This window comes from Roseobacter weihaiensis (genome assembly GCF_020622345.1).
GTDB classification, from domain to species: domain Bacteria; phylum Pseudomonadota; class Alphaproteobacteria; order Rhodobacterales; family Rhodobacteraceae; genus Roseobacter; species Roseobacter weihaiensis.
On record NZ_JACNMO010000025.1, the window covers coordinates 1 to 56982 of the forward strand.

Here is a 56982-nt window from a genome sequence, read left to right on the forward strand (position 1 = left end):
GGTCTGCGATACGTCTAAACCAATGTAGTTTTTCATGGTCGTCTCTCCTTCAGCTCAAGGTTTCTGAGATCGACATTAGCCGTTCTCAATGCCCTTGAAGCCGAGCGCTCAGCAGATACGCCATGTCTGCTTATGAGAGGAGCCCGCTGGAAACCGCGTACCCGAGGCGTCAGGGCAGGGAAAAAGGGGGTGGCAGCTCGGCCAGTGTTCTGGCGCCCAGCTGCCCCATATTGGCCTCAAGATCCTTTTTCAGAATATCGAGCAGATGCGCGATGCCGGGAGGGCCCAAAGCCGCCAGTGCATAGTGAAAGGCGCGCCCCAGCATCACGAAATTCGCCCCGCAGGCAAAGGCCCGCAGGATGTCGAGCCCGCCTTCGATGCCACTGTCAAAGATCAGTGGCAGGTCGGTCGCAGCCCGGATATCACACAGCGCATCGATGGTGGCGGGGGCCGCATCGAACTGGCGGCCCGCGTGGTTCGACACCCACAGGGCATCGACGCCGCGGTTTTTGAGCGGCTCCGCATCTTCGGCCCGCAGCACCCCCTTGACGATGAACGGCCCCTCCCAGGCATCGCGCAGCCACGACACATAGTCCCAATCCGGCGAGGTGCGCAGCAGGTAGCCTGCGTGCTGTGTCGAGGCAAGTGCCGTAGTGGTCTTGGGGGTGTATTTCTCCAGCCCGCGCATCCGGGGCAGGCCGCGCCGCGCCATGCCAAGCGCCCAGGCGGGGCGTGCTGCGACCTGCGCCAGCAGACGCGGTGTGAGGCGCGGGGGCTGCGTCAGCCCGGACCGGGTTTGCCGTTCGCGGCGCGAGGCCACGGGCACATCCACCGTCAGCACCAGCGTCCTGAACCCGGCGGCTTTGGCGCGCGCCAGCATGTCGGTGCGGATGTCTTCGTCGCGCGGCGGATACATCTGAAACCAAGCCTGAGGTCCCAGATGGGGGGCGAGGTCTTCGGGCGACTGGCTGGCGACGGTGGACAGCGTATAGGGGATACCGGCGCGGGCGGCGGCACGGGCCAGATGGCCTTCGGCATCGGGCCACATCAGCCCGGACATGCCCACCGGCGCAATGCCGAAGGGCAGCGGCAACGCGACCCCCAGAAGATCGGTAGCAAGGGTCGGCGTAAACGCGCCATGCAGGATCGAGGGCATCAGGCCAATGCGGTCGAGTTGCTGGCGATTACGTGCTTTCGTGGCCTCCGTTCCGGTTGCCGAATCGAGGTATTCCCAGACGAAGGCAGGCACACGTTTGCGCGCGCGGTCGCGCAGGTCAGAGATCGCCGGATAGGTGCTGTGCAGGGTCATGGCGCTATTTGCCTGCCGGATCAGGAGATTGTCCAGACCGGAAAGATTGCAGAACAGAGAGCGAACGTCTCTTTATCTTGCCGGCATTGACGGTTAGGCTCGCGGTCATGAGCGATTTTAATGACATGGATGCCTTTGAGGGCGCGTCGCTGTCCGCACGGGCGATGGCGGCCCGCCCGCAACCCTATCTGGAGGGGCTGAACCCGGCGCAGCGCGCCGCGGTGGAGCAATTGGACGGGCCGGTGCTGATGCTCGCCGGGGCAGGGACCGGCAAGACCCGGGCGCTGACAGCGCGTATCGTGCATTTGTTGAACACCGGGCGAGCCCGGCCCAATGAAATCCTCGCCGTGACCTTCACCAACAAGGCCGCGCGGGAGATGAAAAACCGGGTGGGTTTGATGCTGGGCCAGCCCGTCGAAGGCATGCCGTGGCTTGGCACCTTTCATGCGATCTGCGTGAAACTGCTGCGTCGCCATGCGGAACTGGCCGGTCTGAAATCGAACTTCACCATTCTGGACACGGACGATCAGTTGCGCCTGCTCAAGCAGTTGGTCTTGGCGGCGAATATCGATGACAAGCGCTGGCCTGCGCGGCAGTTGGCCTCCATCATCGACGGGTGGAAAAACCGCGCGCTGACGCCGGAGAAAGTACCAGCAGCGGATACGGGGGCGTATAACCATCGGGGTGTGGAGCTGTATGCGCAGTACCAGCGCCGGTTGATTGAGCTGAATGCGACAGATTTCGGCGATTTGCTGTTGCACATGGTCACGATCTTTCAGACCCATGCGGATGTGCTGGCGCAGTACCAGCGCTGGTTCCGCTATATCCTTGTGGATGAGTATCAGGACACGAACGTGGCGCAGTACATGTGGCTGCGGCTGCTGGCGGGCGGGCACAAGAACATCTGCTGTGTGGGCGATGACGACCAGTCGATCTATGGCTGGCGCGGGGCCGAGGTGGGCAATATCCTGCGGTTCGAGACGGATTTTCCCGGTGCTCACGTGGTCCGGCTGGAGCAGAACTACCGCTCCACCCCGCATATTCTGGCTGCCGCCTCCGGCGTGATCGAGGGCAATCAGGGTCGTCTGGGAAAGACACTCTTCACGGATGTGAAAGAGGGCGAAAAGGTCCGCCTGATCGGCCATTGGGACGGCGATGAAGAAGCACGCTGGATTGGCGAAGAGATCGAAGCCGCCCAACGCGGCACCCGCGGGATGGAGAAAGCCGGGCTGGACAGCATGGCCATACTGGTGCGCGCCAGCCACCAGATGCGCGCCTTTGAGGACCGCTTTCTGACCATCGGCCTGCCCTACCGGGTGATCGGCGGCCCGCGGTTTTACGAACGGATGGAGATCCGCGATGCGATGGCCTATTTCCGCGTCGTGGTCAGCCCCGACGATGATCTGGCCTTTGAGCGGATTGTGAATACACCCAAACGGGGCCTGGGCGACAAGGCCCAGCAGACCATTCAGATCACCGCGCGCGCCAACGGGGTGTCCCTGGTTGAGGGTGCGAAACTGGCTGTCGATCAGGGGCTGATAAAGGGCAAGGGCGGCGGCGAACTGCGCCGCCTCGTGGAGGGGATCGCCCGGTGGCATGCCAAGCTGCGCGGATCTCGGATTGAGACGGTGGCCGAGGGTGATTTGATCGATGACGCAGCGGGCCCCGTCCGTCTCGAAGACACGCCCCCCTCCATCAGCCATATGGAACTTGCCGAGATCATCCTGGATGAGAGCGGCTACACCGCCCATTGGCAGAACGACAAGACGCCCGAGGCGCCGGGGCGGTTGGAGAACCTCAAGGAACTGGTCAAGGCGCTGGAAGGCTTTGAGAATCTGCAAGGTTTCCTCGAACATGTCAGCCTGATCATGGACAATGAAAGTGATGACGGCGGCCAGAAAGTCTCCATCATGACGCTGCATGCGGCCAAGGGGCTGGAGTTTCCCGTGGTGTTCCTGCCCGGCTGGGAAGACGGGCTTTTCCCGTCGCAGCGCTCCATGGATGAAAGCGGTGTCAAGGGCCTCGAAGAGGAACGCCGGCTGGCCTATGTAGGCATCACGCGGGCCGAAGAGGTCTGCACTATTTCCTTTGCCGCCAACCGGCGGGTGTTCGGCCAATGGCAGAATTCGATGCCGTCGCGCTTTATCGATGAGTTGCCCGAGGACCACGTGGAGGTGTTGACCCCACCGGGGCTTTACGGCGGCGGATATGGTGCAGCGGCCCCGCGCAGCACGTTGCACGATCAGGCGGCAGAGGCGAATGTCTATAACTCCCCGGGCTGGCGACGCCTGCAGGAGCGCAGCCAGAACCGCCCCGTCAGCCAGCCGCGCGAAACCCGGAACACCGTGATCGACATGGCCGCGGCCTCCAGCTTTGTGGTGGGCGAGCGCGTGTTTCACCAGAAATTCGGCTACGGGGCGATCCAGGGCATTGAAGGTGACAAGCTTGAGATCGCTTTTGAAAAGGCCGGTGTCAAAAACATTGTCGCCAAATTCGTGACCGCCGCTGACGACGTGCCGTTCTGAGGGTTGTTATGCTGCCAGATACGCTCTGAGCGTGACCGCTTCTCTGGCGGTCAGCGTTGGTGCCGCGGTGACCCCAAAACGATCAAGGCCACCTTTGAGATCGGGAAAGAGCCTTTGCAGTTCCCGGCGCGGGCCATCCTCAAGGGTGCCGACCGATTGTTCGGCGAGAAAGAAGCTCTCTGTCAAAATGCCGTTGGACCGCACGATCTGGTGGTTGTCGAACATGAAATGCGTGTAATGCACCCTTGGCTGCGGGCGCAGCCAGATACCGGGCAGGCCGCACAGGTGCTTGGCCGCGACGAGCACGGCGCTTTGACCAAAGTACAGCTCTGCAATCGGGCTTTCGATCCAGATGCGGTGCTGTTGCGAGACGACAAGCTCTGAGCTGTTGCCCAGAGCCCCTGGCGCAAAGACCACCGGAGCCATCGCCCCGGTTCCGCGGACCACCGCGCTCCCGGTCCATCTGACGGGCAGCGGCCCCGACCCATTGGTCCAAACTTCCTGTCCCGGTCGGATCTCTTCAACCGGGAGAGAGCCGGTCGCCGTCTCGATCTGTGTTCCGTTGGCAAAGCAGGTGACAAGCTGGTTGTACCGCGCATCGCCCGCGTTACTGCCACTGACCTTGACGTAGCTTGTGCCGACTGTGAGCTGTTCAGAGAGGCCAAAGCCCCAGACATCGCTGAAGTTGCCGTTTTGCGAAAAGATGTAAAGATCGATTTCCGGGCCGGTTGGGTTGCCAGCGCCATCCAGCGCGCGCAGCACGATGATCGATTCTGCTTCGACTCCATTGCCATCCGCCACCAGGCCGCCCCCATCGGTGATGATGTGGTCGCCGGGCCGGTCATCGTTGAACCTGTTCCGTCCGCCTCCCGTATCATCCAGGGTTATTTCCCTGAAGGTGCCGCCGCCAAACTGAAACGTTGTCCCGTTCGGGGTGTTGGAATTGTTGATGATGGGATTGCCGACAATGGCACCATTTGGACTGGAAGCCACAATGAGATTTTCGTTATCGATCGCGAAAAACGTTCTGATTGACATGAGGGTTCTCGAAGCTGCGCCTCAGGACATTAGAGCAAATGACCCGGCAAAGACAGCTTGCCCGCCCGCTTTTTAATAATTTGGTAAACATGTCGCCGAAATGCGGCACGCCTCATGCGTGTTCGATCCCGGCTCGACTTTTTAGAGGAAAGGGACGGTTTTTTAGAGGAAAGGGACGGTGGCATCCGGGAGGAGGATAGATGCCACCGCCTTGAAACAGGCATGCCAGGGAGGAGGGAGGCACGCCTGAATGGGTTCCTGTCGCTGTTGTCCAGCTCAGGCGCATGTGACGGATCACATGCTGCTATTGGCTAGTGACGGCATCCGGGAGGAGGATAGATGCCGTCACCAACAAGCGGACACCTCAGGGAGGAGAGGTGGCCGAAGTCGTCATGGCTCACCGCGCCATGTGTCTGTCCGCAGCCTCAAGGGCCGCTGTCTTTAGCATTGAGCGGTTCAGGCCGATGTCGGCCAGATCACGCGCGCTCAAGCTGCGCAATTCCATCAAAGACGTGCGATACACGCGGTGGTGCGCGTGGCGGACCGCCGCGTCTTCGAGCCCCTTTGCCATTCTTGCCAACAGCCATTCGGTGAGGCTGTATGTTTTGTGGTCGTGGTAGTAGGCCATGATGAGGTGCTCGTGCTCGTCCTTTGTTAACATCATACTTAAGGCAATGCTGCGCTTGCACAATAGGTAGCATGGTCATTGCTGCTATGCAGCAAGTGCATAGGGCTGGAGACAGAAAAAACTGCGTTCTGCCTAAGTTTCAGGCATATGTCCGCCGTTAGTGGTACTCCGGTTTGCAGTTGCTATATGGAGTGGCGGAATTGAGGAGTAATTGAGCATGTCTGTGACCAAGGCCGACATCGAGGCAGCCCTCGCGCGCGTCGCGTTACCCGATGGGCGCAGCCTGATTGCGCATGATTTGATTCGGGCACTGGTCGTTGACGGGGGCTCCGTCCGCTTTGTGATTGAGGCACCCAGCCCCGAAGTTGCCCGCCAGATGGCGCCGCTGCGGGATGCCGCGGAAAGAGTTGTATCTGAATTGCCCGGTGTCACCTCGGCCTCGGTCGCCCTGACGGCTCATGGACCGGCGGAAAAGAAACCCGCTCCTCCGAATCTGAAAATCGGCGGCCATCCCAAACCACAGGCAGGCCCGACAAAACCAAACGGTGTGCAGCGGATCGTCGCCATCGGATCCGGCAAGGGCGGGGTGGGCAAGTCCACGGTCTCGTCAAACCTTGCGGTGGCGCTGGCAAAGGCGGGCCGCAAGGTCGGGTTGCTGGATGCGGATATATATGGCCCCAGCCAGCCGCGCATGATGGGGGTCAACAAGCGGCCCGCCAGCCCGGACGGCAAGACCATCATCCCGCTGCACGCCCATGGGGTGACGCTGATGTCCATCGGCTTCATGATGGAGGAGGGCAAGGCGGTGGTCTGGCGTGGCCCGATGCTGATGGGCGCGTTGCAGCAGATGCTGGGGCAGGTGGAGTGGGGCGCGCTTGACGTGCTGCTTGTCGATCTGCCCCCTGGCACCGGCGATGTGCAACTGACCCTCTGCACCAAATCCGAACTGACCGGGGCCATCATCGTGTCGACACCGCAGGATGTGGCGCTGATCGATGCGCGCAAGGCGCTTGATATGTTCGACACGCTGAAAACGCCGGTGCTGGGGTTGATCGAGAACATGTCGATGTTCGTCTGCCCTGATTGCGGGTCGGAGCATCAGATCTTCGGGCAGGGTGGGGTCGCGGCCGAAGCCGACAGGCTTGGTGTGCCGCTGCTGGGCGCTTTGCCGATTGATCTGGACACCCGGCTGGCGGGGGACGGTGGCACGCCGATTGCAGCTCAGGGCGGTGCGATGGCGGAGGCCTACGCGCGTATTGCCGATAGTCTGATCAAGCGCGGGGTCGCATGACCTGAATTACGCCGATTGGCCTGCGATGATCTGCTGCTGGTAGAGTGCGCTGATAAAGCTAACCGCAACGACCATTTGCAGACAGGTCAACGCGATTTGCACGCTCACCAGAAAAACCGGCTGAAGAGGAACAAAGCGCTCGACACCATACATCACGGCAGCGTTCAGGGCCACGCCTGCGATCAACACGATGAGAATACTAGCAGACTGGTCAGCGGTCGCGCGCCAGCTTTCCGAGGTTGTCATGCGCTTGCTCAATGCCGCTGCAGGCACGATCAGGCTATTGCGGCAAACAATCCATCCAACCATAAGTGATGCGATAAACGACAATCCTTGTTCGACCAGCGGAAAGTAGGGAGCGTCGGTTGCGACCAGCACTGATGCTACGAGAAAGAGACCAAGCAGCACGGTAAGGACCAATACAATAGTGATCAGGGCGAGGGTTGTTGAACTGAGGATCATCAAACCCACATGGCGCGCACTGATGCGCATCACGGCTTGCCGCTGCTCGGAATCCAACAAAGCGCTGCGATGCCAGAAAAGTGCAAAAGTCAGATAGCCCAATAGGGCTAAAATCAATCCGGGCGTAATTGACCAAAGGCCGACGCTGACCTGACCAGTTCCCGCGCTAAGAAGAGGGATGAAAAGGACATAGATGCCAAAGGCAGTAAGGCCGAGCCCGGGCGCGCCGACTTTCAGCAGTTGCAGAGGTTGCAGAAAGGCAAGTTCGACGGTTTTGCGGATTACTGTACTACTGGAATTGCTCATGCGGTCATCTTTCACCTTCTCTTTTAATAACCCGCATCACAGCGGGGGGAGTAATACATCCGCACCTACAATTTTGGTTAAATTGTCGGAATGGGAATTCGTGGGACAGATATTGGTCGGGTGTTGGGTTTCCCGACAGAGCCAAACCGGAATACAGGTCACGAATCAAATATAAGTGGCATTTCCGCATCGTTCTTCAGCGCACCTGGCATGAAAATCGGTGCCAAAAGAGGGACAGCAGGCCATGTTGCATCTCCTTATGATAGTTTTGGCGGGAAATTGTGGGAATTAATTTTCTGTTCTGGCAACCCGTATGTTGATCTAGATTGTCCTTGATATACCACATGCTGTGTTTTTGGGGTAACTCCCTGTTGCTGGAAGGAATCTCAATCTCACGTTAAGCTGTTGCTAACAAAAAAACACTTGCTATCCCGTGTATTCCCACGTTATCCCTTTGTCACGAGATGAGATCGAGACCGGGGCATCAAACGACCCCACGCGCATAAAACTCTAGCAGGTTCATACAGGCACCTCGCTTTCATCCCACAACGAGATCCGGCGCGCGAGCGAGCAGACATCCCCCCAGGTGGCGCGTGCAGCTGGACTTACCCGCAAGAGCGGGACGAGGGCGGCGGGTTGATCAGTGGCAGCAGATCAACTCGCCGTTTCCATTTCAAGACAAGGGGGGAGGCGGCAGTGCTCACGCGGTGCAGCAGAGTTGGGACAAGACAGTGGGCCGCAGGTTCAGAGGCGAAAGCAATCACAAGGTCGACACCAAGGGGCGCGTATCCATACCCGCCTCTTTTCGGCGTGTGATCGAGGCTGCCGACCCCAACTGGACCTCTGGCGACGCCCCCGAACTGGTTATTGTCTACGGCGATCACCGCCGCAGCTATCTTGAATGCTACACCATGGAGGCCATCAACGAGGTGGACGAAAAGATCGATGCGCTGCCGCGGGGGTCCAAAGAGCGGAAACTGCTGCAACGCCTATTTCATGGTCAGTCTTTTCCCACATCGGTGGACGAAACCGGGCGGTTGGTGCTGCCGGCCAAGCTACGTCAGAAAATCGGGCTCGACAAGGAAGCCTTCTTTATCGCGGCCGGTGATACCTTTCAGATCTGGCGGCCCGAAACCTATGCCGCCGAAGAGGACGCCAAAACCGCTGCGTGGCTGGACGATCTGCCGGATGATTTCGATCCGCTGGTGTTCCTGGATCAACGGCCCGGCGCTGCGGAAAGCGGACAAGGGGAGTAGATCATGGCTGCTGCGGCCCCGCCTGACCCGACCGTGCCACATGTTCCCGTTCTGCTGCCTGCCATCCTGAAAGCCGTTGCGCCGGTCGAGGGGACCTGGCTTGACGGGACCTTTGGGGCCGGAGGGTACACGCGCGGTTTTCTGCAGGCCGGTGCTGCGCGGGTGATTGCCGTGGACCGCGACCCGCTGGCTTTTGAACTGGCGGCGGATTGGGCGCGGGAATACGGCGACAGGCTGGTTCAGCAACCGGGCGTGTTTTCCAAAATGGATACCTATGCCCAGGATCTTGACGGCGTGGTGCTCGACCTCGGGGTCTCGTCGATGCAGCTTGACCGGGCGGAGCGCGGGTTTTCCTTTATGCGGGACGGCCCGCTTGACATGCGGATGAGCCAGGAGGGGCCCTCGGCAGCGGCTATCGTCAATGAAGCCTCCGCCGAGACCATCGCGAATATCCTGTTCGCCTACGGGGAAGAGCGCGCCAGCCGTCGCATCGCCAAGGCCATTATTGCCGCGCGCGCCGAGGCGCCCATTACCTCCACCCTGCGTTTGGCGGAGATTATCGAGGGATGTCTGCCGCGGGCCAAGCCGGGGCAGTCTCATCCCGCGACCCGCAGCTTTCAGGCGCTTCGCATCGCTGTAAATGACGAATACGGGGAGCTTTTTCAAGGACTTATGGCGGCAGAGCGGGCGCTCAAGCCGGGCGGAAAACTCGCCGTTGTCACCTTTCATTCCGTCGAAGACCGTATGGTGAAGCGGTTTTTGACGGCGCGGGCCGGGGCGGGTGGGAACGCCAATCGGTATGCGCCGGAACGGGTGCGCGAGGCCCCGGCCTTCACGCTCGGATCGCGCAAGGCGATTGCGGCGGATGCGGCCGAGGTGGCGGCCAACCCACGGGCACGGTCCGCCAAACTGCGGGTCGCGGTGCGGACCGATGCCCCTGCCGGAGAGATCGATGCAAAATCCGTCGGGATGCCGATGGCGAAAGGGGGAAGCTGATGCGGACATTCCTTTATATTCTGACCACTTTGGGGGTGATCGGGCTGGCTTTTTGGGCCTACCGGGAAAACTACGCGACCCAGGGCGCGCTGGCTGAAACCCGAGAGCTGCGCCGCGATATCCTTGACGCCCATGAGCGGCTATCGAAACTGCGGGCGGAATGGGCCTATCTCAACCGGCCGGATCGGCTGCGGGATCTGGCGAATATCAACTTTGACCGCCTCGGCCTCTTGCCCCTGCGGCCAGAGCAGTTCGGCCATGTGGATCAGGTAGCTTATCCGCCCGATCCGGTGGTCGACATCACCGACATCATCGATGTCGCCAAGCTCAACGATGATCTGAGCGAGGCAGAGCAATGATCCGCACGCCGCTGCGCCCGCTGGCCCGCATTCTCGACGCCCGCGACAAGGGCGAGAACCCCGACGCGATCGAACGCGAAAACATCCGCATCCGCCATGAGCAGATGCGCGATCAGGCCCGACAGCGGGCCGAAGGGCGCCTGCTGGTGCTGGGAATGTTCTTTGTGGTGGCGTTCAGCGTTGTGGGGCTGCGGATGGGGCTTTTGGCCACCTCGGAGCCGCAAGAGCCGCGCGTGGATGGGCCGGGGGCCCAAATCCATGCCGCGCGCGCCGATATCGTGGATCGGCACGGCAGCCTGCTGGCCACGAACTTCGACACCCACGCGCTTTACGCGCAGCCGCCCCAGATGATTGACCCGGTGCATGCCGCGCAGGAGCTGGCCAAGATATTCCCCGATCTGGACGCCGCGGAACTGCTGGAGGATTTTACCGGCACGCGTAAATTCCTCTGGATCAAGCGCAAGCTCAGCCCCGAACAGATGCAGGCGGTGCATGAAATCGGTGATCCGGGTCTGCTTTTTGCAACCCGCGACATGCGGCTTTATCCCAATGGTCAACTGGCCGCCCATGTGCTGGGTGGGGCCAGCTTTGGCAAGGAGGGGGTGACCGCCGCCGAGGTCATCGGCGTTGCAGGTGTCGAGAAATACTTTGACGACTATCTGCGCGACCCGGCCAATGGCAGCAAACCGCTGCAACTCTCGCTCGATCTGACGGTGCAGGCGGCGGCTGAACAGGTGCTTTATGGCGGCATGAAGCTGATGAACGCCAAGGGCGCGACCTCGATCCTGATGGATGTGCACACCGGCGAGGTGGTCAGCGTGGTGTCCCTGCCGACCTTTGACCCGAACAAGCGCCCACAGCCTGCGGTCTCGGGGGCTGCTTCTGACAGCCCGCTCTTTAACCGGTCCGTGCAGGGGGTCTACGAGCTCGGCTCCACCTTCAAGATATTCACCGTGGCGCAGGCCATGGACCTTGGTCTGGTGACCCCGGAGACGATTATCGACACCAAGGGACCGTTGCGTTGGGGCAGGCACCGCATCCGTGATTTCCGCCACTACGGCAATGAGATGTCGGTCACCAAGGTGATCGTGAAAAGCTCCAACATCGGCACGGCACGTCTGGCGCAGGAAATCGGTGTTGAGCGTCAGCGGGCCTTTCTGGGCAAGCTGGGCATGTTGGAGACGACCGGCTTTGAGATTGTCGAGGCCGCCACCGGCAGGCCGCTCTTGCCGCCCAACTGGTCGGAGCTGAGCACGATGACGATCTCTTACGGTCACGGGCTGTCGACGTCACCGATGCATCTGGCGGCCGGCTATGCCGCGATTGCCAACGGCGGCTACAAGGTGCAGCCGACGATCCTGAAAACCGAAAATCCCCCCAAGGGAGAGCGTGTTTTTAGCGAAGCCTCTTCAAAGGCGTCGATGCGGATGTTGCGGCAGGTCGTGACCGAGGGCACCGCGAGCTTTGGCGAGGTTGCGGGCTACGCGGTTGCGGGCAAGACCGGGACGGCGGATAAACCCGGCAGCCGGGGGGGGTATTACGAGGACAAGGTGATCGCCACCTTCGCGTCGGTTTTTCCCGCCCATGATCCCAAATATGTGCTGATCGTCACGCTGGATGAGCCGGTGGAGACCACCGGGGACGAGCCGCGCCGCACCGCCGGTTGGACCGCTGTGCCCGTCGCCGCCGAGATGATCCGCCGCGTCGCACCTTTGCTGGGGCTCAGACCAACCGTTGAACCCCTCGCCGTGAGCGATATAAAGCTGACAAGTAACTGAGCCGCAAAGGCGGGGGCAATGCGCGGGCAAACAAAGACACTTTCACAACTGGGTCTCACGGCGCGTGCCGGGCGCACCGCTGCCGTGGCGGGCCTGGCCGTTGACAGCCGCGAGGTGCGGGAGGGTTTTTTGTTCTTTGCGCTCCCGGGGACAAAGGTGCATGGCGGCGAGTTCATCCAATATGCCCTGCGTATGGGGGCGGTGGCCATTCTGACCGATGCCGAAGGCGCGCAGATCGCAGCGGATGCGCTGCACAAAAGCACCGCCGCCCTTGTCATTTCGGAGGATCCGCGCGAGGCTTTGGCCCGCACCGCGGCCTTGTGGTTCGGGGCGCAGCCCGAGACCATGATCGCCGTGACCGGCACCAATGGGAAGACCTCTGTCGCAACCTTTGTGCGGCAGATCTGGGCGCTGCTGGGCCACAAGGCAATCAACCTCGGGACAACGGGCGTGGAGGGGGACTGGCAGGCGCCACTGGCCCATACCACGCCAGAGCCGATCACCCTGCACCGTGTGCTGGCGGAGGCGGTCTCGCACGGGATCACCCACGCCGCGATGGAGGCGTCAAGCCACGGGCTCGATCAGCGCCGTCTGGACGGGGTGACGCTGACCGCCGCCGGTTTCACCAATTTCACCCAGGATCATCTGGATTACCACGCCAGCTTTGAGGACTACTTTGACGCCAAGGCGGGGCTATTTGCGCGGGTGCTGCCCGAAGACGCCAAGGCGGTGATCAACATCGACGTGGATCGCGGTGTCGACATGGCCGCGATTGCCAATGCGCGCGGATGTCCGGTGGTCAGCGTCGGGCGCGACATCGGGGACATGCATCTGGGCAACATTCAGGTCGACGCCACCGGGCAGACCGTCTGTTTCAAATACCTCGGCAAGCAACATGTGCGCAGGCTGCGCCTGATTGGCGGTTTTCAGGCCGAAAATGTGATGCTGGCCGCCGCCATTGTCATTGCCTGCGGGGCCGATCCGTTTGACGTGTTCAACACGCTTGAGGAGCTGACGACCGTTCGCGGGCGCATGCAGCTGGCCGCCACGCGCGAGAATGGCGCGGCGGTCTTTGTCGATTATGCCCATACGCCCGATGCCGTGGCGACCGCGCTGCAAGCTTTGCGTCCGCATGTGCTGGGGCGTCTCATTGCCATCGTCGGCGCGGGCGGAGACCGGGATGCCACCAAGCGCCCCCTCATGGGGCAGGCAGCTGCGGAGAACGCGGATCTGGTGATCGTTACGGATGACAACCCCCGTTCCGAAGACCCTGCTGCGATCCGCGCCGCGGTCCTGCTGGGCGTGCCGGACGCGCTGGAGGTTGGGGACCGGGCCGAGGCGATCCTGCGCGGGATCGACGCGCTGGGGCCCGGTGATGCGCTGCTGATCGCGGGCAAGGGGCATGAGACCGGGCAGATCATCGGCGATGATATCCTGCCCTTTGACGACGCGGAACAAGCCAGCGTCGCGGTCGCAGCGCTTGACGGGAGGTTGGCATGAGCCTTTGGACGGCAGCGCAAGCAGCGGCGGCAACGGGCGGGCAAAACACCGCGGACTGGACCGCCACGGGGGTCTCCATCGACACCCGCACGCTGGAGCCGGGTGACATTTTCGTCGCGCTCAAGGATGTACGCGACGGGCATGCGTTTGTCGCGCAAGCGCTTGAGAAGGGGGCCGCTGCCGCCTTGGTCAGCCATGTGCCGGAAGGGGTTGCAAAGGATGCCCCCTTGCTGATCGTGAGTGACGTGCTGGCAGGCCTTGAAGACCTCGGACGGGCCGCGAGGGCGCGGATGACGGGCAAGGTGGCCGCCGTCACCGGCAGCGTTGGCAAGACCTCCACCAAGGAAATGCTGCTGGCGATGCTGTCCGATCAGGGCCGCACCCATGCCTCGGTGGCAAGCTACAACAACCACTGGGGGGTGCCTCTGACGCTGGCGCGCATGCCGCAGGACACCGAATATGCGGTGATCGAGATCGGCATGAACCAACCTGGCGAGATCGCGCCGCTGGCCCGCATGGCCGCGCCGCATGTGGCGCTGGTCACCACCGTGGCCGCCGCCCATCTGGAGGCTTTCGACGACATCACCGGCATCGCGGTTGAAAAGGCTTCGATCTATGAAGGGGTCGTGCCGGGCGGGATCGCGGTGCTTAATGCCGACGTTGACACCTCGGCCATTCTGATGGCCAAGGCGCAGGACTGCAAGCTGCGCGACGTCACCTTTGGCGAGCATGGCTATGACTTCAAGCTGATCCGCGCCGACCTGCAGGGTGACACCACCGTGGTGCGCGCCGAGATGGGCGAGGTGCCGCTGCTTTACAAGATACGGTCGCCGGGGCGGCATTTTGCCATGAACGCGCTGGGGGCGCTGGCGGTCATGGCGGCGCTGCGCACCGATCTGGCGCTGGCGCTCGGCTCGCTGGGGCGGTGGAGGCCCTACAAAGGGCGTGGGCAACGCGAACGCATCCACCTCGATACAGTGGATGCGCATCTGGCCCTCGATCTGATCGATGACAGCTACAACGCCAATCCCACCTCGATGGCCGCCGCGCTGGACGTGCTGGCCGCCGCCCAGGGCACAAATGACATCGGCCGCGTCTCAAAGGGGCGTCGGATCGCCTATCTGGGGGATATGAAAGAGCTCGGACCAGATGAAATCGCGCTGCACGCGGGATTGGCGCATCTGCCCGCGACCAAATCGGTGGATGTGATCCATTGCATCGGTCCACTGATGCGGTCGCTCTATGATCTTTTGCCCGATGCGCAGCGCGGCGAATGGTTTGAAACCGCCGAAGAGGCTGTGACCCGCGTCAAAACCCACCTCGACAGCGGTGACGTGGTTCTGGCCAAGGGGTCGCTCAGCATGAAACTCGCGCTCATCGTTGACGCCATCCGGAAAATGGGACATGCCCCGCTGGATGTGGAATAGGAAGATATCATGTTATACTGGTTGACGCTGCTCTCGGACGGAGGGGATTTCTTTAACCTCTTCCGATATATTACATTCCGGGCGGGCGGCGCTTTCCTGACAGCGCTGGTTTTCGGGTTTCTGTTCGGACGGCCCCTGATCGCGGTTCTGCGGCGAAGTCAGGGCAAAGGGCAACCCATTCGCGATGACGGCCCCGAAGGCCACTTTGTCAAGGCCGGTACGCCGACGATGGGCGGGTTGTTGATTGTCGGCGCTTTGCTGACGTCGACATTGCTCTGGGCGCGGCTGGACAATCCCTTCATCTGGATCGTGCTTTTTGTCACCATGTCTTTTGCCCTGATCGGGTTTCTGGACGACTATGCCAAGGTCAAGAAACAAAGCTCTGCCGGGGTGCCCGGAAAGGTGCGCCTGCTGATCGGCTTTGCCATTGCCGCCACGGCGGCGATCTGGGCGGCACAGCATCACCCGGAAGCGCTGCAGAACCAACTGGCGCTGCCGGTGTTCAAGGATACGCTGATCAATATGGGCATGTTCTTCGTACCCTTCTCCATGATCGTGATCGTGGGCGCCGCAAACGCCGTGAACCTCACCGATGGGCTGGACGGTCTGGCCATCATGCCGGTGATGATTGCCGCGGGCACGCTTGGGGTGATTGCCTATGCGGTTGGACGTGTCGATTTCACCGAATACCTCGACGTGCATTACGTACCGGGCACGGGCGAGATCCTGATCTTTACCGCCGGGCTCTTTGGCGGAGGTCTGGGGTTCTTGTGGTACAACGCCCCGCCTGCAGCGGTCTTCATGGGCGATACCGGCAGCCTTGCTCTGGGCGGTGCGCTGGGGGCCATTGCGGTCGTGACCAAGCACGAGATCGTGCTGGCCATCGTTGGCGGTCTTTTCGTGGTCGAAGCGCTGAGCGTCATCATCCAGGTGCTTTACTTCAAACGCACCGGCAAACGGGTCTTTCTGATGGCCCCGATCCACCACCACTATGAAAAGAAAGGCTGGGCCGAAAGCACGATCGTGATCCGGTTCTGGATCATTTCGCTGATCCTTGCGATCATCGGGCTTGCAACGCTCAAGGTGCGGTAGGAGGCTGCCTGTGACCGTTTGCTTTGCCTCGATCCATCTGATCAAACCGCTGAGCGCGGGGGCATGATCCCGGTTCAGGGTCTTGCTGGCGCGAAGGTCGCCGTGCTGGGGCTAGGCCGCAGCGGGTTGAGTGCGGCCCGCGCCTTGCAGGCCGGGGGGGCTGTGCCGCTGTGCTGGGACGATGACGCCCAGGTCCGTGCCAAGGCCGAAGCCGAAGGGTTCACCTGCAAGCCTTTCACGGCGGTCGCCGATTTCGAGGCGGTCGCGCGGCTGGTCATCAGCCCCGGCATTCCGCACCTCTACCCCAAACCGAACCCCGTGGTCAGCCTCGCGCTCGAGGCAGGTGTGCCGGTGGACAATGACATCGGGCTCTTCTTTCAGTCCTTTGCAACAACTGGCTGGGCCAGTTTCGACGTCGCTCCGCGCGTGGTTGCCGTCACAGGCTCAAACGGGAAATCCACCACCTCCGCACTGATCCATCACATCCTCGAGCATGCCAAACGCCCTGCCACGCTGGCCGGTAACATCGGACGCGGCGTGCTGGACATCGACCCGCCTCACGATGGGGAGGTCGTCGTGCTGGAACTCTCCAGCTACCAGACCGATCTGGCGCGCAGCCTGACCCCGGATGTCGCGGTCTTCACCAATCTGTCGGAGGATCATCTGGCGCGTCACGGGGGCATGGGCGGGTATTTTGCCGCCAAGCGCCGCCTCTTTGCCGAAGGCGGGCCTGACCGCGCCATCATCGGTGTGGACGAGGACGAAGGCCTGTTTCTTGCCGGTCAAATGGCCGAAGGGCGCGGCGATGACAGGGTCATCCGTCTCTCGGTCGAGCGGAAACTGACGGGGCCGGGCTGGCAGGTGTTCGCCCGCAAGGGGTTTCTGTCAGAGTACCGCAAGGGCAAGCAGGTGGCCTCCGTCGATCTGCGGCAGGTGCCGGGATTGCAGGGCAGCCACAACCATCAGAACGCCTGCGCGGCCTATGCCGCCTGTCGCACGCTCGGGCTGGCCCCAAAGGTCATCGAGGCCGCGTTTCACAGCTTCAAGGGGTTGCCGCACCGCAGCCAGTTGATCGGTGAAAAAGGGGGCGTGCGGTTCGTGAACGACAGCAAGGCCACGAATGTGGATGCGGCGGCCAAGGCCCTGGGGGCCTTTGCGTCCGTTCGCTGGATCTGTGGCGGGCTGGAAAACGAAGGTGGGCTGGAGGGTCTTGCAGAGGCCTGTGCCAGCGTCGCGAGAGCCTATGTGATCGGGCGGGAAGCGGCGCGTTTTGCTTTGAAACTGCCGGTCGACGCCGAGGTCTGCACCACAATGGCACTTGCCGTGCAGCGCGCCGTCGAGGATGCGCAGCCCGGCGATGTCGTGCTGCTGGCCCCGGCGGCAAAGAGCTTTGACCAATATGACAACTTCGAACTCCGGGGCGAGGATTTCATGGCGGAAGTGGCCAAGCACCTCTGAAACTGCCGTGATCTCAGGCCAGTGCCCGCGCCGCCGCCATGCCGGAAGACCAGGCCCACTGGAAATTATATCCGCCGAGCCAGCCCGTGACATCCACCGCTTCCCCGATGAAGAACAGGCCGGGTACGGATGCCACCTCCATTGTCTTTGCCGACAGCGCGCCCGTATCGATCCCACCGAGGGTCACCTCCGCCGTTCGGTACCCTTCGGTGCCCGCAGGGGTCAGGGTCCAGTTCTGCAAACTCTGAACCATGCTTGTGAGGGCTGCATCTGATTGATCCGCGAGGTTGCCCGACAGGGCCATGACCCCCGACAGATGCTCCACAAGGCGCGCGGGCAAAAACTGTGCCAGTTCGTTTGTCAGCTTGCGCCCCCCCGCAATGCCGCGTTTTTTCTGCAAGGCGGGCAGCAGGCCGCCCTCGGGGCAGAGGTTCAGCGTGATCGGATCCCCTTCGCGCCAATAGGACGAGGCCTGAAGCACCGCCGGACCTGAGAGCCCTCGGTGGGTAAAAAGCACGGCTTCGTCAAAGCTTTGCGCGCCGGCGGTTACACAAGCAGGGGCGGCAACACCGGCCAGCGGGGCAAAACGACCTTCGGGAAAGGTGAAGGGCACGAGGGCCGGGCGTGTCTCGGTCACCGTCAGTCCAAATTGTGCGGCGATGTCATAGGCGAGCCCGGTTGCGCCCATCTTGGGGATGGATTTACCGCCCGTTGCGAGCACCAGCGTTTTGGTCTGCACCTTTTGGGTGTGCCCGCCCTGATCCAGTGTGAAATCAAAGCCCTCCGGGGTCTTCGCAAAGTCGCGCGCCGTGGTTTGCAAATTCACGTTGACGCCGTTTTCCTGCATCAGCCGGCGCAGCATGGCGATGATCTCTTTGGCGGACCCATCGCAAAAAAGCTGACCGAGGGTCTTTTCATGCCAGGCAATCCCATGCCGATCCACCAGGTCGATGAAATCCCACTGCGTGTACCGCGCCAGGGCGGATTTCGCGAAATGCGGGTTTTGCGACAGAAAGGCATGGGGGCCGCTGTGCAGGTTGGTGAAATTGCACCGCCCTCCGCCCGAGATGCGGATTTTTTCGCCCGGCGCCCGCGCATGATCCACGATCAGAACCCGGCCTTTGGCGTAGGCGGCGCACATCATGCCCGCGGCTCCAGCTCCTATGATTGCCACATCAACCTGCATGCGCGTCCCCTGACGTGAAACCCGATGTTTTGCAAGGCATGAGGCTAGCTTTACGGGGCAAATCACGTTACAGTTTGCAGATAGACCCCCAAAAAGGGGGCGTATCGGCAGTGCAATAGTTAAGGCAGACACCCATGACGGAAATGGTCTATGGCGCAGTCCCGGTTCGCGATGGCGAGCCGATCCTCCCGAAATGGTGGCGCACCATCGACAAGTGGTCCATGTCCTGCGTGCTCATCCTGTTTTGCGTGGGGCTGTTGCTGGGGCTTGCGGCCTCTCCGCCCCTGGCGGCCAAGAATGGCTTTGAAGCGTTTCACTACGTGCAGCGGCAGGCGCTTTTCGGCACATTTGCGCTAATTGCCATGCTGATAACCTCGATGATGTCGCCGACGCTGGTGCGGCGGCTGGCGGTGTTGGGTTTTGTCGCGGCCTTTGTTGCCCTGGCCCTTCTGCCATTTTTCGGTACGGATTTCGGCAAGGGGGCGGTGCGCTGGTACGGGCTTGGTTTTGCCTCCGTGCAGCCGTCGGAGTTTCTCAAGCCCGGTTTTGTCGTCGTGGCGGCCTGGATGATGGCAGCCTCGGCTGACCTGAACGGCCCGCCCGGCAAAACATGGTCCTTTGTGCTCTGTATCAGTATTGTGCTGATGCTCGCGCTGCAGCCGGATTTCGGCCAGGCCTGTCTGGTGCTCTTTGGCTGGGGGGTGATGTATTTCATCGCCGGCGCGCCGATGGTCCTGCTGGTGGGGATGGCTGCATTGGCCGTGCTGGGGGGCACCATCGCCTATGCCAACTCGGAGCATTTTGCCCGGCGTATCGACGGGTTTCTCAGCGCCGATGTCGATCCGACAACGCAGTTGGGTTATGCCACCAACGCGATCCAGGAGGGTGGCTTTTTCGGCGTCGGCGTGGGCGAGGGCCAGGTGAAATGGTCGCTGCCCGACGCCCACACGGATTTCATCATTGCCGTGGCGGCAGAGGAATACGGGCTGATCCTGGTTCTGGTAATCATCGCGCTTTATGCCAGTGTCGTGGTCCGGTCGCTGATGCGCCTGGTGCGGGAACGCGACCCCTTCATCCGGCTGGCAGGCACCGGGCTTGCCTGCATGTTGGGGGTTCAGGCGATGATCAATATGGGGGTGGCGGTCCGGCTGCTGCCTGCCAAGGGCATGACGCTGCCCTTTGTAAGCTATGGGGGCTCCTCCGTCATCGCATCTGGGATTGCCGTGGGGATGCTGCTGGCCTTCACCCGCACCCGACCGCAGGGCGAGATCAGTGATCTGCTGTCGCGCGGGCGATCGAGATGAGCGCGCCCTTGTTGCTGATCGCCGCGGGCGGCACGGGCGGGCATATGTTCCCCGCCCAGGCGCTGGCCGAAGCGATGCTGGCGCGCGGCTGGCGGGTCAAGCTGTCCACCGATGCGCGCGGCGCGCGCTATACGGGCGGCTTTCCCCACACGGTCGAGATCGAAGAAATCCGCAGCGCGACCTTTGCGCGGGGTGGCATCGCGGCCAAAGCTGTCGCGCCGTTCAAGATCGCCGCGGGGGTGATGGGCGCGCTTTGGGGTTTCCTGCGGGACAAGCCTGCGGTGGTGGTGGGCTTTGGCGGCTACCCGACGATCCCGGCCATGTCGGCGGCCTACGTGATGAAACTCCCGCGTATGATCCACGAGCAAAACGGCATTCTGGGCCGGGTCAACAAGGCCTTTGCCACGCGTGTCGATGCGATTGCCTGCGGGACCTGGCCCACCGATTTGCCCGATGGGGTCGAGGGGCATCACACCGGCAACCCCGTGCGCGGTGCGATCCTCGACCGGGTGGAGGCGGGCTATATCTGCCCCGGTGACTACCCGATGGAGGTTTTGGTGATCGGGGGCAGCCAGGGCGCGCGCATCCTCAGCGATGTCATCCCGCCGGCGATTGCGGCTTTGCCGATGGCGATGCTAAAGAACCTGCGGGTCAGCCATCAGGCCCGCGAGGAAGACGAAGATCGTGTTGCCAAATACTACCTCGATCATGGCGTCAAAGCGGATGTGCAACCGTTTTTCCATGACATCCCGCGCCGCATGACAGAAGCACAACTGGTGATCAGCCGGGCTGGTGCGTCGTCGGTTGCGGATCTGTCGGTGATCGGGCGGCCCTCCATTCTCATCCCCTTTGCCGCCGCGACGGGGGACCATCAGACCGCCAACGCACGCGGCTTGGTCGAGGCGGGCGGTGCGATTATGATCCCTGAATCCAAAGCCACACCGGCTGCAGTTGCGGAACATATGCTCGCTGTGCTGGACAATCCCCCTGCCGCGATGCAAATGGCCACCGCCGCAGCCCGATTTGGTCGGCCCGAAGCCACGGAAGCTTTGGTCGGGATGGTGGAAACATTGGCGCAGAAGGGGCCTGAAAAATGAACGCAGCGACAAAACTGCCCGGAGACGTCGGACCGATCCATTTTGTGGGCATCGGCGGCATTGGCATGTCCGGCATTGCCGAGGTGCTTTTGAACCATGGCTATACCGTGCAGGGCTCCGACCTCAAATCGACGCCCATCACCCGCCGCCTGCAAGAACTGGGCGCGCATATCTTTGAAGGACAGCGCGCGGAGAACGTCGACAACGCCGAGGTGGTCGTGATCTCCAGCGCGATCAAACCGGGCAATGCGGAACTGGATGCCGCTCGGGGACAGGGGTTGCCGGTGGTGCGCCGTGCCGAGATGCTGGGCGAGCTGATGCGGCTCAAATCCAATATCGCGGTGGCCGGCACCCATGGCAAGACGACCACCACGACGATGGTGGCGACGCTGCTAGATGCGGGGGAGTTCGACCCCACCGTGGTGAACGGCGGCATCATTCACGCTTATGGCTCCAACGCGCGCAAGGGTGAAGGCGAATGGATGGTGGTCGAGGCGGATGAAAGCGACGGCACCTTCAACCGGCTGCCCGCCACCATCGCCATTGTGACCAATATCGACCCCGAGCATATGGAGCATTGGGGCGATTTCGACACGCTGCGGCAGGGGTTTCTGGAGTTTGTCTCGAACATCCCCTTCTACGGGGTTGCGGTGTGCTGCACCGATCACCCCGAGGTCCAGAGCCTGGTGGGCAAGATCACCGACCGGCGCGTCGTCACCTATGGCTTTAACGCGCAGGCGGATGTGCGCGCCGTCAACCTGCGGTATGAGGCCGGGGTGGCGCATTTCGATGTGGCGCTTCAGGCCGAAGGCATGGTGATCGAAGACTGCAGCCTGCCGATGCCGGGGGATCACAACGTCTCCAACGCGCTTTCCGCGATTGCGGTCGCGCGCCACCTGGGCATGAAAACCCAGGTCATTAAGGAAGCGTTAGCCGCGTTCGGAGGTGTTAACCGGCGCTTTACCCGCGTGGGCGAAGTTGAAGGCGTGACGATCATTGATGACTACGGCCATCACCCGGTTGAAATTGCCGCGGTGTTGAAAGCGGCGCGGCAGGCCACCGAAGGTCGCGTGATTGCGGTCCATCAACCGCACCGGTATTCGCGTCTTTCCAGCCTTTTTGACGATTTCTGCGCCTGTTTCAACGACGCGGATGTCGTGGGCATCGCTGAGGTCTATGGCGCTGGCGAAGAGCCTGTGCCCGGGGCCAGCCGGGATGATCTGGTGGCCGGGCTGATCCGCCACGGGCACCGGCACGCGCGCGCCGTGGTGGGCGAGGATGATCTGGAACGTCTCGTGCGCGAACAGGCCCGACCCGGCGACATGGTGGTCTGCCTTGGCGCGGGGACCATCAGCACCTGGGCCAACGGGCTGCCCGCGCGCTTGCGCAAGGGGGCGGCATGATGCTGTTGTGGCTCTGTATCCTTTGGGTCCTGGCCGCCTCGGTGGTCGCGCTCATGCCGATGCGCTACCAATATGCGCCTGGGATCGGCCTGCTGCTGGCCGCCCCGCTTCTGATCTTCTGGATCGGATACACGGTGGCGCTGTGGGCGGCTCTGCTGGCGCTTTGTGCGTTTGTGTCGATGTTTCGCAACCCGCTGCGCTATTTCTGGGCGCGTGCCCGCGGCCTACAACCCGAGGCGCCGGAATGAGTATTTCTCTGACACTCGCGGCGCTTTGGGCGCTGGTGGCCAACATTCTGGCGATGACGCCGAGCCGGGATCACCACTGGCGCAACGCCTATATGCTGATTGCGGTCGGTATCCCCATCGTGGGCTACGTGACCTGGCAGCACGGGCCCTGGATGGGGATGCTGATGCTGGCCGCCGGCATGTCGGTGCTGCGCTGGCCGGTGATCTATCTGGGACGCTGGATCAAACGCAGAACCCTGCGCTAAAAGGGGGATCATGAGCGACATGCCCAAAGTACGGGGCCGCCTGACGCCCGGTCGCCGTCTGAGCGAGCTGACCTGGCTGCGGGTGGGCGGACCAGCCGACTGGCTGTTTCAGCCGGCCGATCTGGAGGATCTCAGCGCCTTTTTGCGCAGCCTGCCCGGTACGGTACCGGTCTTTCCAATGGGGGTCGGCTCGAACCTCATCGTGCGGGACGGCGGCCTGCGGGCCGCGGTGATCCGGCTCGGGCGCGGCTTCAACGGTGTCGAGATTGATGGCAACCGGGTGACGGCCGGGGCGGCGGCGCTGGATGCGCATGTGGCGCGCCGCGCGGCGGAGGCGGGGCTCGATCTGACCTTTTTACGCACCATCCCCGGCAGCATCGGCGGGGCGGTGCGCATGAATGCGGGCTGTTATGGCAGCTACACGGCCGATGTTTTGGTCGAAGTCGACGCCGTCACACGCAGAGGTGAGCTCAAGACTCTGCGCGCGGCTGATTTGCAGATGGCGTACCGGCAAAGCCAGTTGCCAGAGGGCTGGATTATTACCAAAGCGGTGTTGGAGGCCCCAAAGGGCGACCCCGAAAAGCTCCAGACCCGGATGACGGAGCAACTGGCCAAGCGGGATGCCACGCAGCCCACCAAAGACCGCAGTGCGGGCTCCACCTTTCGCAACCCGGCGGGATTTTCCTCCACCGGCAGGGCCGATGACGTGCATGACCTCAAGGCGTGGAAGGTGATCGACGCGGCAGGCATGCGCGGTGCCCGGCGGGGTGGCGCCCGAATGAGCGAGATGCATTCCAACTTTCTCATCAACTCAGGTGACGCCACGGCAGCCGATCTCGAAGGCCTGGGCGAAGAGGTGCGAAAAAAGGTTTACGATTCCAGTGGTATCACGCTAGAATGGGAAATCATGCGGATCGGCGAAAAGTTAATCTCCGATTAACCACAAACGGCTCTGATCTGCTGCAATAGAATAACGGTGTACCGGCGCAAAAGTCGGACAAAACCAAAACATAACGGGCCCGCAAAAGGGCCCACACCAGAGGCACCAAGGTGGGTCAGTCGAGCAGGACACCCCCGAAAGTGGCAGTATTGATGGGCGGGCCTTCGTCGGAGCGTGACGTATCCCTGTCCACGGGCAAAGCCTGCGCTGCCGCTTTGCGGGACGAAGGATACAAGGTGATCGAGGTCGATGCGGGCCGCGATCTCTGTACCCGTTTGCAAGAGATCTCCCCGGATGCGGTGCTCAACTGCCTGCATGGGCGCTGGGGCGAGGACGGGTGCGTGCAGGGCTTGCTGGAGTGGATGAGGGTGCCCTATTCGCATTCGGGTGTGCTGGCGTCTTCCCTGGCAATGGACAAGCAGCGCAGCAAGGATGTCTTTGTCTCGGCCGGGCTGCCGGTCGTGCCCTCCGTACTTGCCAAATCGGCGGATGTCCGCATGGGGCATGTCATGCAGCCGCCCTACGTGGTCAAGCCCAATAACGAAGGCTCCTCTGTCGGGGTCTATCTGGTGCATGAGATGGCCAACGGGCCGCCGCAGCTCTCGGCCGATATGCCGGATGAAGTCATGGTAGAAGCCTTCGCACCAGGGCGTGAGCTGACCACCACCGTGATCGGAAATCGCGCCCTGACGGTGACCGATATCCTCACCGATGGCTGGTATGACTATGATGCCAAATACAAACCGGGCGGATCACAACATGTGGTGCCGGCGGATGTGCCGCCCGAAATATTCGACCTCTGCATGGATTACGCCCTGCGCGCGCACAACGCGCTGGGGTGCAGAGGGGTCAGCCGCACCGATTTTCGCTGGGATGAAACCAGGGGGGTCGCGGGGCTGATCCTGCTGGAGACAAACACCCAGCCCGGCATGACCGCAACCTCGCTCTCGCCCGAGCAGGCCGCGGCAATGGGCATGCCCTTTGGCAAGCTTTGCGCCTGGATGGTGGAGGATGCGTCATGCGATCGCTGATCCGATCCCGTACACCCAGACGCATCGGTGACCCGGCTCCGTCCCGCTGGTCCTGGCGGATGCAGCGGCTGATGCTGACGCCCGCCTTCCGGCTGTTCCTGCGTGCCGGTGTGCCGGTGGTGCTGACATTTGGCGCCGCCACCTGGTGGCTGTCGGATGCAGACCGCCGTGCAGCGATCTGGGAGAGTGTCGCGGAGGCGCGCGCCAGCTTCGAGACCCGGCCTGAGTTCATGGTGCAGCTGATGGCGGTGGATGGCGCCGACGATGCGCTTGCTGCAGAGATTAGAACCGTCGTGCCGCTGGATTTTCCGCTGAGCTCCTTCGATCTGGACCTCGGCAGTATCCGCGACAGCATCATCGCGCTCGACCCGGTCCAGACCGCCACCGTGCGCATTCGGCCGGGCGGTGTCATGCAGGTTGATGTGACGCCGCGCAGGCCGGTGGCCATCTGGCGCAGCCGCGACGGTCTGGCCCTGATCGATGTCATGGGGGTCCATATCCGAGCCCTTGACAGCCGCATGGATCGGCCTGACCTGCCGTTGATCGCGGGACAGGGGGCATCTGAACATGTGAAGGAGGCGTTGAGTCTCTACCGCGCGGCAGCCCCCTTGGGGAACCGGTTGCGTGGCATCGTGCGCATGGGCGAGCGGCGCTGGGACGTCGTACTGGACCGCAACCAGCGCATCTTGCTGCCCGAAGCCGCAGCCGTGCAGGCGCTGGAGCGGGTGCTAACGCTCGATAAGGCACAGGACATTCTGTCACGGGATATTACCCGGGTCGATTTGCGTCTGAGCGCACGGCCGACAGTACAGATGAGCGATTATGCCACCAAGACCTGGTGGGAAATACGACAGGTTTCAGGACAATAGAAGATGAGTGATTTATACGACAGCCAGAGGCAGATGCGAAACATGCGCAAGGCTGCGATGCAGCGCGGCGTGGTGGCCATCCTCGATGTCGGGACGTCGAAAATCTCCTGTCTTGTGCTGCGCTTTGATGGGGCCCCGCCGTTGGAGGAAGAGGGCGAGATCGGCTCGCTTGCGGGCCAGTCGGGGTTTCGCGTGATTGGCGCCGCCACGACCCGGTCGCGGGGCGTGAAATTCGGCGAGATCTGCGCCATGGCCGAGACCGAACGCGCAATTCGTACCGCGCTTCAGGGCGCGCAGAAGATGGCCAGCATCCGGGTGGATCACGTCATTGCCTGTTTCGCCGGCGCCGCGCCGCGGTCCTACGGGCTCGACGCGCAACTGCCCCTGGAAGGGGAGGCGGTCACCGAAGAGGACGTGGCCCGCGTGCTGGCCGCCTGCGATGTGCCGGACTACGGTCCGGGCCGCGAAGTCCTGCACGCCCAGCCGGTCAATTTTGCCCTCGATCACCGCTCCGGACTGAGCGATCCGCGCGGACAGCTGGGCAATGCGCTCTCGGTCGATCTGCACATGCTGACGGTGGACGGGGCGGCGGTGCAGCATCTGGCGCATTGCATCCGGCGCTGCGATCTGGAGCTGGCGGGCATTGCCTCCTCCGCCTATGTCAGCGGTATTTCGTCGCTGGTGGAGGACGAGCAGGAGCTTGGCGCAGCTTGTATCGATCTCGGCGGCGGCACCACGGGTGTGTCGGTCTTCATCAAGAAACACATGATTTTTTCCGATGCGGTGCGGATGGGTGGCGACCATGTGACCTCAGACATTTCCATGGGGCTGCAGATCCCGATGGCGAATGCCGAGCGGATCAAGACCTTTTACGGCGGCGTTCATGCCACCGGCGTGGATGATCGCGAGATGATCGAGATCGGGGGCGACACAGGGGATTTTGAACACGACCGGCGCACCGCCAGCCGGGCCGAAGTCATCGGCATCATGCGCCCGCGGGTCGAGGAGATCCTCGAGGACGTGCGCGCCCGGCTTGACGCGGCGGGGTTTGACCATCTGCCCAGCCAGCAGATCGTGCTGACGGGCGGGGGCAGCCAGATCCCCGGCCTTGACGGTTTGGCCAGCAAAATCCTTGGCCAGCAGGTGCGGTTGGGCCGACCGCTTCGGGTGCATGGGCTGCCGCAGGCCGCGACGGGGCCGGGATTTGCCTCTGTGGTGGGGCTGTCGCTCTTTGCGGCGCATCCGCAGGATGAATGGTGGGATTTCGATATTCCCGCCGATGGCTACCCGCAGCGCTCCTTGAAACGGGCGGTGAAATGGTTCCGGGACAATTGGTGAAAAGCTGGCGTTAAGACCTCGAATCGCGTAAACTGAAAGTAAGAAAAAAAAATCAAAGGCAGACCGAGCAGTCAGCCACAACCAGCCGCATTCCTCCTGTGCCATCGGGCGCCGGGCCGGTGATTTTGTGCGTTGCTCTATGGGTCAGCTTGGATTTTCCGCAATATCTTGCCGATTACCCCAGAAAGCGGTTGGTTTCAGCCTTTTATCACCCATATTTTGTGGCGTATTTGCGTTTTTTGCGTGACGCTACGATGTGTACCCGGTAGTGTCCTTGTAGGATTGGCAGAAAAAACACCCGCGAATGCGGGAAGCAGAACAGGCGGATTTAAGCATGACCCTTACTCTCTCGATGCCCGGACAGGCAGATCTGAAACCACGCATCACGGTATTTGGCGTGGGTGGCGCTGGTGGCAATGCGGTGAACAACATGATCGAGAAGGCGCTCGATGGCGTTGAATTTGTTGTGGCCAACACCGACGCACAGGCGCTGCAGCAGGCCCAGTCGGACAATCGCGTGCAGCTCGGGGTCAAGGTCACCGAAGGGCTGGGGGCGGGCGCGCGTCCGACCGTCGGTGCTGCGGCGGCCGAAGAGAGCATCGAAGAGATCGTGGATCATCTGGCGGGCGCGCATATGTGCTTCATCACCGCCGGGATGGGTGGCGGCACCGGGACCGGTGCGGCGCCGATCATCGCGCAGGCCGCGCGCGAGTTGGGCGTGCTGACCGTCGGCGTGGTCACCAAGCCCTTCCAGTTCGAAGGCGGCAAGCGCATGCGGCAGGCCGAGGACGGCGTCGAGGCGCTGCAGAAGGTCGTCGACACGCTGATCATCATCCCAAACCAGAACCTCTTCCGTCTGGCCAATGAAAAGACCACCTTTACCGAAGCATTCTCCATGGCGGATGATGTGCTTTATCAGGGGGTTAAGGGCGTCACGGATCTGATGGTCCGCCCCGGTCTCATCAACCTTGATTTTGCCGATGTCCGCGCCGTGATGGACGAGATGGGCAAGGCGATGATGGGCACGGGTGAGGCGGATGGCGAAGATCGTGCGATCCAAGCCGCGGAAAAGGCGATTGCCAACCCGCTGCTGGACGAGATTTCGCTGCGCGGAGCCAAAGGTGTGCTGATCAACATCACCGGCGGGCATGATCTTACCCTCTTTGAACTGGACGAGGCGGCCAACCGCATCCGCGAAGAGGTCGATCCGGACGCCAACATCATCGTCGGCTCCACGCTGGACACTGAAATGGGCGGCCTGATGCGGGTCAGCGTTGTCGCCACGGGCATTGACGCAACGGATGTGAACACGGAAATGCCCGTGCCGCGCCGGTCGCTGTCTCAGCCTTTGCAGCCTGTTGCCCAGGTCGACGACGCGCCAGCCGCAGAGGGCGCAACAGAGCAGGCGCCGGACCCCGTGGCCGCTCAGGTCAGCGAAACCGCCGAGGAGGAACCATCGCTCTTTGGCACGCTGGATGCAGAGCCCGCCGCGCCGGAAACGCCCCGTGACAGCTTTTTCGATGCGCCAGCACCAGAGCAGGTTGCCACGGACGATCTGCCTGCTCCCGCCTACCAGCCACAGGTTGCGGCTTTCGATCCCAACCGCTCCAGCATTGATACGGAAACGGAGGCAGAAAGCTTCGTCGCCCCGCGCGCCCCGGCACCGGGGACACCATCGCCCGAGGCGATGGCCCGTTTACGCGCGGCAGCGCAAAAGGCAGCCCCTGCCGCCCAACCGCGGGCGCCGGAACCTCGGGTTGCGGCAAGCGCCCAAGAGGAGCGGCCACGGTTTGGGATCAACTCTCTCATCAACCGGATGACCGGGCATGCAGAGGGGGGGCAACCCACGCCGTCCCGCCAGCAGCCGCCAATGCCCGAACGGGCGCAGGCGCCGGCCCAGGTTCCGCAAGACCAGGAAGACCCCGATCAGGAACGGATCGAAATCCCTGCATTTTTGCGGCGTCAGGCGAATTAACCTCTTCACGAAAGTGACGGAAAGGGCTGCCATCGCGCAGCCTTTTTTCTTTTTAAAACAGCGGTTTATATAGCCGCAAGCGCCTTTGCGCTCAAATGTAACAGTTGTGTTTCAGTCGGTTGCAAAGATTGAGTTGAGCCCAAACGCCCTGAAACCTAGATACGATGCCAACAGGGCGGAAGTCCGACTGAATTATTCGTGGGGGCCACGTGCAGACAACGATCAAATCACCAATCAGCTTTTCCGGCTATGGCTTGCATTCGGGTCATAAGGCCACTGTGACGATCAGACCCGCGTCCGCAGAGCATGGTATCTGGTTCTCCCGCTCGGACGTGGCCGTGGGGGACCGCCTGATCCCCGCCCGCTGGGATTGCGTGGTGCGCTCGCCACTTTGCACGAAGCTGCAGAATGCCTCGGGTCTTCAGGTCTCAACCGTTGAGCACCTGATGGCGGCGCTGGCGGGATGCGGTCTGCACAATGCGCTGATCGAAATTGACGGGCCTGAGGTGCCAATTCTGGACGGCTCTGCCGCGCCTTTCGTGCGCGGCATCATGCAGCGCGGGCTGCGCACTTTGAATGCGCCCATCCGGGCGTTTGAAGTGCTCAAGGAAATCACCGTGACCGATGGCGAAGCCACAGCGACGCTTGGTCCCGCAGACACCCTGAGGATCGACTTTCAGATCGATTTTGAGGATGCGGCGATCGGCCATCAGGAAAAGTCACTTGTCATGAATAACGGCAGCTTTGCGCGGGAACTGTGCGACAGCCGCACCTTCTGCCGCCAGGCGGACGTTGACGCGATGCGCGCCAACGGGCTCGCACTCGGGGGCACATCCGGTGAAAACGCGGTTGTCTTTGAAGGCGACCGGGTACTTAGCCCGGGTGGATTGCGTCACCGGGATGAACCCGTGCGCCACAAGATGCTGGACGCCCTGGGGGATCTTGCTTTGGCGGGGGCACCGATGATCGGGCATTACACGGGCGTACGCGCGGGTCATTCCTTGACCAACACGCTGTTGCGGACCCTCTTTGCAACACCTGGCGCTGTGCGCATGATCGTGTGCGACAAGCACACGGCGTCCAGCCTGCCGGGATATGGTCTTGCGTGGGATGAAATTCCAGCCGTCGCCTGATTGGTTTATCCGACATTTTCGGTCATTTCTGCGTGTGTCGGGTTTCTTTTTCTCCACGTCAAAGCTTATAATCTCTTTGGGGCGCAAAGAGCATTTTGCCCGCGAAAATTCTATGTTAGGACCGATTAAAGCGTGGTTCTATCAGGCTGCGCAGATGACGGAGCGAAGGTACCAAGGGATGAGTGGGCGACGAGGATCTGGACGGCGATGGGTTGTAATCGCGCTGGCGATTTCTGCTGTGTCGGCCTGCGCCACCGACACGGGTCGTACCACGGGCAGTTTCTTGAATCCGCAGGAAATTCCGCTGGAAACATACGACGCCGAGCAGATTTTCGAGCGTGGCGAATTCGAGTTGAACCGCAACCAGCCGGAAGAGGCCGCGTTTTACTTTGCCGAGATCGAGCGTCTTTATCCCTATTCCGACTGGGCCCGTCGCGCGCTTATCATGCAGGCGTTTTCCTACCATCAGGATCAGGATTACCCCAACAGCCGGTCCGCAGCACAGCGGTTTATTGATTTCTACCCCGAAGACGATGACGCGGCCTACGCACAATACCTTCTGGCGCTCAGCTACTACGATCAGATCGACGAAGTCGGACGCGATCAGGGGCTGACCTTTCAGGCGTTGCAAGCGCTGCGTCAGACCATCGAACGCTATCCGGACAGCGACTATGCACGCTCCGCCATTCTGAAATTTGATCTGGCCTTTGACCATCTTGCCGGCAAGGAGATGGAGATCGGGCGCTACTATCTGCGCCGCGATCACTTCACGGCGGCGATCAACCGGTTCCGTGTTGTGGTCGAGGATTTCCAGACCACGTCACACACGCCCGAAGCGCTGCACCGTCTGGTGGAGGCGTATCTGTCACTTGGCCTGACCGATCAGGCACAGACCGCCGCCGCCATTCTGGGGTTCAACTATCAGTCGACGGTCTGGTACGAGGACAGCTTTGCCTTGCTGACCGGCCAGGGACTGCGCCCGGAAGCCAGCGGCGACAACTGGCTGCGCCAGATTTACCGTCAGACGGTCAGGGGCGACTGGCTCTGAGGCGGCGCGCCCACCCAAGGAACGGATAAAGCCGATGCTGCGCGGGCTTGATATCTCCAACATGCTCATCATCGAAAGGCTGGAGCTTGCCTTTCAACCCGGCCTGAATGTGTTGACCGGTGAGACCGGGGCGGGCAAATCGATCCTGCTGGATTCCTTGGGGTTTGTATTGGGCTGGCGGGGCCGGGCGGATCTGGTCCGGCAGGGGGCCGCGCAGGGAGAGGTCACCGCATGGTTTGACCTGCCCGTCGGTCATCCGGCGCATGCCATCCTGCAAGAGGCCGGACTGCCCGGGGGGGACGAGCTGCTTTTACGACGCGTCAACACGCAGGACGGGCGCAAGACGGCGTGGGTGAATGACCGGCGGTGTTCGGGGGACGTGTTGCGGCAGCTTTCCGAGACGCTGGTGGAGCTGCACGGCCAGCACGACGATCGCGGTTTGCTCAATCCGCGCGGCCATCGGGCGATCCTTGATGAATTTGCCGCCTTGGACCCGCTCAAGGCTGAGGTGCGCGGGGCCTGGCGGCAAAAGGGGGAGGCCGCCAAAGCATTGGCAGCTGCCGAAGCGGCGATGGCCGCCATCCAGGATGAAGAAGAGTTCCTGCGGCACGCTGTGGCTGAGCTGGACGCGCTGGCCCCGCAGCCCGGCGAGGACGCCGAGCTGGATCAGCGCCGCCGCACCATGCAGGGCGCTGAGAAAATTCGCAGTGACGTGCTGCGCGCCCATGAGGTGCTGGGCCATCAGGGGGCGGAGGCTGCGCTGAGTGATGCACTGCGCTGGCTGGAGGGCGCGGCGGAACCTGCGGATGGGGCGCTGGAAGCCCCGATGGCGGCTCTCGGGCGCGCAATGGTGGAACTGGATGAGGCGATGGACGGGGTTGCCCGCGCCATCGAGGGGCTGACCTTCAATCCGGCAGAACTGGAAGACACCGAGGAACGTCTGTTCGCGATCCGGGCGCTGGCCCGCAAGCATGATGTCCCGGCTGATGCGCTGGCAGGTTTTGCGGACCAGCTGCGCGCCAAGCTGTCGGCCCTTGATGCGGGGGATGCGGATCTGGCCCAGTTGCGCAAGGCAGCCGACCTGGCGGAGGCCACGTACCGGCAGGCTGCCGGTCAGCTGACCGAGGCGCGCATTCGGGCCGCAGCCCAGCTCGATACAGAGGTCACCGCCGAACTCGCCCCCCTCAAGATGGAGCGCGCGGTCTTTACCACTCGCATCACGCCAGACACAGCCGGGCCGGACGGGGCGGATGCGGTTGCCTTCACGGTCGCCACCAACCCCGGCGCGCCGTCCGGGGCCTTGAACAAGATCGCATCGGGCGGTGAGCTGAGCCGCTTTCTGCTGGCGCTTAAGGTGTGCCTGACCAAAAGCCAAACCGGCCTGACGATGATTTTCGACGAGATCGACCGGGGCGTGGGCGGGGCGACAGCAGATGCGGTGGGGCGCCGTCTGGCGGCCCTTGCAGAGGGCGGACAGGTGCTGGTGGTGACCCATTCGCCGCAGGTCGCGGCCTTGGGCGCGCATCACTGGCGGGTGGAAAAACGGGTCGCGAACGGGATGACCACATCGACCGTGACAGTCCTGCCCGGTGGCGCGCGGATCGACGAAATCGCGCGCATGCTGTCGGGCGATACGATCACGGATGAGGCACGCGGTGCCGCAAGGGCATTATTGGCAGGTTAGGGCGGCACAAGGGGTTTCCCGACGCCACCGCTTGTCCTAGACAGAAAAGATACAGTGGCCAGGGTAGATGTCCGGGAAAACGCGATCCTTTCCAAGCCAGCAATTCGACAAGCTGAAGACCTCCTGCCGGGAGGGCTACGACCTGCTGCGCCACCGCGGCCCGAGCCAGATCCAGTTCTGGTTCATCGCCCTTGCGGTGGGCATTGCGGCGGGATTTGCGGCCCTGTTTTTTCGCAAGGGTGTCAATGCCTTGCAGACCTACCTCTACGGCACGGAAGATGTGCGTCTGCTGCATAGCTTTGCGGAATCGCTGCCGTGGTACCTGATCCTGATCATTCCGATCTGCGGGGGGCTGGTGGTGGGCGTCATCCTGCATCTTTTTACCAAGGACGGGCGAGCCCGGTCGGTGGCCGATGTGATCCACGGTGCGGCCATGCACAATGGCCGGGTCGAGACAAGAGCGGGCCTTGCCTCGGCACTGGCCTCGATGATCACGCTGGGCACGGGCGGATCGACGGGTCGGGAAGGACCGGTGGTGCATCTTGCGGCGGTGATCTCGACCTTTGTCAGTCGCCGGATTCTGGCGGATGGGATCACGGGCCGTGACCTTCTTGGCTGTGCCGTGGCCGCCGCCGTGTCAGCGAGCTTCAACGCACCGATTGCGGGCGCGCTTTTTGCGCTTGAGGTCGTGCTGCGCCACTTCGCGGTACACGCCTTTGCACCGATCGTGATTGCGAGTGCGGCGGGCACGGTCATCAACCGGCTCGAATTCGGCGGCGTGACGGAGTTCACGCTGACCACTGTCAACGAAGTGCAGTTCTATCAGGAACTGCCCGCCTATCTGATCCTGGGCCTGGTCAGCGGTCTCGTGGCGGTGGCCCTGATGAAGGCGATTTTCTGGGCGGATGATGTCGGCACGCTGGTACAGAAAACCATCCGCCTGCCACGCTGGCTGCGTCCTGCCGTTGCCGGGGCGATGCTGGGCGGGATCGCGATCTTTTATCCGCATATCATTGGCGTGGGTTACGAGACGACCTTCCTCGCGCTCGACGGGCAGCTCTTGCTCTGGGACGCCATCGTCTTTGCGATCCTCAAGACCATTGCGGTAGCGATTACCATGGCCGGGCGCATGGGCGGGGGGGTCTTTTCGCCCTCGCTGATGATCGGCGCGCTGACAGGCCTGAGCTTTGGGCTGATCGCGACGGGTATCTTTCCCGATGTGTCGGGCTCCATCTCGCTCTATGCGCTGGCTGGGATGGGGGCGGTGGCCGCCGCGGTGCTGGGCGCGCCGATTTCGACCACGCTCATAGTCTTTGAGCTGACAGGCGACTGGCAGACCGGGCTTGCGGTGATGGTCGCGGTGTCCTTGTCCACCGCCTTGGCGTCCCGGCTTGTGGATCGCAGCTTTTTTCTCAGCCAGCTCGAACGGCGTAACATCCATTTGGCCAAAGGCCCGCAAGCCTATCTTCTGGCCATGTTCCGGGTCGCCGCCCTCACCCGGGGCAGGGATGATCCGCATGCCGCGAATGAGATTCGTTGTCAGGAAATGGTGAGGGAAGGGATATACCTGCGGCCCGACGCCACGCTGGAGGCCGCGATGCCGCTTTTTGAGGCCGGGGCCAGTTTCATCCCGGTGGTGCGGTTTGCGTCGGGCATAGGTCCACCGGAACTGATCGGGGCGCTGTTTCACGTCGATGCGCTCAAGGTCTACAACCGCGCGCTGGCCGCCACCGCGGCGGAGGAGCATTCCTGACGGCGGCTCAGATCTGTTCTACCGTGACCTCGCCATTGGCATAAAAGGCCAGATGATCCTTGATCCGCGCGACGGCCTCTTTCGGCGCCTCATAGGACCAGACCACATCCCGGAGCGTCGTGCTCTTGGTCACAACCGAGAAATAGGTGGCGTCCCCCTTATGCGGGCAATGGGTCGATTTGTCCGAGGAATCCAGAAACGCCATCGCAATGTCCTTGCGTGGGAAATAGATGACCGCCGGATAGTCGCCCTCTTGCAGCTCCAAAGCATCATTGCTTTCGCCCAGAATTGCGCCACCGGCGCGCACGGACCAGGTGCCTTGGGCTTTTCGGATCGTGATGTGGTTGGCCATCTTGCTGTCTCTCTGTTGCTCGCGCACTCTATTTTCGGCCCGCAGGATTGTAAACGCGGCAGAGGCCGGCGGATCAGAGCGGGGTTGTCACGCTCTCCAGCCATGCTTTGGCCTCCGGTGACACTCGGGGGGCGATCTTTTCCAGAACCTCGGCGTGATAGGCATTCAGCCAGTCTCGTTCCGCCCGGGTCAGCATGTCACGCACCACCAGCCGCCGATCAATCGGGACAAAGGTAAGCGTACGCCAGTGGAGCATTTTTCGGTCGTCATCCCCACCGGGCAGAAGCGGCGCTTCCTGCACGACGATCAGGTTCTCGATGCGGATGCCGAACGCCCCTTCACGATAATAACCCGGTTCATTGGATAGGATCATGCCCGGCTCCAGCGGTACGGCGCTGGCACGGCTGAGGCGCTGGGGGCCTTCATGCACACTTAGATAGGCTCCGACACCGTGACCGAGGCCGTGGTTGAAATCTTGCCCGGCCATCCACAGCGGCAGCCGCCCGATGGCCTCGATCTCGCGGCCTGCAAGCCCGACGGGCCAGCGCAGCCGGCTCATCGCGATCATCCCCTGTAACACGCGGGTAAAGGCCTCTCTGCCCTCCTGCGGGGGGGAGCCGATGGCAATGGTGCGGGTGATATCTGTTGTCCCGTCCAGATACTGTCCGCCACTGTCGATCACGATCAGATGCCCGTCTTCGAGGCGGCTGTCGGTCTCTTCGGTGACGCGGTAGTGCATGATTGCGCCGTTGGGCCCGGTACCGGCAATGGTCTCGAAACTGATGTCGCGCAGCGCGTTGTCCACGCGCCGGAACGCTTCGAGCTTGCTGACCACCTGGGTTTCGGTGAGGCTGCCGGGGGGCTGTGCATCGAGCCAGGCCAGCAATTCGACAACCGCCGCGCCGTCCCGCAGATGGGCGGCCGCAGAGCCTTCGATTTCGGCCGCGTTCTTGCGCGCTTTGGGCAGGGCGCAGGGGTCATCGCCCCAGACGCCCCGGTCGCCCACCGCGCGGGCCAGCCGCAGGGGAACGGTGCTTTTCTCCAGCCGCACCGGGCCGTCGAGACGTTCCAGAAAGGCAACGAGTGTTTCCGGCGGGTGCAGCGTGACCTCGTGGCCCAGATGATCGCGCACCTCTGTCAGTTTTTCCGCCGCCATGAAGAGATGCACCTGCCCGTTGGCCATCAGCACGCAAAACCCTTGCGCGATGGGGTTGCGCGGGATGTCCGCGCCGCGGATGTTCAAGAGCCAGCACAGCGAGTCCGGCAGGGTGATCAGGGCCGCGGCTTGCCCGGCCTCCTTGAGTGCTGCGCCGAGCCTCTGACGTTTGTCGGCATGGCTTTCCCCGGCAAACTCCAGCGGATGCACCTTGGCCGGTGCCATGGGCGGCGTCGGCTGATCTGGCCAGATACGGTCGATCAGGTTGTCACAGGGGCGCATTTCGATGCGCTTATCGGCGAGCTTTTTCTCCAGCGTGTCGATCTCGCGCGGGGTGTGCAGCCATGGATCAAAGCCCACAACGGCGCCCTTCGGGGCGTTGTCGGCCAGCCAGCTTGCGAGGGAGGTCTCGGGCCAGGGCACGGGGGTGAACTCCGCCGCGACCTGCGCCTTGACCTGCGTGCGGTAGCGCCCATCAATGAACACACCGGCTATATCCCGCAGGGCGGCACAAAACCCGGCGGACCCGGTAAAGCCGGTGAGCCAGGCCAGCCGCTCATCGCGCGGTGCCACATATTCGCCCTGATGGGCATCCGCGCGCGGGATCAGGAAGCCGTCCAACCCCTCCGCCACCAGAACCTCCCGGAGGGCTGCCAGCCGGGGTGGCCCCTGGTCGGGACGTGCGGTGACCTCGAAAGACTGGTACATGGGAGCCCCCTTTTTCCCGATTGCGAAAACGTCAGGCCGCCTTAGCTGACCCGCTTTATGCCCATCACGCGCGCCCGCGCCCTGGGATCATTGTCAAAGAGGGCGGCAAGCTGTTCTGTCATTGCGCCCGCCAGCTGGTCCACATCGGTGATCGTGACCGCGCGATCATAATAGCGCGTCACGTCGTGCCCGATGCCAATGGCCAGCAATTCGACGGCCTTGCGCTTTTCCACCATGGCGATGACATCCCGCAGGTGTTTTTCCAGATAATTGGCCGGGTTCACCGATAGGGTGCTGTCATCCACCGGGGCCCCATCCGAAATCACCATCAGGATTTTGCGCGCCTCGCCCCGCATCAGCATCCGGCGGTGCGCCCATTCCAGCGCCTCGCCGTCGATGTTTTCCTTCAGCAGCCCCTCTTTCATCATCAGCCCCAGATTGGGCCGCGTTCGCCGCCATGGGGCATCGGCGGATTTATAGATGATGTGGCGCAGGTCGTTCAGCCGTCCCGGCTGTTGCGGCCGCCCGTCATTCAGCCAGGCCTCGCGGGCCTGACCGCCCTTCCACGCGCGTGTGGTAAAGCCGAGGATTTCGACCTTGACGTTGCACCGCTCCAGCGTGCGCGCCAGCACGTCCGCACAGATCGCGGCAATCGAAATCGGCCGCCCGCGCATGGAGCCGGAGTTGTCCAGCAGCAGCGTCACCACGGTGTCGCGGAATTCGGTATCCTTTTCGACCTTGAAGCTCAGCGGCGTGGTCGGATTGGCCACTACCCGCGCCAGACGGCCCGCGTCCAGCATGCCTTCTTCCAGATCAAACTCCCACGACCGGTTCTGCTGGGCCTGCAAACGGCGCTGCAGCTTGTTGGCCAGACGGCTCACGGCCCCTTTCAGGGGCTCCAACTGCTGGTCGAGGTAGGCCCGCAGGCGTTCCAGCTCAACCGGGTCGGCCAGCTCTTCGGCGCCGATCTCTTCGTCATGCTCTGCAAGATAGACCGCGTAATTGGGATCTGCGTCCGAGATGGGCTGCGGGGCAGGCGGCTCCATCGGCGCTTCGCCCTCGGGCATCTCGGCTTCCTCGCCCATCTCCTGATCGGCCATATCGTCCATGGAGACCTGAGCCTGCGCGGCATCCTGCTGCTCTTCTTGGGACTGCTCGGGTGAGGCGTCAGCCTCTTCTTCGTCCTGATCGTCCTGCCCGGTGCTGTCGGGATCGGAATCGTCGTCGGTGCCCTCCTCGGCCTCGTCCTCCTGATCCTCGTCCAGCTGATCAGGATCATCGCCCAGCTGATCCCCATACCCCAGATCAGAGATCAACTGCCGCGCCAGCTTTGCAAACGCCGACTGGTCCGACAGGGTCTCATCCAGATCGTCTAGCGTGCCGCCGCACTGGTCCTCGATAAAGCCGCGCCACAGGTCCATGACGTTCTGCGCCCCGGAGGGCAGATCGCGGCCCGTGGCCAGGTGGCGGATCAGGTAGCCTGCCGCCGCGGCAAGCGGCACATCGGCGGCCTGCGTGACCTGATCGTAGCCTTTGCGCATCGCTTCATGGGCGATCTTTGCGTCAATATTGCCCGCGGTGCCGGGCATGTCCCGCGCGCCCATCGCCTCGCAGCGGGCGGTTTCCATCGCCTCGTAAAGCTCGCGCGCCATCTCGCCTTGCGGCTGGTACTTCGCATGGGTCTGGCCACTATGGTAGCGGCGATTGAGCGCGAGCGCGTCGGCCGTGCCCCGCGCGAGCATCACCTCGTCGCGGGTCATGCGGCGCGACACCTGCGGCAGCCGCATCGAATCCCCCGAAACGCCCGCCGGATCAACAGAATAGGAAACCGTCAGCTCCGGATCATGCGCCATGACCTTCGTCGCCTCCGACAGCGCCTTCTTGAATGCATCAGCCGGATTGTCAGACTGCTTGCTCATCGCTCACCCTTTCGCCATCTGCGGCAACTCAGCTATGCCCGAGGCCAGATCGGCCAGCAGGGCAACATGCACGTCCAGTGCATCAATCACTTTATAGCCCGGATCATGCCCGTCAAACGCCAGACCCAGATCTGTACCTGCAAGCACGACGGCCTCGGCCCCCTGATCCGCGATCAATCTTTCTCCGGCGGCAAAAAAGAAGGCCCGATCCGCTTCTGTCGCGGTGCCCCTTACGGCCATCTCCAGATAGGTTTTGCCCACGTCTGCCATTTCCTCGGGCGCCACTGCCCGTGTTTTCACCAGTTGGCCGTAGAGGCGGGTGCGCATCACGACCTCTGTGCCCAAAAGACCGACCGTTCCAAGGTCCCGCGCTTCGAAATGAGCATCAAGCGGCGTCACACCGCTGACCAGCGGCAACGGGCTGATTGCCTCCGTCTCCGAATAGCAAAAATGCCCGCCGAGCGACGTGATCGCAGCGCAGTCGGCGCCTGCGGCTTTCAGACGCGCGATGAGATCCGCGTAGATTTCGGTCTGCGCTGCGCGGTTATCCGCAAGGTTGTTGGCAATCAGCTCATCCGCACTTGCCTGCACGATTGTCAGGTCCAGCTTCTTGCCGCGCTCCCGCATCAGGGCCGTCAGCCGCTGATAGTAAACCACCGTGGCTGCCGGGCCGATACCGCCGATCAACCCGATGTGCATGGCTTATCCCAAACTCACGCTGGCGGCGCTTTCGGGGAGTTCCTCGTCAAAGAGGCGCTGGTAGAATTCCGCGACGGTTTGCCGCTCCAACTCATCGCATTTGTTCAGGAAACTCAGCCGGAACGCATAACCGACGTTGCGGAAAATCTCGGCATTCTGAGCCCAGGCGATGACCGTGCGCGGCGACATCACGGTGGAGAGGTCCCCGTTCATGAAGGCCGTGCGCGTCAGATCCGCGACGGTGACCATCTGCTTGACGGTCTTGCGGCCCTTCTCGGTGTTGTAATGCGGGCTCTTGCTCAGCACGATGGCGGTTTCGGCGTCGACGCTGAGGTAGTTGAGCGTGGCGACCAGCGACCAGCGGTCCATCTGGCCCTGGTTGATCTGTTGGGTGCCGTGATAGAGCCCCGTCGTATCGCCAAGACCGACGGTGTTCGCCGTGGCAAAGATGCGGAAATAGGGGTGCGGCGTGATGACCTGGTTCTGATCCAGCAGGGTCAGTTTGCCATCCACCTCCAGCACGCGCTGGATCACGAACATCACATCGGCCCGGCCCGCGTCATATTCGTCGAAGACAATCGCGGTCGGGTTGCGCAAGGCCCAGGGCAGGATACCTTCTTGAAAGTCAGTGACTTGCTTGCCGTCTTTCAACTTGATCGCATCCTTGCCGATCAGGTCGATCCGGCTGATGTGGCTGTCGAGGTTCACCCGTACCGCCGGCCAGTTCAGACGCGCGGCCACCTGTTCGATATGCGTCGATTTGCCCGTCCCGTGATAGCCCTGGATCATCACCCGGCGGTTGTGGGTAAACCCGGCGAGAATGGCCAGCGTCGTGTCAGGGTCAAACTTGTAGGTCATATCAAGGTCCGGCACCCGGTCACTGCCTTCGGCAAAGCCTTTGACGACCATGTCGGTGTCAATGCCGAAGACGTCACGGACATTGATGTCTTCGGTGGGCTTTGAATTGATGTCCAGCGCGCCATCGGCCATATGCTTTGGTCCTTCAAGTAAGTCGTGAGTGAGGGGCAGGCTTTTTACCCGCGCCATCTGGTGCAACATATTGCGCAGAGGTGCAAGGGAAAGGGCCGGGCCAGTTGGGGCCAATCGTTAGACCATCAGTCCTTGAAATTGCGGCTTCCCTTGATCTGGTCCCAGGCCCAGACGACCTCCTGGAGCTGCTCCTCCTGGCTGCGATCGCCGCCGTTCATATCCGGGTGCAGTACCTTGATGAGCGCCTTGTAGGCCTTGCGCACCTCGGGTTTGGTCCAGGTGTCTTTCGCCTCAAGAATTTCCAGCGCGCGGCGTTCTGTCGGGGGCAGCCTGCGACCGGCCTGCGGGCCACGCCCAGGGTTCTGCGTGGCATTGGCGCCCAGCACCTGATGCGGGTCCTCGATCCCCAGCCGGGCCCAGGCCCGTGCCTCGGGATCGCCCATCGGCTTGGTGTTGCGCTCCCACACTTTGTCCTTTGACATCTGGGCGTTAAGCTCGGCCTCGGTGGTGCCGTCAAAGAAGTTCCACTTCAGATTATACTCGCGCACATGAGCCTGGCAGAACCAGAAATAATCGTCCAGCACATCGGGCGCTTTCGGCGCGCGGTACTTGCCCGGCTCATGACATCCGTCATGGTCGCAGATGCGCGTCGAGGTTTCTGACGCGCCTGACATGCCGCGCCGTCCACGCGGATTTTTCTTCTTTGAAGAAGACACGGACATGTCGAATCCGAAAGGATCAGGTTTTGGCATATTTGGCACCTATACGAGTCGAGGCCGCTTAGTTTAGACTGCACGCAGAAAGAGGGAAGGGGGCAACGGAAAAAAATGTCTAAACGGCAACAGATTGAAGATCGCCTGCGCGATGCCTTTGCGCCGCGCGCGCTGGAGGTTGTGGATGATACGGAAAGCCATCGCGGGCATGCGGGTTTTACCGAAGGGGTGGAGAGCCATTTCAACGTGCTTATCCGCGCGGATCAGTTTGCCGATATGAACAGGCTGGCCCGGCACCGCGCGATCCACAGCGCCCTGGGGCCCAAGCTGATCTCCGAGATACATGCGCTGGCGCTTGATGTAGACGTCTAGCACAGCCGTTTAATCATCTGTTTTCGAGATGCCCTTGGTAGCCGAGAGCTTTTCAAGAGACCCCGTCAGACGGGCAACATCACTTTAGTGATCCAGGTCGGCATCGCGCCGCAACCGATATTCACCTGCGCCGCCTGACGCATCGTCATGGCGGTTTTGTGGGATTGTGAGCTCTGGCTCTGGGGGCAGCTGCCTCGTACCCGCTGGTTGCTTGAGCGGCGGCAGGGTCGGTTCAGTTTCTGCCCTCGCCGCTTTGACGCGCCGGAACACCAACACATTGCGCAAGGTCGACGTGGTTGAAAGCAGCCCCGACCGTTCCTCCGAAGGAAGGGTTTCTGCACGCTGATATTCCCACCCCTCCGAGGCCATGGTGTTCATCACCTCTTCGAGCGCGTGCAAGAACCGCGCCTCCGCGGTTTTGATGCCCTTTGCTTTGACGCCGCGGGTCGGGGCGGCGATGACGCGATATTCGAAGTGTGACATGACATGATCCTAATCGTACCACAGCGTTATATCAAAGCAGCAGACAGACGCAAAGGCACTGGCACAGAACCCCTTAATGCGGCCACTAAACGCGCATCTCCCGGTTTCAGAGCCTTATTCTGCAGCCAGGCCGCCCCGCAATCCCATGTCCCAGAAACCGATCTCAAGCCGGGTGGCGGTGGCAAATCGCTCTTGAAGCTGCGCCCAGCGGGCTGCCTGCGTCGGATCGGGGCCGAGACGCCGAGCGATTGCCTTGTCGATCATTGCACCGACCGATGCCATGACCTTTTGGTAGTCTTCACCGGCATAGGTCTCAATCCAGTTTTGGTAGGGTGTGTCGGGTGCATGGGACCGGGCCAGCCGCGTTCCTATTTCACCGTACCCAAAGCAGCAGGGGGCAAGCGCTGCCATCAGGTCGAGGAAATCCCCCTGCAGACCGCTGTCCATGACATAACGGGTATAGGCGAGGTTCTCGACCTCTTCGGTTGCGGCGAATAACGTCGCTTCATCAATGCCTTCCGCCGCACAGGTCGCCACATGTAGCGCCATCTCGTGGTTGACCAACGCATCGACTGTCCCGGCGCAGACCTTCATTTCCTCAAGCGTTTCGGCTTTGACCACGCCCAAAGACCAGGCTCGGGAGAAATGCACGAGAAAGACGTAATCCTGCACGAGGTAGTGCAGGAAAGACGCCCGTGGCAATGACCCGGTGCGCAGCCCTTCTACGAATGCGTGCCCTGTGTAGGCCTGCCAGTCGGATGCGCATGCGGCGCGCCAGCGGCGAAAGGTTTGACCGTATTTGTCTGTCATCATTCTGCGGATCTCTTTGAGGTTGGGTAAAGGGTTGCAAAGTGGTGCGTCGGGCCATGACCGGACCCCACCGAAAGCTCGTCTGCATGGGCAATCGCCGCCGCGACATAAGTCTTTGCTGCCGCCACGGCCTGCGCCAGTGGCACGCCCTTTGCCAGATGCGCCGCCAAGGCAGAGGATAAGGTGCAGCCGGTGCCATGGGTGTTGGGCGTCGCTTTGCGTTTGGCCTCGAACCATTGCGCATCTTGCGCGGTGACCAGGCAATCCGGGCTGTCGTCGCCCTGCAGGTGGCCGCCTTTCATCACCACCGCCTGCGGGCCGAGCGCGCAGAGAGCCCGGCCTTGCGCTGCCATCTCGTCGCGTGTGCGCGCGACGGGCGTGTCCAGCAGATGAGCGGCTTCGGGCAGGTTCGGGGTGAGCACGGTCGCCAGTGGCAGCAGCCGGTTGCACAGCGCGGCCACAGCGTCGTCATGCAGCAAGGTCGCACCGCCCTTGGCGATCATCACAGGATCAAGAACGATGGGTCCGGCCTCCCGCGTCTCAAGCGCCCCGGCGATGGCATCGGCGATATCGGCCGTGGCGATCATGCCGATCTTGACGGCATCGACGCGGATGTCCTCGAAAACGGCGGCGATCTGGTCTTGCACAAACCTCGGCGGCACCAGGTGGATGCCAGCAACCCCTTGGGTATTTTGCGCCGTCAGCGCGGTGAGTGCGGCCATGGCGTAAGCCCCGTTTGCCGAAATCGTCTTGAGGTCTGCCTGAATTCCGGCGCCTCCGGACGGGTCTGACCCCGCGATACTCAGAACATTGGCGATCATTCGGATTCCTCTCTTGTGTCAAAATGAAACCTGCGGGCGGCGGCTTGTGGATCGGGCTGGCCGCAGATGGCCGAGACCACCGCCAACCCGTCGGCACCGCTGTTGCGCACAGGCTTCACATGCGCTGGTTTCAGCCCTCCGATGGCCACGGTGGGCAAGGGAGATAGCGTCACCATCCGTGCTAGCCCGTCCAGGCCGATCACTTGAGCATGGTCGTTTTTCGTCGCGGTGCCAAAGACCGGGCCAAGACCCAGATAGTCCACCAGCGCAGGGTCGGCGGCGCGAACCGCGTCCGGCGTCTCACACGACAGGCCAAGTATCTTGTCCGGACCCAGCAGGGCACGGGCCTGCGCGGGCGCGATATCACCCTGACCGATATGTGCGCCATCGGCCCCGGCCGCAACGGCCGCTTCGGGGTCGTCGTTTATGATCAGCGGGACCTCCAGACCTCTCAAAAGGTGTTTGAGCGCGCGCGCTCTTTCGACCCGCTCAGCGGTGCTGGCCGTCTTGTCGCGGAGCTGGATCATCGTCACACCCCCGGCGACAGCCTCCCGGACCGTGGCCACCAGCCCTTGCCGGGCACAGAGCTCCGGGTCGGTCACCAGATAAAGGCGCAAGCGATCACGCAGAGCGCGTGTCATGCAATCACCTTTGGCAGCTCATTCGGGTCCGCTGCGGCAAGAGCATCCAGGAAATGCATCTGAAAACTGCCGGGGCCCCGGGCCTCTGTCGCGGCCCGGGACCCGGCCACCTTGAAATGCGCAAGGCAGGCGATGGCGGCCTCAAAGGCAGGACCGGTTGCCGCATAAGCCCCCATTAAGGCGGTGAGCGAACAGCCCAGGGCGGTCACCTGCGGCATCAACGCCGACCCGCCGGAGACATGCGCCTCTTGGGCACCGTCGGTGACAAAATCCACGGGTCCGGTGACGGCGACCACGGTATTGAAATCTTTTGCAAGGTTTCTCGCGGCCCCCTTGGCCGCCTCAACGCTGTCCCCGCTGTCTGCGCCTTTGCCAGCACCGGCTTCGCCGGTCAATGCCAGAATTTCAGAGGCATTCCCGCGCACGATGCTGGGCCGCAGCGCCAACAGCGCCTGCGCGGCGCGTCTGCGATAGCCTGAAATGAAATGGGCCACCGGATCGAGCACCCAGGGCAGGTCGCGATCCTGTGCGATCTGGGCTGCCGCGCGCATGCTTTTGAGCCAGGGCGCTGACAACGTGCCGATGTTGATCGTCAGCGCGCCGCAGAGGGGGGTGAAATCGGCAATCTCTTCTTCGGCATGCAACATGGCAGGGGATGCCCCGGCGGCCAATACGACATTCGCAGCGATATTCATCGCGACATAATTGGTGATGCAGTGCACCAGAGGGTTTTGCGCACGCAGGGCTGTCATCAGACTGTTCGGGGGCATGACGTCTCCTTTTTGGGCAAAAAGAGACGACGCAGGGCTCACCCAAGCACACGACCTCCCTCCGCCAGCATTATCCGGTTCAGGTTCAAAGGGTACATCTCAGCTTTGCAGCGCCCCTGGTAGGTCTAGAGGTAATGGCACTCTGACGGATCGTCAATCACCGCGTTTCACGGATCAGGGATGGGCCGGCGCTCCGCTGCAGGGTTGCAGCAGGTGTTTCGCCACATCACGGGTCGTATCAGGCGGTTGATCTGTGGCCGCCCCAACCCCCTAGGGGTGTGTTGCGGCGCGCCGATGGCCCTGCCGGATTCTATTCAGAGAGTTTCCGAGAGACCAGTTGGTTGACCGTTTTCGGATTGGCTTTGCCCCCGGTGGCCTTCATCACCTGCCCCACGAACCATCCTGCAAGCTTGGGGTTTTCCCTGGCTTTTGCAACCTGATCGGGGTTGGCGGCGATGATCTCGTCCACGGCGGCCTCGATGGCGCCGGTGTCGGTCACCTGCTTCATGCCGCGCGCCTCGACGATTTCTGCCGGATCACCGCCCTCGGTATAGACGATCTCAAAGAGCTCCTTGGCAATCTTGCCGGAAATCGCATCAGAGGCGATGAGGTCGATCACCCCGCCAAGCTGGGCCGGGGACACGGGGCTGTCGGTGATCCCCTTGTCGTCTTTCTTCAGGCGGCCAAAGAGTTCGTTGATGACCCAGTTTGCCGCCATCTTGCCATCGCGACCGGCGGCGACGGCTTCAAAGTACCCGGCGCTGTCCAGATCGGCGGTCAGAACCGAGGCGTCATAATCGGAAAGGCCGAAGTCGCTGATGAAACGCGCCTTCTTGGCGTCGGGCAGTTCGGGCAGGCGGGCGGCAATGTCATCGACCCAGGCTTGCTCGATCTGCAGCGGCAAAAGGTCGGGATCGGGAAAATAGCGATAGTCATGCGCCTCTTCCTTGGACCGCATGGAGCGGGTTTCATTCTTGTCGGGATCATAAAGACGTGTCTCCTGATCGACCGTGCCACCGCCTTCCACAATCGCGATCTGGCGGCGCGCCTCGACCTCGATGGCCGCCTGAATAAAGCGCATGGAGTTCATGTTCTTGATCTCGCAGCGGGTGCCGAGATGCGAAAAATCCTGCGTGGCCTGATATTTCTCGTACTGACCCGGCCGGCAGATGGAGACATTCACATCCGCGCGCATCGCCCCCGATTGCATGTCACCGTTGCAGGTGCCCAGGTAACGCAGGATTTGCCGCAATTTGCCAAGATAGGCGGCGGCCTCTTCGGGGCCCCGGATGTCGGGGCGCGAGACGATTTCCATCAGCGCCACACCGGTGCGGTTGAGGTCCACGAAAGACATGTTCGGGTCCATGTCGTGGATGCTCTTGCCGGCGTCCTGTTCCAGATGGATGCGTTCGACGCGCACCAGCCGCGCGGTGCCATCGCCAAGCTCGACCAGCACCTCGCCTTCCCCCACGATGGGGTGGTAGAGCTGCGAAATCTGGTAGCCCTGCGGCAAGTCGGGGTAGAAATAATTCTTGCGGTCAAAGGCGGAACTCAGATTGATGTCTGCCTTGAGGCCCAGCCCCGTCCGCACGGCCTGTTCGACGCAGTATTCGTTGATCGTGGGCAGCATGCCGGGCATCGCCGCATCCACGAAAGAGACATTGCTGTTGGGTTCCGCGCCGAATTTGGTGGAGGCGGCAGAGAAGAGCTTGGCGTTCGAGGAGACCTGCGCGTGGACTTCCATGCCGATGACCAGTTCCCAGTCTTCCCTGGCACCGGCGATTACCTTTGGTTTGGGTGTGTCATAGGTCAGATCGAGCATGGGTATTTCCCCTGAGGCCAAGCGCATGTGGCAGGGGTTTAGGCCAGCGGGCGCAGTGCTGCAAGCCCCAAGCGGGGCAGACCCGCAGGACAGGGCGTGCAGATCAGATCTTGTGCGGCAGTGCCCGCCAGCCCAGGGAATAAAGGCCCTCGGAAGTGTCAGGCAGGGAGGAGCGCGGGATCATCTTGGCTTCGGTCGTGAAATTTTCCTTGATGCGCACCACGATCAGCGTCTTGAACGGGCGTTCAAGGTCAACCTTGACCGTTTTTGAGCGGCCAAAGGGAGGCAGGTGCAGCAGCTCGACGCCGGTCTCCTCGCAGTCGCGATCCGGGCCTTCGAGCGGAATGTCACAGTGGATGGCCGCATGAACCTGGGCGATCACGTCATAGACGGGCAGGTGATGCCCGGTTATTTCGTAATATCCCTTGGCCGCGCGCAGCAGGCTGACATGCATCGCGGTCAGGCGTGCCAGCGGCTCCTGAGCCGCAGAGGAGCAACTCTCAGTGGCCGTTTCAGGGGTCACGCGGTGCCATTCTATCCAATCCCCACTGTCCCAGTGAGCGGCGTCTTCGGGTATCTTTCCCATGATGCATCCTTTCTCGGTGTCTTGGTTCAGCAGATCACGGCCAGACGGCCGCTGGGGGTCAAAGAGCGGCGCGACCAATGTGTGATCCTGCGCCGGTCATCGAACGTCACGTGCCGTGGGGGCATTTGCGGCTGATCTTTGACCGACAAAGGCGACCCGATGCCCGCCCGGGCAGCCTTGGGGGTCTGGTCACTTGCCCAGCACTCGTACGACATAAACACCATTCAACACGGCCTTTCAGTTACAACAGGCCTTAACCTGACGTTTCTTTTAGGCTTAAAAATGGCACCAGAGCGGAGATATCGCGTTGATTGAGCTCTCTTCGTGAACAATCGCCGGTGGTTGTTCCCAAATGGGTAACGATCACGCCCGATGGTCACAGAATGGTCTTTGAAAGGTCTGCGGAATGCCGCCGATCTTCTCCATGGCGGGCTTGTCATTGATCCTTTCGCTGGGCCATATGCCGCCATGAAATGTCTTTTCGCTCTGTCCTTGTCTGTCTTCGTGCTCACCTCCTGCGCACAAGCGGACCGCGCAACTGATTCAGGGACGTCGGGGTCGTTGCCGCAGATGCGCTGGAGCCACGTGCCTGACCATGCTGAGTGGAACGTCGATGCGGTCGAAGCACTGGCCACCCACGGGCAGCCGCTGGTGGAGACAGTGCCCGAAGACATCGATGCGTGGTGCCCGGCCTATGAAGAGGCCGATCCGGCTGGACGCAAGGCGTTCTGGGTGGGGTTCATGTCGGCGCTGGCCAAACATGAAAGCACCTACAAGCCCCGCGCGGTCAGCAGCAACGGAAAGTGGTTTGGTCTGTTGCAGATCTCACCCGCGACGGCACGGGGGTATGAATGCCGCGCGGGCTCGGGCGAGGCGCTGAAGGATGGCGGTGCGAACCTCAGCTGTGCCGTCCGCATCATGGCTGTGACCGTGCCACGCGACGGCGTGATCGAAGACTATGACGGGCGCTGGCGCGGTGTCGCTGCCGATTGGGGACCGCTGCGTGTGGCGTCAAAGCAGCGTGACATCTCGGGCTGGCTCAAGGCGCAACCCTTCTGTCAGGACCCGGCCTGACCTGGCGCTAGCCGATCAGTGAGAAATGGTGCCGCTCGGTGCGGATGCCGCGGGCGTTCAGGGCGGCTTCGAACATCTTGTGGGGCGGGGTGCATTCATAGGGCAGTCTGATCTTACGCCCGCTGCCAAGCACCGCCGTGGCCCGGACGGACATATCGAGCCGCGTGTCCAGACGGAAGCGGTCGATGTCGCGCCAGTCCAGTTGTGCCGTGCGGCGGCCCGTGAACCAGCTGAGGTGCGTGTCGGTAAAATCGAGCCCGGCGGCGGGGTTTTTGTAAAGCTCCCACACCGCGGGCAGGGTGAACGCGCCGATCACGGCCATCAGCCAGGGCGCCGCCTCGACCAGGATCAGGGCCGCCAGCAGGGCCCCCCAGATCCCCGCAACCGCCAGCACTGTGGCACGGTTGCGTGCTTCGCGGCGATACCGAAAAGCCTCAGCGCCCACCCGTCACATCCAGCGTCGAGCCGGTGACATAGCTTGCCTCATCCGAACAGAGCCACAAGATCGCCTGTGCCACTTCCTCGGCAGAGCCCTTGCGCTTCATCGGCACCGTATGGGCGAGCTTGTCCGCACGACCCGGCTCACCGCCCTTGGCGTGAAGCTCGGTTTCTATCAGGCCGGGGCGGATCGACATGACCCGAATGTTATCCGCCGCAACTTCGTCCGACAAGCCTTTGGTAAAACAGTCAATTGCCGCTTTGGAGGCCGCGTAGTCAACATATTGGTTGCCGGATCCCAGACGGGCGGCAGCCGAGGAGATATTGACGATCACCCCGCCTTTCCCGCCCGCCTGAAGGCGCAGCACGGCCTCCTTCGCCACGAGCATCGCGCCGATGACGTTGATGTCGAACATCCGTCGCAAGCGCGCATGGGTCAGATCCGTGACCTTGGCGGTCTGATCGACCACACCGGCGTTGTTGATAAGCACGTCAAGGCGGCCGTAGGTCGTGTCGATGCTTTCGTACATCGCCTCGATTGCCACCGGGTCGGCCACATCCGCCTTGCAAAGCAGCACCTCTGCGCCCGCTTCCCGGCAGGTCTTGGCCACCGCGTCGGCCCCTGCGTCGTCTGAGCGGTAGTTCAGCGCCAGATCGTAGCCGCGCGCCGCGGCAATCCGGGCGGCGGCGGCCCCGATACCGGCAGAGGCGCCGGTGATAAGCATAACGGGTTTCATGGGTCAGTTTCCTCGAATTCTGGTCAGCATTTCGGTGGTATCCCGCGAGAGGTTCGGTGTGGCGAGGATGCGATCAAGCGCTTGGGCGATCTTGGCCTGCCGCCCCGCATCATAGCGCCGCCAGGTCTGGAAGGGCGTGCACATCCGCGCCGTGGTCTGCGGGTTGACCGGGTCGAGCCGGATCAGCCAATCGGCAAGCATGTCATAGCCTGCCCCGTCCGCTGCGTGAAACCCTGCGTGGTGCATGGCCAGCGCGCCCAGGACCGCCCGGAATCGGTTCGGGTTCTTCCAGTTGAAATCCGGATGCTGCGTCAGGGTGCGTGCCGTCGCCGCAACCGCGCCGGGATCGGCTTGGGTCACCTGCAAGCCAAACCATTTGTCCATCACAAGACGGTCGTTTTTCCACTGTTCTTCAAAAGCTTCCAGGGCGTTCTTGCCCGCGTTCAGCCGGAGCAGCACCGCGAGAGCAGCGATCTGCTGTGTCATGTTGTCGGCGGCACCGAACTGACTTTGGGCCAGCGTCGGGCCGTTATTGCGGGCCAGCAGACCAAGCGCTGCATTGGCCAGGGACCGGTGTCCGGTTTGCGCTGCATTGGGCTGGTAGTCGTCGCGGACCTGGTGGGTTCGATAGAGCTCCGGCAGCAGTTCGGCAAGGTGGTCGGCCTGGGCCTGGCGCATCGTCTCAACCGCCTCCCAGATCGCTTGTGGGTCGGGTACTTGGCCCGCATCGTGCAAAGCGGTCGCCAAATCCGACTGGCTGGGCAGGTTGAGCATGAGCGCGCGGTAGGCCGGATCAAGCGTATCATCGCGTAAAACCGTCCGTATCCCATCGAGATAAGCGGGGTCTGGGGCCGCACCTTCGGTCAAAATGGTCAACAGGCTGCTGCGGGCCAGCGTCCGGCTTGCTTCCCAGCGGTTGAAGGGATCGGTGTCATGTGCCAGCAGAAACCCTGTGTGGTCCGAGGCGAGTTCGCTTTCCAGCACGACGGGGGCGGAGAACCCCCGCAAAACGGATGGGATCGGGCGGTCTTTCAACCCTTCAAAGGTAAAGGATTGCGCAGGCTCGGTCAGTTCCAGCACTTGGCTTGCGACGATCTCTTCGCCTGCGGGGCTGAGCAGACCGGTCACAATCGGGATCACCTGGGGCTGCGGGTCGGGGGTTGTGGCCGAAGGGGCCAGATTCTGCGTGAAGGACAGGATGTAAGTACCATTGTACCAAGCATCTTTTACGGTCAGCCGTGGTGTGCCGGCCTGGCTGTACCAGCGTTTGAACTGGGTCAGGTCGCGCCCGGTGGTGTCTTCGAACACCCTCAACCAGTCTTCGATGTTGCAGGCCTGTCCGTCGTGCCGCTCAAAATAAAGGTCTAGCGCTTTCGAATAAGCCTCGGCCCCCACCAGACAGCGCAGCATGCCGATCACCTCGGCGCCCTTCTCATAGACAGTAGCGGTGTAGAAATTGTTGATTTCCTGAAAACTTTCCGGCCGAACCGGATGCGCCAGCGGGCCCTGATCCTCGGGGAACTGGCGGGCGCGCAGATCGATGACGTCCGAGATGCGCTTGACCGGCGCAGAGCGCATGTCAGAGGTGAACTGGCTGTCACGGTAGACCGTCAGCCCTTCTTTGAGGCAAAGCTGAAACCAGTCGCGACAGGTAATGCGGTTGCCGGTCCAGTTGTGGAAATACTCATGCGCGATGATCGCCTCGATCCGTTCGAAATTGACATCCGTGGAGGTCTCGGGGCTTGCCAGCACCGCGGAAGAGTTGAAAATATTCAGCCCCTTGTTCTCCATCGCGCCCATGTTGAAGTCATCGACAGCCACGATGTTGAAGATATCCAGATCGTATTCGCGGCCGTAGACCTCCTCATCCCATCTCATCGAGGCTTTGAGGGCCCTCATGCCGAAATCGCATTTACCCTCGTCCCCGCGCCGCACATAGAGATTGAGATCCACCGCCCGCCCGGACCGCGTTGTGAAACTGTCCGTGTGGGCCACAAGATCGCCCGCGACGAGGGCGAAGAGATAGGCGGGTTTGGGCCAGGGGTCATGCCATTCGGCGTGGTTGTCGGAGGCGCTGACAGGGTTGCCGTTCGACAGCAGCACCGGGTGCGGGCCCTTGATGCGCACGGTGAAAACGCTCATCACGTCCGGCCGGTCCGGATAGTAGGTGATCTTGCGAAAACCTTCGGCCTCACATTGCGTGCAATACATGCCATTGGACATATAGAGACCTTCGAGCGCTGTGTTGTTCTGCGGATCAATCTCGACCTCGGCCTGCCAGACAAAGGGCTGATCGGGGACCGCGCACGTCAGCCCTTCGGACGTGATCTCGGGCGATACGGGTACATCATCTATGGTTGAAGAAATGAGTTTAAGGTTCTCTCCGTGAAGGAAAAAATCTCCCTTACGATCAGGTTTTGGTCTGAAGGCGATCCGGCTTTTGACGCGCGTTTTGGTTGGATGCAGATCAAATGTCAGCTCGACCTTTTCGACATCATACGGAAAAGGCTCATACTCGTTGAGGTATATCGTCTTGGGGCTTGCGTCGCGCATGAGACCTGCATCTTTTTGGGAACAATCGGCTGGGGGGTACGTTAGGTCGAGACACGGTAACCTGCAAGGCGGCTTTGGCGGCCTGCACGAAAGGAGATAAAATGTCAGCACCCGACACGAACGTGGAGACGCAAAAACACAAACATCGCACCATGGGCCGGGGCATCTGGCTGGGTCTGGCCATCGCAGTGGCCGTCGCAATCGGAATGGTGATCGCGATCACTGTATTTGACGTTGATCTGACCACGGCAGTTCCCGCAACCGGTGGCATGGCCGATTGATGGCGATGCGCCGGAAAGGGGATCTGCCACAAAAGCTGTGTGCCACTTGCGGTCGCCCCTTCACCTGGCGCAAGAAATGGGAAAAAGTTTGGGATGACGTGCGCTATTGCTCCAAGAGGTGCAGCGGTCAGCGGCCCAAAAAACCGCATTCCTAGAAATCCTTAGGGAAGGTTTCGCAGTCCTGTTGCCACTTCAGATCAAACTGCCTACAAGCCGAATGCGTCCAGAACATTGCAGGCAGGGAGCAACGCAGATGGCTGATTTTCAGACAAAACACGGGCTGGCAGTCGCTGACGCACTGGCAGAGTTCCTCGAAGAAAGTGCCCTGCCGGGAACCGGTGTGGACAGCGACACCTTCTGGAGCGGCTTTGCTGCGCTGATACATAATCTGGGCCCTGAAAACAAAGCGCTGTTGCAAAAGCGGGCAGACCTGCAGGACAGGATAGACGCATGGCATGTGGCGCGGCGCGGGCAGCCACACAATCACGAAGAGTACACCGCATTCCTGCGTGAGATCGGCTATCTGCTCGAAGAGGGTGGTGATCTTGAAGTGGATACCGACAATGTTGACCCGGAAATTGCAACCGTGCCGGGGCCGCAGCTCGTTGTTCCGATTACCAATGCGCGCTACGCCCTGAATGCCGCCAATGCGCGGTGGGGCAGCCTCTATGACGGTTTCTACGGCACTGATGCGATGGGAACGCCCGCACCCAAGGGCCCTTACGATCAGGGCCGGGGCGCGCGGGTCGTGGCACGTGCACGCGTGTTTCTGGACGAGGCCTTCCCTATTGAAGGGACGAGCCATGCGGATGCACGGCGCTACTACATCCACAAGGGCGCGCTGCTGATCGACGACCAACCTCTTGCCCAGCCTGAGAAATTCGTGGGTTTCACCGGACATCCCAAGGCACCGGACCGCATTGTGCTGCGCAACAACGGCCTGCACGTCGCGCTGGTGTTCGACCGAACGCATCCGATTGGCGGGCGCGATCAGGCGGGCCTTGCGGATGTCCAGATGGAGAGCGCGGTTTCGGCCATCATGGATTGCGAGGACTCGGTGGCCTGCGTCGATGCCGAGGACAAGGTCGTGGCCTACAGCAACTGGCTCGGCCTGATGAAGGGCGATCTGGAGGAAACCTTCGAAAAGGCCGGCGAGACGCTGACACGGCGATTGGCCCCCGATCACGTGCTGACAGGGCCGGAGGGCGACGAGGTTGTGCTCAAGGGCCGCGCGCTGATGCTGGTGCGCAATGTGGGTCATCTGATGACCAACCCTGCCATCCGCGACCGGGACGGCAACGAGGTCTTTGAGGGCTTGATGGATGCCATGATCACCACTTTGATCGCGATGCATGACCTGCAGCGCGCCGGGGGCAATTCGCTCACCGGGTCGGTTTATGTGGTCAAACCCAAGATGCACGGCCCCGAAGAGGTGGCCTTCACCGACCGCATCTTTACCCATGTGGAGCAGGTGCTGGGGCTGCCGCACAACACGGTCAAGCTGGGGATCATGGATGAAGAGCGCCGGACCTCCGTGAATCTCAAGGAATGCATCCGCGCGGCCAAATCGCGCGTGGCCTTTATCAACACGGGGTTTCTGGACCGCACCGGCGACGAGATACATACCTCGATGGAAGCAGGGCCTTTCAGCCGCAAGGATTTCATCAAACGCAAGACCTGGATCACCGCCTATGAAAACCAGAACGTCGATATCGGCCTGGAGTGCGGGCTGTCCGGCCGCGCGCAGATCGGCAAGGGCATGTGGGCAATGCCGGACATGATGGCCGCGATGCTGGAACAAAAGATCGAGCATCCGAAAGCGGGGGCAAATTGCGCCTGGGTGCCCAGCCCGACAGCCGCAACGCTGCATGCGCTGCATTATCACAAGATCGATGTCTTTGCCGTGCAGCAGAAGCTGAAAGCGGGCGGGCGGCGGGCCTATGTGGACACGGTGCTCAACATCCCGCTGGCAGAGTATCAGAAATGGACCGACAGTCAGAAGACGCGCGAGGTGGAAAACAACGCACAGGGAATTCTGGGTTATGTGGTCCGTTGGGTTGATCACGGCGTGGGCTGTTCGAAGGTCCCCGACCTCAACGATGTGGGCCTGATGGAAGACCGCGCGACGTGCCGGATTTCCGCTCAGCATATCGCGAACTGGCTGCATCACGGGGTGGTCGACGCACAGGAGGTGATGGCGGTGATGCGCAAGATGGCGGAGGTTGTGGATGGGCAGAACGCCGATGATCCGGCCTACCGGCCCATGGCGCCCGGTTTTGACGGGATTGCCTTTCAGGCGGCCTGCGATCTGGTCTTCAAAGGCCGCGCCCAGCCTTCCGGCTACACGGAGCCCGTGTTGCATGCGCGCAGGCTCGAGTTGAAGGCGTCCCGCTAAGCGCCGCGGCCATCCGCGGCAGGACAAGACCGATTTGAAAGGGAGTTAGACAATGGACATCACCTTGAGAAAAGCGCGCGCGATCATTCGCAAGACGCTGGAAAAAGGCCGCGAGATGGAGCTCAAACCGCTCTCGGTCATTGTGCTGGACGCAGGCGGCCATGTGCAGGCCTTTGAGCGTGAGGACGGTGCGTCGGTCGGTCGTTTTGCCATCGCGCATGGCAAGGCCTATGGCGCGGTGATGCTGGGAATGACCGGCACGGCGCAGGCGGAACGCGCCGCAACCGGGCCGCAGTTCATGGCCGCGATGAACGGCCTTTACGGCGGTCAGGTGGTCCCGGTACCCGGTGGCGTGCTGCTGCGTGGCAAGAAGGGCAATGTGATCGGTGCCGTCGGCGTCACCGGCGATCTGTCTGAAAACGACATGGCGGCGGCCCTGGCGGGGGTCGAAGCGGTTGGGTTGACGGGCGAGGGGTAAGCGTCGTCTGCGCTGAAAAATCAGGCAGCCGGAGGTGTTTTTGGCATTTGCGCACAGGCCTCTGCGCGCTCAGGGGCTGTTAACCACCCGTGTGCAAGGCTATATAACAGCGAAGCTTGCGAGAGGGAGCATGATGAACCGTCCGGTTGTCGGCATTATCGGCAATTTTTATCTGCTGAACGACGAGTACCCGGCCCATGCGGGCGGTACGATGAATTCCGCGGCCATTGCGGAGGTGTCGGGATGCATGCCGATGCTGATCCCGTCTGACCCGTCGTTTGTCTCCGTACCGGAGCTGATGGACCTGTGTGACGGGTTCCTGTTCACAGGGGGGCGGCCGAACGTGCACCCCGAAGAATACGGCGAGCCAGAAACCGAGGCGCATGGCGCATTCGACCGCGCGCGCGACACGGTGGCGCTGTCGCTGATCCGGGCCGCGACCGAGCGGGGGCAGCCCTTCCTTGGGATCTGTCGCGGTTTTCAGGAGGTCAATGTGGCGATGGGGGGCGCGCTTTACCCCGAGATCCGCGAATTGCCCGGACGCATGAACCACCGCATGCCGCCGGATGGGACGCTGGATGAGAAATTTGAGCTGCGACATACCGTGCGGTTTGCCCCGGGCGGCGTGTTTCACCGCTTGATGGGGGCCGAGGAGGTGATGACCAACACGCTGCACGGCCAGGGCATCAAAACGGCGGGGGACCGGGTGGTGATCGATGGCCATGCCGAGGACGGCACGCCAGAGGCGATTTATCTCGAGGACGCGCCCGGCTTCACGCTCGCGGTGCAGTGGCATCCTGAATACAAGGCCGCCGAAGATCCGGTGTCGCGCAACCTGTTCGGGGCCTTCGGCGAGGCGTGCCGCGCGTGGTCGCAAAGCCGCACACCCCGTCCCGCTCAGGTCGCATGAGCGGCCCCATAGCCCGACCTCACATCATCCCGCCCGCGATTTCAATGGCTTGACCGTTGACACTTTCGGCACCGGGCGACACCAGCCACATCGCGGCGGCGGCCACCTCAGCCGGGGCAATCAGACGTTTGTGCCGATTGGCAGAGGTCATCATCTCGCGTGCGTCCGCCGCGCTGACCCCGGCCCGCTCGGAGATGGACGCGGTATTGCGTGTGACAATCTCGGTGTCCACATAGGCAGGGCAAAGCGCGTTGAAGGTGTAGGGTCGGCCCAGATAATCCTCGCTCAACGCGCGGATCAGACCCACCACCCCATGTTTTGACGCTGTGTAGCAGGAGGCCCCCTGCAGGCCGCGCAGCCCGGCGACGGAGGAGACGGCGATCACGCGCCCCCAGTCCGTGCGCCGCATGGAGCGGAGCGCCTCGCGGAGGGTCAGGAAGGTGCCGTCGAGGTTGGTGGCCATTATGTCACGCCAGAAGGCCAGATCGGTCTTGTGCAGCGCGCGCCCCTCCGCAATCCCGGCATTTGCAATGCAGATCTGGATTGGCCCGCGGGCGGCCACCGCGCGTTGAAACGTGGCGATCACGTCGGCCTC

General features: G+C 62.2%; 53 protein-coding genes and 1 riboswitch (1 of these 54 only partly in view). Of the genes, 31 read left to right on the forward strand and 22 right to left on the reverse strand.

Annotated elements, in window-relative coordinates; genetic code table 11:
* Positions 1-169 precede the first annotated feature (169 nt).
* Entirely contained in the window at positions 170-1309 is a 1140-nt protein-coding gene (locus tag H7847_RS20860; RefSeq protein WP_227271424.1) for an alpha-hydroxy acid oxidase, read from the reverse strand.
* A 107-nt stretch (positions 1310-1416) separates the two neighbouring features.
* On the opposite strand from H7847_RS20860, the gene H7847_RS20865 reads away from it, so the two are divergent.
* Positions 1417-3834, forward strand: a complete 2418-nt coding sequence (locus H7847_RS20865) for an ATP-dependent helicase (protein WP_227271425.1) — start codon at positions 1417-1419, stop codon at positions 3832-3834.
* Between the two features lie 6 nt (positions 3835-3840).
* On the opposite strand, the gene H7847_RS20870 is transcribed toward H7847_RS20865, so the two are convergent.
* Positions 3841-4872 (reverse strand): Hint domain-containing protein, encoded by a 1032-nt coding sequence (locus tag H7847_RS20870; protein WP_227271426.1) that lies wholly within the window; start codon positions 4870-4872, stop codon positions 3841-3843.
* A gap of 397 nt (positions 4873-5269) precedes the next feature.
* Positions 5270-5536, reverse strand: a complete 267-nt coding sequence (locus tag H7847_RS20875) for a DUF1127 domain-containing protein (RefSeq protein ID WP_227271427.1) — start codon at positions 5534-5536, stop codon at positions 5270-5272.
* Positions 5537-5717: 181 nt separating this feature from the next.
* On the opposite strand from H7847_RS20875, the gene H7847_RS20880 reads away from it, so the two are divergent.
* A complete protein-coding gene (locus H7847_RS20880) occupies positions 5718-6791 on the forward strand; it encodes an Mrp/NBP35 family ATP-binding protein (RefSeq protein WP_227271428.1) in 1074 nt (357 codons plus the stop codon).
* A gap of 6 nt (positions 6792-6797) precedes the next feature.
* Here the strand turns inward: H7847_RS20880 and H7847_RS20885 are convergent, their stop codons facing one another.
* Complete coding sequence (locus tag H7847_RS20885; protein WP_227271429.1) at positions 6798-7559, reverse strand: hypothetical protein; 762 nt, start codon at positions 7557-7559, stop codon at positions 6798-6800.
* A gap of 731 nt (positions 7560-8290) precedes the next feature.
* On the opposite strand from H7847_RS20885, the gene mraZ reads away from it, so the two are divergent.
* The 8 genes from mraZ (at position 8291) to murD (ending at position 17425) form a co-directional block, all read left to right on the forward strand.
* Entirely contained in the window at positions 8291-8815 is a 525-nt protein-coding gene (gene mraZ / locus H7847_RS20890) for a division/cell wall cluster transcriptional repressor MraZ (protein ID WP_227271430.1), read from the forward strand.
* Between the two features lie 3 nt (positions 8816-8818).
* On the forward strand, positions 8819-9811 hold the full coding sequence (rsmH, locus tag H7847_RS20895) for a 16S rRNA (cytosine(1402)-N(4))-methyltransferase RsmH (protein ID WP_227271431.1): 993 nt from the start codon (positions 8819-8821) through the stop codon (positions 9809-9811).
* Positions 9811-10170 (forward strand): cell division protein FtsL, encoded by a 360-nt coding sequence (gene ftsL, locus H7847_RS20900; protein ID WP_227271432.1) that lies wholly within the window; start codon positions 9811-9813, stop codon positions 10168-10170. The genes rsmH and ftsL overlap by 1 nt, the downstream gene beginning before the upstream one ends.
* The gene (locus H7847_RS20905; RefSeq protein ID WP_227271433.1) at positions 10167-11948 is read left to right on the forward strand and encodes a peptidoglycan D,D-transpeptidase FtsI family protein; all 1782 of its coding nucleotides are present in this window, start codon (positions 10167-10169) and stop codon (positions 11946-11948) included. Before ftsL ends, H7847_RS20905 begins: the two co-directional genes overlap by 4 nt.
* An 18-nt stretch (positions 11949-11966) precedes the next feature.
* Positions 11967-13448: a UDP-N-acetylmuramoyl-L-alanyl-D-glutamate--2,6-diaminopimelate ligase gene (locus H7847_RS20910; RefSeq protein WP_227271434.1), complete on the forward strand. Its 1482-nt coding sequence runs from the start codon at positions 11967-11969 to the stop codon at positions 13446-13448.
* A complete protein-coding gene (locus H7847_RS20915) occupies positions 13445-14875 on the forward strand; it encodes a UDP-N-acetylmuramoyl-tripeptide--D-alanyl-D-alanine ligase (RefSeq protein ID WP_227271435.1) in 1431 nt (476 codons plus the stop codon). Before H7847_RS20910 ends, H7847_RS20915 begins: the two co-directional genes overlap by 4 nt.
* Positions 14876-14884: 9 nt before the next feature.
* Positions 14885-15967: a phospho-N-acetylmuramoyl-pentapeptide-transferase gene (gene mraY, locus H7847_RS20920; protein WP_227271436.1), complete on the forward strand. Its 1083-nt coding sequence runs from the start codon at positions 14885-14887 to the stop codon at positions 15965-15967.
* Between the two features lie 63 nt (positions 15968-16030).
* A complete protein-coding gene (gene murD / locus H7847_RS20925) occupies positions 16031-17425 on the forward strand; it encodes a UDP-N-acetylmuramoyl-L-alanine--D-glutamate ligase (RefSeq protein ID WP_227271437.1) in 1395 nt (464 codons plus the stop codon).
* A 13-nt stretch (positions 17426-17438) separates the two neighbouring features.
* On the opposite strand, the gene H7847_RS20930 is transcribed toward murD, so the two are convergent.
* Positions 17439-18611, reverse strand: coding sequence for a BaiN/RdsA family NAD(P)/FAD-dependent oxidoreductase (locus tag H7847_RS20930; RefSeq protein WP_227271438.1), 1173 nt, complete (start codon positions 18609-18611; stop codon positions 17439-17441).
* Between the two features lie 134 nt (positions 18612-18745).
* Here H7847_RS20930 and ftsW point away from each other — a divergent pair, with 134 nt between their 5' ends.
* The 14 genes from ftsW to H7847_RS21000 all read left to right on the forward strand — a co-directional run bounded on the left by ftsW (position 18746) and on the right by H7847_RS21000 (position 34679).
* Positions 18746-19915: a putative lipid II flippase FtsW gene (ftsW, locus tag H7847_RS20935; protein WP_227271439.1), complete on the forward strand. Its 1170-nt coding sequence runs from the start codon at positions 18746-18748 to the stop codon at positions 19913-19915.
* Positions 19912-21012: a UDP-N-acetylglucosamine--N-acetylmuramyl-(pentapeptide) pyrophosphoryl-undecaprenol N-acetylglucosamine transferase gene (locus H7847_RS20940; RefSeq protein ID WP_227271440.1), complete on the forward strand. Its 1101-nt coding sequence runs from the start codon at positions 19912-19914 to the stop codon at positions 21010-21012. Before ftsW ends, H7847_RS20940 begins: the two co-directional genes overlap by 4 nt.
* Positions 21009-22415, forward strand: a complete 1407-nt coding sequence (gene murC / locus H7847_RS20945; protein WP_227271441.1) for a UDP-N-acetylmuramate--L-alanine ligase — start codon at positions 21009-21011, stop codon at positions 22413-22415. Before H7847_RS20940 ends, murC begins: the two co-directional genes overlap by 4 nt.
* Entirely contained in the window at positions 22412-22663 is a 252-nt protein-coding gene (locus H7847_RS20950; RefSeq protein ID WP_227271442.1) for a DUF2484 family protein, read from the forward strand. Before murC ends, H7847_RS20950 begins: the two co-directional genes overlap by 4 nt.
* Positions 22660-22908 (forward strand): DUF2484 family protein, encoded by a 249-nt coding sequence (locus H7847_RS20955; protein ID WP_227271443.1) that lies wholly within the window; start codon positions 22660-22662, stop codon positions 22906-22908. Before H7847_RS20950 ends, H7847_RS20955 begins: the two co-directional genes overlap by 4 nt.
* 10 nt (positions 22909-22918) lie before the next feature.
* Positions 22919-23848: a UDP-N-acetylmuramate dehydrogenase gene (gene murB, locus H7847_RS20960; protein ID WP_227271444.1), complete on the forward strand. Its 930-nt coding sequence runs from the start codon at positions 22919-22921 to the stop codon at positions 23846-23848.
* Positions 23849-23958: 110 nt separating this feature from the next.
* Positions 23959-24879: a D-alanine--D-alanine ligase gene (locus H7847_RS20965; protein ID WP_227271445.1), complete on the forward strand. Its 921-nt coding sequence runs from the start codon at positions 23959-23961 to the stop codon at positions 24877-24879.
* Positions 24867-25748, forward strand: coding sequence for a cell division protein FtsQ/DivIB (locus H7847_RS20970; protein WP_227271446.1), 882 nt, complete (start codon positions 24867-24869; stop codon positions 25746-25748). The genes H7847_RS20965 and H7847_RS20970 overlap by 13 nt, the downstream gene beginning before the upstream one ends.
* Before the next feature lie 3 nt (positions 25749-25751).
* Entirely contained in the window at positions 25752-27086 is a 1335-nt protein-coding gene (ftsA, locus tag H7847_RS20975; protein ID WP_227271447.1) for a cell division protein FtsA, read from the forward strand.
* A gap of 334 nt (positions 27087-27420) precedes the next feature.
* Positions 27421-29061, forward strand: coding sequence for a cell division protein FtsZ (ftsZ, locus tag H7847_RS20980; RefSeq protein WP_227271448.1), 1641 nt, complete (start codon positions 27421-27423; stop codon positions 29059-29061).
* A gap of 209 nt (positions 29062-29270) precedes the next feature.
* Positions 29271-30194, forward strand: coding sequence for a UDP-3-O-acyl-N-acetylglucosamine deacetylase (gene lpxC / locus H7847_RS20985; RefSeq protein WP_227271449.1), 924 nt, complete (start codon positions 29271-29273; stop codon positions 30192-30194).
* Positions 30195-30372: 178 nt separating this feature from the next.
* Positions 30373-31242, forward strand: a complete 870-nt coding sequence (locus H7847_RS20990) for an outer membrane protein assembly factor BamD (RefSeq protein ID WP_227271450.1) — start codon at positions 30373-30375, stop codon at positions 31240-31242.
* Between the two features lie 34 nt (positions 31243-31276).
* The gene (gene recN, locus H7847_RS20995) at positions 31277-32926 is read left to right on the forward strand and encodes a DNA repair protein RecN (RefSeq protein ID WP_227271451.1); all 1650 of its coding nucleotides are present in this window, start codon (positions 31277-31279) and stop codon (positions 32924-32926) included.
* A gap of 67 nt (positions 32927-32993) precedes the next feature.
* On the forward strand, positions 32994-34679 hold the full coding sequence (locus H7847_RS21000) for a chloride channel protein (protein WP_227271452.1): 1686 nt from the start codon (positions 32994-32996) through the stop codon (positions 34677-34679).
* 7 nt (positions 34680-34686) lie between these two features.
* Here the strand turns inward: H7847_RS21000 and H7847_RS21005 are convergent, their stop codons facing one another.
* From H7847_RS21005 to H7847_RS21030, 6 genes are all read right to left on the reverse strand, one after another.
* Complete coding sequence (locus H7847_RS21005) at positions 34687-35031, reverse strand: DUF427 domain-containing protein (RefSeq protein ID WP_227271453.1); 345 nt, start codon at positions 35029-35031, stop codon at positions 34687-34689.
* Between the two features lie 73 nt (positions 35032-35104).
* Positions 35105-36895: an aminopeptidase P family protein gene (locus H7847_RS21010; protein WP_227271454.1), complete on the reverse strand. Its 1791-nt coding sequence runs from the start codon at positions 36893-36895 to the stop codon at positions 35105-35107.
* 41 nt (positions 36896-36936) lie between these two features.
* Positions 36937-38814 carry a cobaltochelatase subunit CobT gene (cobT, locus tag H7847_RS21015; RefSeq protein ID WP_227271455.1) on the reverse strand — a complete coding sequence of 626 codons (1878 nt, stop codon included), beginning with the start codon at positions 38812-38814 and terminating at the stop codon, positions 36937-36939.
* A 3-nt stretch (positions 38815-38817) separates the two neighbouring features.
* Positions 38818-39513, reverse strand: a complete 696-nt coding sequence (locus tag H7847_RS21020) for an aspartate/glutamate racemase family protein (RefSeq protein WP_227271456.1) — start codon at positions 39511-39513, stop codon at positions 38818-38820.
* Between the two features lie 3 nt (positions 39514-39516).
* Positions 39517-40503 carry a cobaltochelatase subunit CobS gene (cobS, locus tag H7847_RS21025; protein WP_227271457.1) on the reverse strand — a complete coding sequence of 329 codons (987 nt, stop codon included), beginning with the start codon at positions 40501-40503 and terminating at the stop codon, positions 39517-39519.
* A gap of 125 nt (positions 40504-40628) precedes the next feature.
* The gene (locus H7847_RS21030; RefSeq protein WP_227271458.1) at positions 40629-41255 is read right to left on the reverse strand and encodes a J domain-containing protein; all 627 of its coding nucleotides are present in this window, start codon (positions 41253-41255) and stop codon (positions 40629-40631) included.
* 75 nt (positions 41256-41330) lie between these two features.
* On the opposite strand from H7847_RS21030, the gene H7847_RS21035 reads away from it, so the two are divergent.
* Positions 41331-41588 (forward strand): BolA family protein, encoded by a 258-nt coding sequence (locus H7847_RS21035; RefSeq protein WP_227271459.1) that lies wholly within the window; start codon positions 41331-41333, stop codon positions 41586-41588.
* 84 nt (positions 41589-41672) lie between these two features.
* Here H7847_RS21035 and H7847_RS21040 read toward each other — a convergent pair whose 3' ends face one another.
* From H7847_RS21040 to H7847_RS21070, 7 genes are all read right to left on the reverse strand, one after another.
* Positions 41673-42071: a DUF4177 domain-containing protein gene (locus H7847_RS21040; RefSeq protein WP_227271460.1), complete on the reverse strand. Its 399-nt coding sequence runs from the start codon at positions 42069-42071 to the stop codon at positions 41673-41675.
* Between the two features lie 114 nt (positions 42072-42185).
* A complete protein-coding gene (gene tenA, locus H7847_RS21045) occupies positions 42186-42884 on the reverse strand; it encodes a thiaminase II (protein WP_406676028.1) in 699 nt (232 codons plus the stop codon).
* Positions 42881-43702, reverse strand: a complete 822-nt coding sequence (gene thiD / locus H7847_RS21050; RefSeq protein WP_227271461.1) for a bifunctional hydroxymethylpyrimidine kinase/phosphomethylpyrimidine kinase — start codon at positions 43700-43702, stop codon at positions 42881-42883. The genes tenA and thiD overlap by 4 nt, the downstream gene beginning before the upstream one ends.
* Entirely contained in the window at positions 43699-44343 is a 645-nt protein-coding gene (gene thiE / locus H7847_RS21055; RefSeq protein ID WP_227271462.1) for a thiamine phosphate synthase, read from the reverse strand. Before thiE ends, thiD begins: the two co-directional genes overlap by 4 nt.
* The gene (gene thiM / locus H7847_RS21060) at positions 44340-45113 is read right to left on the reverse strand and encodes a hydroxyethylthiazole kinase (protein ID WP_227271463.1); all 774 of its coding nucleotides are present in this window, start codon (positions 45111-45113) and stop codon (positions 44340-44342) included. Before thiM ends, thiE begins: the two co-directional genes overlap by 4 nt.
* Before the next feature lie 39 nt (positions 45114-45152).
* A riboswitch (TPP riboswitch) is annotated at positions 45153-45241 on the reverse strand.
* Positions 45242-45423: 182 nt separating this feature from the next.
* Positions 45424-46935, reverse strand: coding sequence for an Asp-tRNA(Asn)/Glu-tRNA(Gln) amidotransferase subunit GatB (gene gatB / locus H7847_RS21065; RefSeq protein WP_227271464.1), 1512 nt, complete (start codon positions 46933-46935; stop codon positions 45424-45426).
* 103 nt (positions 46936-47038) lie between these two features.
* The gene (locus H7847_RS21070) at positions 47039-47521 is read right to left on the reverse strand and encodes a hypothetical protein (RefSeq protein ID WP_227271465.1); all 483 of its coding nucleotides are present in this window, start codon (positions 47519-47521) and stop codon (positions 47039-47041) included.
* Positions 47522-48106: 585 nt separating this feature from the next.
* Between H7847_RS21070 and H7847_RS21075 the strand changes: the two genes are divergently transcribed.
* Positions 48107-48595, forward strand: coding sequence for a transglycosylase SLT domain-containing protein (locus H7847_RS21075; RefSeq protein ID WP_319799787.1), 489 nt, complete (start codon positions 48107-48109; stop codon positions 48593-48595).
* Positions 48596-48602: 7 nt separating this feature from the next.
* On the opposite strand, the gene H7847_RS21080 is transcribed toward H7847_RS21075, so the two are convergent.
* Genes H7847_RS21080 through pepN form a run of 3 tightly spaced genes read right to left on the reverse strand, consistent with a single transcriptional unit; the run spans position 48603 to position 52323 of the window.
* Positions 48603-49040, reverse strand: a complete 438-nt coding sequence (locus tag H7847_RS21080; protein WP_227271467.1) for a hypothetical protein — start codon at positions 49038-49040, stop codon at positions 48603-48605.
* Positions 49030-49770 carry an SDR family oxidoreductase gene (locus tag H7847_RS21085; RefSeq protein ID WP_227271468.1) on the reverse strand — a complete coding sequence of 247 codons (741 nt, stop codon included), beginning with the start codon at positions 49768-49770 and terminating at the stop codon, positions 49030-49032. Before H7847_RS21085 ends, H7847_RS21080 begins: the two co-directional genes overlap by 11 nt.
* A gap of 3 nt (positions 49771-49773) precedes the next feature.
* Positions 49774-52323 carry an aminopeptidase N gene (gene pepN / locus H7847_RS21090; protein WP_227271469.1) on the reverse strand — a complete coding sequence of 850 codons (2550 nt, stop codon included), beginning with the start codon at positions 52321-52323 and terminating at the stop codon, positions 49774-49776.
* Positions 52324-52424: 101 nt separating this feature from the next.
* On the opposite strand from pepN, the gene H7847_RS21095 reads away from it, so the two are divergent.
* The 5 genes from H7847_RS21095 to H7847_RS21115 all read left to right on the forward strand — a co-directional run bounded on the left by H7847_RS21095 (position 52425) and on the right by H7847_RS21115 (position 56387).
* Positions 52425-52604, forward strand: a complete 180-nt coding sequence (locus H7847_RS21095) for a hypothetical protein (protein WP_227271470.1) — start codon at positions 52425-52427, stop codon at positions 52602-52604.
* Positions 52604-52759: a DUF2256 domain-containing protein gene (locus H7847_RS21100; protein WP_227271471.1), complete on the forward strand. Its 156-nt coding sequence runs from the start codon at positions 52604-52606 to the stop codon at positions 52757-52759. Before H7847_RS21095 ends, H7847_RS21100 begins: the two co-directional genes overlap by 1 nt.
* Before the next feature lie 98 nt (positions 52760-52857).
* Positions 52858-54999 (forward strand): malate synthase G, encoded by a 2142-nt coding sequence (locus H7847_RS21105; RefSeq protein ID WP_227271472.1) that lies wholly within the window; start codon positions 52858-52860, stop codon positions 54997-54999.
* A 52-nt stretch (positions 55000-55051) separates the two neighbouring features.
* Positions 55052-55477 (forward strand): GlcG/HbpS family heme-binding protein, encoded by a 426-nt coding sequence (locus tag H7847_RS21110; RefSeq protein WP_227271473.1) that lies wholly within the window; start codon positions 55052-55054, stop codon positions 55475-55477.
* Between the two features lie 133 nt (positions 55478-55610).
* Positions 55611-56387 carry a gamma-glutamyl-gamma-aminobutyrate hydrolase family protein gene (locus tag H7847_RS21115; protein ID WP_227271496.1) on the forward strand — a complete coding sequence of 259 codons (777 nt, stop codon included), beginning with the start codon at positions 55611-55613 and terminating at the stop codon, positions 56385-56387.
* A gap of 19 nt (positions 56388-56406) precedes the next feature.
* Here H7847_RS21115 and H7847_RS21120 read toward each other — a convergent pair whose 3' ends face one another.
* A protein-coding gene (locus H7847_RS21120; protein WP_227271474.1) for an SDR family NAD(P)-dependent oxidoreductase crosses the window boundary here: on the reverse strand, positions 56407-56982 show its 3' portion. It continues 183 nt past the right edge of the window; 576 of the gene's 759 nt are visible here — the last part of the coding sequence; its start codon lies beyond the right edge, outside the window; it ends in the stop codon at positions 56407-56409.

Bases quoted from the DNA above. Each gene is read 5' to 3' on its own strand.
- gatB (WP_227271464.1), bottom strand. From the start codon at position 46,935: ATGCTCGATCTGACCTATGACACACCCAAACCAAAGGTAATCGCCGGT.
- H7847_RS21115 (WP_227271496.1), top strand. From the start codon at position 55,611: ATGAACCGTCCGGTTGTCGGCATTATCGGCAATTTTTATCTGCTGAAC.
- H7847_RS20970 (WP_227271446.1), top strand. From the start codon at position 24,867: ATGCGATCGCTGATCCGATCCCGTACACCCAGACGCATCGGTGACCCG.
- H7847_RS20915 (WP_227271435.1), top strand. From the start codon at position 13,445: ATGAGCCTTTGGACGGCAGCGCAAGCAGCGGCGGCAACGGGCGGGCAA.
- murD (WP_227271437.1), top strand. From the start codon at position 16,031: ATGATCCCGGTTCAGGGTCTTGCTGGCGCGAAGGTCGCCGTGCTGGGG.
- ftsA (WP_227271447.1), top strand. From the start codon at position 25,752: ATGAGTGATTTATACGACAGCCAGAGGCAGATGCGAAACATGCGCAAG.
- ftsW (WP_227271439.1), top strand. From the start codon at position 18,746: ATGACGGAAATGGTCTATGGCGCAGTCCCGGTTCGCGATGGCGAGCCG.
- tenA (WP_406676028.1), bottom strand. From the start codon at position 42,884: ATGATGACAGACAAATACGGTCAAACCTTTCGCCGCTGGCGCGCCGCA.
- mraY (WP_227271436.1), top strand. From the start codon at position 14,885: ATGTTATACTGGTTGACGCTGCTCTCGGACGGAGGGGATTTCTTTAAC.
- H7847_RS20865 (WP_227271425.1), top strand. From the start codon at position 1,417: ATGAGCGATTTTAATGACATGGATGCCTTTGAGGGCGCGTCGCTGTCC.
- ftsL (WP_227271432.1), top strand. From the start codon at position 9,811: ATGCGGACATTCCTTTATATTCTGACCACTTTGGGGGTGATCGGGCTG.
- H7847_RS20940 (WP_227271440.1), top strand. From the start codon at position 19,912: ATGAGCGCGCCCTTGTTGCTGATCGCCGCGGGCGGCACGGGCGGGCAT.
- H7847_RS21100 (WP_227271471.1), top strand. From the start codon at position 52,604: ATGGCGATGCGCCGGAAAGGGGATCTGCCACAAAAGCTGTGTGCCACT.
- H7847_RS21005 (WP_227271453.1), bottom strand. From the start codon at position 35,031: ATGGCCAACCACATCACGATCCGAAAAGCCCAAGGCACCTGGTCCGTG.
- thiM (WP_227271463.1), bottom strand. From the start codon at position 45,113: ATGCCCCCGAACAGTCTGATGACAGCCCTGCGTGCGCAAAACCCTCTG.
- H7847_RS20950 (WP_227271442.1), top strand. From the start codon at position 22,412: ATGATGCTGTTGTGGCTCTGTATCCTTTGGGTCCTGGCCGCCTCGGTG.
- H7847_RS21105 (WP_227271472.1), top strand. From the start codon at position 52,858: ATGGCTGATTTTCAGACAAAACACGGGCTGGCAGTCGCTGACGCACTG.
- H7847_RS20875 (WP_227271427.1), bottom strand. From the start codon at position 5,536: ATGATGTTAACAAAGGACGAGCACGAGCACCTCATCATGGCCTACTAC.
- H7847_RS21070 (WP_227271465.1), bottom strand. From the start codon at position 47,521: ATGGGAAAGATACCCGAAGACGCCGCTCACTGGGACAGTGGGGATTGG.
- recN (WP_227271451.1), top strand. From the start codon at position 31,277: ATGCTGCGCGGGCTTGATATCTCCAACATGCTCATCATCGAAAGGCTG.
- H7847_RS20930 (WP_227271438.1), bottom strand. From the start codon at position 18,611: ATGCAGGTTGATGTGGCAATCATAGGAGCTGGAGCCGCGGGCATGATG.
- H7847_RS20885 (WP_227271429.1), bottom strand. From the start codon at position 7,559: ATGAGCAATTCCAGTAGTACAGTAATCCGCAAAACCGTCGAACTTGCC.
- H7847_RS21040 (WP_227271460.1), bottom strand. From the start codon at position 42,071: ATGTCACACTTCGAATATCGCGTCATCGCCGCCCCGACCCGCGGCGTC.
- H7847_RS20905 (WP_227271433.1), top strand. From the start codon at position 10,167: ATGATCCGCACGCCGCTGCGCCCGCTGGCCCGCATTCTCGACGCCCGC.
- H7847_RS20990 (WP_227271450.1), top strand. From the start codon at position 30,373: ATGAGTGGGCGACGAGGATCTGGACGGCGATGGGTTGTAATCGCGCTG.
- murB (WP_227271444.1), top strand. From the start codon at position 22,919: ATGAGCGACATGCCCAAAGTACGGGGCCGCCTGACGCCCGGTCGCCGT.
- H7847_RS20910 (WP_227271434.1), top strand. From the start codon at position 11,967: ATGCGCGGGCAAACAAAGACACTTTCACAACTGGGTCTCACGGCGCGT.
- H7847_RS21035 (WP_227271459.1), top strand. From the start codon at position 41,331: ATGTCTAAACGGCAACAGATTGAAGATCGCCTGCGCGATGCCTTTGCG.
- H7847_RS21000 (WP_227271452.1), top strand. From the start codon at position 32,994: ATGTCCGGGAAAACGCGATCCTTTCCAAGCCAGCAATTCGACAAGCTG.
- H7847_RS21110 (WP_227271473.1), top strand. From the start codon at position 55,052: ATGGACATCACCTTGAGAAAAGCGCGCGCGATCATTCGCAAGACGCTG.
- thiE (WP_227271462.1), bottom strand. From the start codon at position 44,343: ATGACACGCGCTCTGCGTGATCGCTTGCGCCTTTATCTGGTGACCGAC.
- murC (WP_227271441.1), top strand. From the start codon at position 21,009: ATGAACGCAGCGACAAAACTGCCCGGAGACGTCGGACCGATCCATTTT.
- H7847_RS20870 (WP_227271426.1), bottom strand. From the start codon at position 4,872: ATGTCAATCAGAACGTTTTTCGCGATCGATAACGAAAATCTCATTGTG.
- H7847_RS21085 (WP_227271468.1), bottom strand. From the start codon at position 49,770: ATGAAACCCGTTATGCTTATCACCGGCGCCTCTGCCGGTATCGGGGCC.
- H7847_RS21020 (WP_227271456.1), bottom strand. From the start codon at position 39,513: ATGCACATCGGGTTGATCGGCGGTATCGGCCCGGCAGCCACGGTGGTT.
- H7847_RS21010 (WP_227271454.1), bottom strand. From the start codon at position 36,895: ATGTACCAGTCTTTCGAGGTCACCGCACGTCCCGACCAGGGGCCACCC.
- H7847_RS21095 (WP_227271470.1), top strand. From the start codon at position 52,425: ATGTCAGCACCCGACACGAACGTGGAGACGCAAAAACACAAACATCGC.
- H7847_RS20880 (WP_227271428.1), top strand. From the start codon at position 5,718: ATGTCTGTGACCAAGGCCGACATCGAGGCAGCCCTCGCGCGCGTCGCG.
- H7847_RS21030 (WP_227271458.1), bottom strand. From the start codon at position 41,255: ATGCCAAAACCTGATCCTTTCGGATTCGACATGTCCGTGTCTTCTTCA.
- thiD (WP_227271461.1), bottom strand. From the start codon at position 43,702: ATGATCGCCAATGTTCTGAGTATCGCGGGGTCAGACCCGTCCGGAGGC.
- ftsZ (WP_227271448.1), top strand. From the start codon at position 27,421: ATGACCCTTACTCTCTCGATGCCCGGACAGGCAGATCTGAAACCACGC.
- pepN (WP_227271469.1), bottom strand. From the start codon at position 52,323: ATGCGCGACGCAAGCCCCAAGACGATATACCTCAACGAGTATGAGCCT.
- H7847_RS20955 (WP_227271443.1), top strand. From the start codon at position 22,660: ATGAGTATTTCTCTGACACTCGCGGCGCTTTGGGCGCTGGTGGCCAAC.
- H7847_RS20860 (WP_227271424.1), bottom strand. From the start codon at position 1,309: ATGACCCTGCACAGCACCTATCCGGCGATCTCTGACCTGCGCGACCGC.
- cobS (WP_227271457.1), bottom strand. From the start codon at position 40,503: ATGGCCGATGGCGCGCTGGACATCAATTCAAAGCCCACCGAAGACATC.
- cobT (WP_227271455.1), bottom strand. From the start codon at position 38,814: ATGAGCAAGCAGTCTGACAATCCGGCTGATGCATTCAAGAAGGCGCTG.
- rsmH (WP_227271431.1), top strand. From the start codon at position 8,819: ATGGCTGCTGCGGCCCCGCCTGACCCGACCGTGCCACATGTTCCCGTT.